Origin of the sequence: Pseudomonas knackmussii B13 (assembly GCF_000689415.1) — a bacterium.
In the GTDB taxonomy this organism is placed as follows: domain Bacteria; phylum Pseudomonadota; class Gammaproteobacteria; order Pseudomonadales; family Pseudomonadaceae; genus Pseudomonas; species Pseudomonas knackmussii.
In genome coordinates, this window is the sequence record NZ_HG322950.1 from 5,757,413 (window position 1) to 5,815,083 (window position 57,671).

The 57,671-nt window shown below is 62.2% G+C and carries 51 protein-coding genes; 31 read left to right on the top strand and 20 right to left on the bottom strand.

The genetic code is table 11. The annotated features are described in order from the left end of the window. Positions 1-363: 363 nt before the first annotated feature. The gene (locus PKB_RS29780; RefSeq protein WP_156958088.1) at positions 364-663 is read right to left on the bottom strand and encodes a hypothetical protein; all 300 of its coding nucleotides are present in this window, start codon (positions 661-663) and stop codon (positions 364-366) included. Positions 664-1,121: 458 nt separating this feature from the next. Between PKB_RS29780 and PKB_RS26895 the strand changes: the two genes are divergently transcribed. From PKB_RS26895 to pgm, 5 genes are all read left to right on the top strand, one after another. Continuing rightward, positions 1,122-1,625 carry a hypothetical protein gene (locus PKB_RS26895; RefSeq protein WP_043256130.1) on the top strand — a complete coding sequence of 168 codons (504 nt, stop codon included), beginning with the start codon at positions 1,122-1,124 and terminating at the stop codon, positions 1,623-1,625. 146 nt (positions 1,626-1,771) lie between these two features. Then, complete coding sequence (gene zwf / locus PKB_RS26900; RefSeq protein ID WP_043256132.1) at positions 1,772-3,163, top strand: glucose-6-phosphate dehydrogenase; 1,392 nt, start codon at positions 1,772-1,774, stop codon at positions 3,161-3,163. Continuing rightward, positions 3,157-3,867, top strand: a complete 711-nt coding sequence (locus tag PKB_RS26905) for an HAD family hydrolase (protein ID WP_043256134.1) — start codon at positions 3,157-3,159, stop codon at positions 3,865-3,867. The genes zwf and PKB_RS26905 overlap by 7 nt, the downstream gene beginning before the upstream one ends. Continuing rightward, entirely contained in the window at positions 3,864-4,961 is a 1,098-nt protein-coding gene (tal, locus tag PKB_RS26910) for a transaldolase (RefSeq protein ID WP_043256136.1), read from the top strand. Before PKB_RS26905 ends, tal begins: the two co-directional genes overlap by 4 nt. Before the next feature lie 23 nt (positions 4,962-4,984). Next, positions 4,985-6,637: a phosphoglucomutase (alpha-D-glucose-1,6-bisphosphate-dependent) gene (gene pgm, locus PKB_RS26915; protein WP_043256138.1), complete on the top strand. Its 1,653-nt coding sequence runs from the start codon at positions 4,985-4,987 to the stop codon at positions 6,635-6,637. A 23-nt stretch (positions 6,638-6,660) separates the two neighbouring features. Here pgm and gnd read toward each other — a convergent pair whose 3' ends face one another. Both gnd and PKB_RS29785 read right to left on the bottom strand, forming a co-directional pair. Continuing rightward, positions 6,661-7,566 carry a phosphogluconate dehydrogenase (NAD(+)-dependent, decarboxylating) gene (gene gnd, locus PKB_RS26920; RefSeq protein ID WP_043256141.1) on the bottom strand — a complete coding sequence of 302 codons (906 nt, stop codon included), beginning with the start codon at positions 7,564-7,566 and terminating at the stop codon, positions 6,661-6,663. Positions 7,567-7,758: 192 nt separating this feature from the next. After that, complete coding sequence (locus PKB_RS29785; RefSeq protein ID WP_156958089.1) at positions 7,759-7,905, bottom strand: lmo0937 family membrane protein; 147 nt, start codon at positions 7,903-7,905, stop codon at positions 7,759-7,761. Between the two features lie 168 nt (positions 7,906-8,073). Here PKB_RS29785 and PKB_RS26925 point away from each other — a divergent pair, with 168 nt between their 5' ends. Next, entirely contained in the window at positions 8,074-8,826 is a 753-nt protein-coding gene (locus PKB_RS26925) for a Crp/Fnr family transcriptional regulator (RefSeq protein ID WP_043256144.1), read from the top strand. On the opposite strand, the gene PKB_RS26930 is transcribed toward PKB_RS26925, so the two are convergent. The 4 genes from PKB_RS26930 to PKB_RS26935 all read right to left on the bottom strand — a co-directional run bounded on the left by PKB_RS26930 (position 8,775) and on the right by PKB_RS26935 (position 11,490). Next, on the bottom strand, positions 8,775-9,977 hold the full coding sequence (locus PKB_RS26930; RefSeq protein WP_043256146.1) for a DesA family fatty acid desaturase: 1,203 nt from the start codon (positions 9,975-9,977) through the stop codon (positions 8,775-8,777). The two genes, PKB_RS26925 and PKB_RS26930, sit on opposite strands and share 52 nt — an antisense overlap. Before the next feature lie 79 nt (positions 9,978-10,056). Next, complete coding sequence (locus PKB_RS29790; protein ID WP_156958090.1) at positions 10,057-10,203, bottom strand: lmo0937 family membrane protein; 147 nt, start codon at positions 10,201-10,203, stop codon at positions 10,057-10,059. Between the two features lie 109 nt (positions 10,204-10,312). Beyond that, positions 10,313-10,537 carry a hypothetical protein gene (locus tag PKB_RS29795; protein ID WP_156958091.1) on the bottom strand — a complete coding sequence of 75 codons (225 nt, stop codon included), beginning with the start codon at positions 10,535-10,537 and terminating at the stop codon, positions 10,313-10,315. 62 nt (positions 10,538-10,599) lie between these two features. Next, positions 10,600-11,490, bottom strand: a complete 891-nt coding sequence (locus PKB_RS26935) for a BON domain-containing protein (protein ID WP_052355398.1) — start codon at positions 11,488-11,490, stop codon at positions 10,600-10,602. Between the two features lie 208 nt (positions 11,491-11,698). Here PKB_RS26935 and PKB_RS26940 point away from each other — a divergent pair, with 208 nt between their 5' ends. Next, positions 11,699-13,594 (top strand): class I SAM-dependent methyltransferase, encoded by a 1,896-nt coding sequence (locus PKB_RS26940; RefSeq protein ID WP_084166742.1) that lies wholly within the window; start codon positions 11,699-11,701, stop codon positions 13,592-13,594. An 84-nt stretch (positions 13,595-13,678) separates the two neighbouring features. After that, positions 13,679-14,629: a slipin family protein gene (locus PKB_RS26945; RefSeq protein ID WP_084166745.1), complete on the top strand. Its 951-nt coding sequence runs from the start codon at positions 13,679-13,681 to the stop codon at positions 14,627-14,629. Here the strand turns inward: PKB_RS26945 and PKB_RS30250 are convergent. The 3 genes from PKB_RS30250 to PKB_RS26955 all read right to left on the bottom strand — a co-directional run bounded on the left by PKB_RS30250 (position 14,612) and on the right by PKB_RS26955 (position 23,492). Further along, positions 14,612-18,316 (bottom strand): GH36-type glycosyl hydrolase domain-containing protein, encoded by a 3,705-nt coding sequence (locus tag PKB_RS30250; protein ID WP_339325545.1) that lies wholly within the window; start codon positions 18,314-18,316, stop codon positions 14,612-14,614. The two genes, PKB_RS26945 and PKB_RS30250, sit on opposite strands and share 18 nt — an antisense overlap. Beyond that, positions 18,201-23,024, bottom strand: coding sequence for a glucoamylase family protein (locus PKB_RS30435; protein WP_339325534.1), 4,824 nt, complete (start codon positions 23,022-23,024; stop codon positions 18,201-18,203). Before PKB_RS30435 ends, PKB_RS30250 begins: the two co-directional genes overlap by 116 nt. Positions 23,025-23,126: 102 nt before the next feature. Beyond that, positions 23,127-23,492 (bottom strand): hypothetical protein, encoded by a 366-nt coding sequence (locus PKB_RS26955; protein WP_043256149.1) that lies wholly within the window; start codon positions 23,490-23,492, stop codon positions 23,127-23,129. Between the two features lie 298 nt (positions 23,493-23,790). Between PKB_RS26955 and PKB_RS29800 the strand changes: the two genes are divergently transcribed. The 3 genes from PKB_RS29800 to PKB_RS26965 all read left to right on the top strand — a co-directional run bounded on the left by PKB_RS29800 (position 23,791) and on the right by PKB_RS26965 (position 25,699). After that, complete coding sequence (locus PKB_RS29800; RefSeq protein ID WP_156958092.1) at positions 23,791-23,937, top strand: lmo0937 family membrane protein; 147 nt, start codon at positions 23,791-23,793, stop codon at positions 23,935-23,937. Positions 23,938-24,563: 626 nt separating this feature from the next. Continuing rightward, positions 24,564-25,109 (top strand): EthD family reductase, encoded by a 546-nt coding sequence (locus PKB_RS30655; protein ID WP_084166746.1) that lies wholly within the window; start codon positions 24,564-24,566, stop codon positions 25,107-25,109. 80 nt (positions 25,110-25,189) lie between these two features. Next, a complete protein-coding gene (locus PKB_RS26965) occupies positions 25,190-25,699 on the top strand; it encodes a ProQ/FinO family protein (RefSeq protein ID WP_043256151.1) in 510 nt (169 codons plus the stop codon). Positions 25,700-25,906: 207 nt separating this feature from the next. Here PKB_RS26965 and PKB_RS29805 read toward each other — a convergent pair whose 3' ends face one another. Beyond that, positions 25,907-26,125: a hypothetical protein gene (locus PKB_RS29805; protein WP_156958093.1), complete on the bottom strand. Its 219-nt coding sequence runs from the start codon at positions 26,123-26,125 to the stop codon at positions 25,907-25,909. Between the two features lie 169 nt (positions 26,126-26,294). Continuing rightward, complete coding sequence (locus tag PKB_RS26970) at positions 26,295-26,504, bottom strand: cold-shock protein (protein WP_043256154.1); 210 nt, start codon at positions 26,502-26,504, stop codon at positions 26,295-26,297. Between the two features lie 285 nt (positions 26,505-26,789). On the opposite strand from PKB_RS26970, the gene PKB_RS29935 reads away from it, so the two are divergent. From PKB_RS29935 to PKB_RS26980, 3 genes are all read left to right on the top strand, one after another. Then, entirely contained in the window at positions 26,790-26,951 is a 162-nt protein-coding gene (locus PKB_RS29935; protein WP_167333380.1) for a hypothetical protein, read from the top strand. Positions 26,952-27,170: 219 nt separating this feature from the next. Further along, a complete protein-coding gene (locus PKB_RS26975) occupies positions 27,171-27,905 on the top strand; it encodes an ion channel (RefSeq protein ID WP_052355399.1) in 735 nt (244 codons plus the stop codon). Positions 27,906-28,019: 114 nt separating this feature from the next. Continuing rightward, entirely contained in the window at positions 28,020-29,420 is a 1,401-nt protein-coding gene (locus PKB_RS26980) for a DUF2252 domain-containing protein (protein WP_052355400.1), read from the top strand. A gap of 15 nt (positions 29,421-29,435) precedes the next feature. On the opposite strand, the gene PKB_RS26985 is transcribed toward PKB_RS26980, so the two are convergent. Continuing rightward, complete coding sequence (locus tag PKB_RS26985; protein WP_043256156.1) at positions 29,436-31,133, bottom strand: SulP family inorganic anion transporter; 1,698 nt, start codon at positions 31,131-31,133, stop codon at positions 29,436-29,438. Between the two features lie 235 nt (positions 31,134-31,368). Here PKB_RS26985 and PKB_RS26990 point away from each other — a divergent pair, with 235 nt between their 5' ends. Further along, on the top strand, positions 31,369-31,881 hold the full coding sequence (locus PKB_RS26990; protein ID WP_156958094.1) for an Nmad2 family putative nucleotide modification protein: 513 nt from the start codon (positions 31,369-31,371) through the stop codon (positions 31,879-31,881). A 571-nt stretch (positions 31,882-32,452) separates the two neighbouring features. On the opposite strand, the gene PKB_RS30270 is transcribed toward PKB_RS26990, so the two are convergent. From PKB_RS30270 to PKB_RS30660, 7 genes are all read right to left on the bottom strand, one after another. Continuing rightward, on the bottom strand, positions 32,453-32,701 hold the full coding sequence (locus PKB_RS30270) for an antitoxin Xre/MbcA/ParS toxin-binding domain-containing protein (protein WP_242411199.1): 249 nt from the start codon (positions 32,699-32,701) through the stop codon (positions 32,453-32,455). Positions 32,702-32,912: 211 nt separating this feature from the next. Further along, positions 32,913-33,296, bottom strand: a complete 384-nt coding sequence (locus PKB_RS26995) for a hypothetical protein (protein ID WP_242411200.1) — start codon at positions 33,294-33,296, stop codon at positions 32,913-32,915. Positions 33,297-33,384: 88 nt separating this feature from the next. Continuing rightward, on the bottom strand, positions 33,385-33,636 hold the full coding sequence (locus PKB_RS27000) for a hypothetical protein (protein WP_043256163.1): 252 nt from the start codon (positions 33,634-33,636) through the stop codon (positions 33,385-33,387). Next, a complete protein-coding gene (locus tag PKB_RS27005; RefSeq protein WP_242411201.1) occupies positions 33,629-33,895 on the bottom strand; it encodes a hypothetical protein in 267 nt (88 codons plus the stop codon). The genes PKB_RS27000 and PKB_RS27005 overlap by 8 nt, the downstream gene beginning before the upstream one ends. Beyond that, the gene (locus tag PKB_RS27010) at positions 33,895-34,452 is read right to left on the bottom strand and encodes a recombinase family protein (protein WP_043256167.1); all 558 of its coding nucleotides are present in this window, start codon (positions 34,450-34,452) and stop codon (positions 33,895-33,897) included. Before PKB_RS27010 ends, PKB_RS27005 begins: the two co-directional genes overlap by 1 nt. 429 nt (positions 34,453-34,881) lie before the next feature. Then, on the bottom strand, positions 34,882-35,568 hold the full coding sequence (locus PKB_RS27015) for a hypothetical protein (RefSeq protein ID WP_043256168.1): 687 nt from the start codon (positions 35,566-35,568) through the stop codon (positions 34,882-34,884). A gap of 43 nt (positions 35,569-35,611) precedes the next feature. Then, positions 35,612-35,833, bottom strand: coding sequence for a transposase (locus PKB_RS30660; RefSeq protein WP_156958095.1), 222 nt, complete (start codon positions 35,831-35,833; stop codon positions 35,612-35,614). Positions 35,834-36,205: 372 nt separating this feature from the next. Between PKB_RS30660 and PKB_RS27020 the strand changes: the two genes are divergently transcribed. From PKB_RS27020 to cysC, 16 genes are all read left to right on the top strand, one after another. Next, positions 36,206-37,645: a mannose-1-phosphate guanylyltransferase/mannose-6-phosphate isomerase gene (locus tag PKB_RS27020; RefSeq protein WP_043256170.1), complete on the top strand. Its 1,440-nt coding sequence runs from the start codon at positions 36,206-36,208 to the stop codon at positions 37,643-37,645. A gap of 255 nt (positions 37,646-37,900) precedes the next feature. Further along, a complete protein-coding gene (locus PKB_RS27025; RefSeq protein WP_043256172.1) occupies positions 37,901-38,695 on the top strand; it encodes an ABC transporter permease in 795 nt (264 codons plus the stop codon). Next, entirely contained in the window at positions 38,692-39,951 is a 1,260-nt protein-coding gene (locus tag PKB_RS27030; RefSeq protein ID WP_043256174.1) for an ABC transporter ATP-binding protein, read from the top strand. The genes PKB_RS27025 and PKB_RS27030 overlap by 4 nt, the downstream gene beginning before the upstream one ends. A 2-nt stretch (positions 39,952-39,953) precedes the next feature. Further along, a complete protein-coding gene (locus tag PKB_RS29810; protein WP_156958096.1) occupies positions 39,954-41,606 on the top strand; it encodes a hypothetical protein in 1,653 nt (550 codons plus the stop codon). Continuing rightward, positions 41,603-44,089: a glycosyltransferase gene (locus tag PKB_RS28880; RefSeq protein WP_052355401.1), complete on the top strand. Its 2,487-nt coding sequence runs from the start codon at positions 41,603-41,605 to the stop codon at positions 44,087-44,089. Before PKB_RS29810 ends, PKB_RS28880 begins: the two co-directional genes overlap by 4 nt. 42 nt (positions 44,090-44,131) lie before the next feature. Next, complete coding sequence (gmd, locus tag PKB_RS27045; RefSeq protein WP_043256178.1) at positions 44,132-45,163, top strand: GDP-mannose 4,6-dehydratase; 1,032 nt, start codon at positions 44,132-44,134, stop codon at positions 45,161-45,163. A gap of 12 nt (positions 45,164-45,175) precedes the next feature. Further along, complete coding sequence (locus PKB_RS27050; RefSeq protein ID WP_043256181.1) at positions 45,176-46,078, top strand: NAD-dependent epimerase/dehydratase family protein; 903 nt, start codon at positions 45,176-45,178, stop codon at positions 46,076-46,078. Between the two features lie 8 nt (positions 46,079-46,086). Beyond that, on the top strand, positions 46,087-47,232 hold the full coding sequence (locus tag PKB_RS27055) for a glycosyltransferase family 4 protein (protein ID WP_043256183.1): 1,146 nt from the start codon (positions 46,087-46,089) through the stop codon (positions 47,230-47,232). Positions 47,233-47,304: 72 nt separating this feature from the next. Further along, positions 47,305-48,453 (top strand): glycosyltransferase, encoded by a 1,149-nt coding sequence (locus tag PKB_RS27060; protein ID WP_043256192.1) that lies wholly within the window; start codon positions 47,305-47,307, stop codon positions 48,451-48,453. Between the two features lie 161 nt (positions 48,454-48,614). Next, the gene (locus tag PKB_RS27065) at positions 48,615-49,595 is read left to right on the top strand and encodes a glycosyltransferase family 2 protein (RefSeq protein WP_242411202.1); all 981 of its coding nucleotides are present in this window, start codon (positions 48,615-48,617) and stop codon (positions 49,593-49,595) included. A 4-nt stretch (positions 49,596-49,599) separates the two neighbouring features. Beyond that, complete coding sequence (gene rfbB / locus PKB_RS27070) at positions 49,600-50,658, top strand: dTDP-glucose 4,6-dehydratase (RefSeq protein WP_043256194.1); 1,059 nt, start codon at positions 49,600-49,602, stop codon at positions 50,656-50,658. Further along, positions 50,655-51,560: a dTDP-4-dehydrorhamnose reductase gene (rfbD, locus tag PKB_RS27075; RefSeq protein WP_043256196.1), complete on the top strand. Its 906-nt coding sequence runs from the start codon at positions 50,655-50,657 to the stop codon at positions 51,558-51,560. The genes rfbB and rfbD overlap by 4 nt, the downstream gene beginning before the upstream one ends. Beyond that, the gene (rfbA, locus tag PKB_RS27080) at positions 51,557-52,438 is read left to right on the top strand and encodes a glucose-1-phosphate thymidylyltransferase RfbA (RefSeq protein WP_043256198.1); all 882 of its coding nucleotides are present in this window, start codon (positions 51,557-51,559) and stop codon (positions 52,436-52,438) included. Before rfbD ends, rfbA begins: the two co-directional genes overlap by 4 nt. Further along, a complete protein-coding gene (gene rfbC, locus PKB_RS27085) occupies positions 52,438-52,983 on the top strand; it encodes a dTDP-4-dehydrorhamnose 3,5-epimerase (RefSeq protein WP_043256200.1) in 546 nt (181 codons plus the stop codon). Before rfbA ends, rfbC begins: the two co-directional genes overlap by 1 nt. Positions 52,984-53,049: 66 nt before the next feature. Then, positions 53,050-57,024: a rhamnan synthesis F family protein gene (locus PKB_RS27090; RefSeq protein WP_156958097.1), complete on the top strand. Its 3,975-nt coding sequence runs from the start codon at positions 53,050-53,052 to the stop codon at positions 57,022-57,024. 37 nt (positions 57,025-57,061) lie between these two features. Continuing rightward, a complete protein-coding gene (gene cysC, locus PKB_RS27095) occupies positions 57,062-57,664 on the top strand; it encodes an adenylyl-sulfate kinase (RefSeq protein WP_043256204.1) in 603 nt (200 codons plus the stop codon). Positions 57,665-57,671 lie beyond the last annotated feature (7 nt).

Genomic DNA, 57,671 nt, shown 5'->3' on the forward strand with positions numbered 1-57,671 from the left:
CTTCCTGTTTCAGGGCTCCTCAGAGCAAATAGGGCCCAAGGAGCCCCTGAAGAAGAGCGTCCGAACTGGATGAAATACCCCTTTCCCGATTGAAGGTCGCGGTCGCGTCGAATTGGGCGACGGCACGCCGAGATGACAAGTGCCAGTGCGGAAATCCGTCGCCACGTCATTTCTCGGCCCATCTGCGCGCATTCTCCTCCGCGCGTGCGGCAGCCTCTGCTTTATTGGCTCTTTCTACCGGCTTTCTCGGTTGCGGTCGGGCAGGCTTGGAATCGACTCTTCCACAGAACTGCCGCCAAGCGCGCCGGCAGAGGCTCAAGACGTGTTTCCACTGGCGTTTGAAACGTGCCTGCAGGGAGCGTTTCATGACTCCTGCTGCTCCTCGCTCATCAGGTCGTCATCGCCACGGGCAGCGCGCTGTGCTGCTTCAGCGTTCTTCGCTTCGCTCGCTGGGGGCGCGATTCTGCCGGCCTCCCTGACGGCGTCGGCCAGCTTCTGCCGTCCCGACTCGGCTCGCAAATTCGGGTTGGAATAGTCTTCAGCTCTCGATAGCCGTGGCGACTCGCGGCGTGGACCTTGCGGATGTACCTGCGCCTTCGGGCGGCTAGATTCGTTGTTCGGACCTTGCTTGCCTGACTTGTCCATAAAGACCTCGTGGATCACCCCGCTCTCGCGTCATTGCGAGGTGTCGGGAAACAGACAATGGCAACCCACGGCCAGCGTGTCGGTGCGCTACCCCGCTTACCGCCGCAGAGGGCCGAAGGGAGCGCCTGCGAGCGCACCGCGCGAACGCCCGGCACGTCCAGGGCAACCGTTGCGGCCAGCCGCCGCTTGCAGTCCTCGTCAACCGTTCCACTCAGGGTGGCTCGCCCTGTCTACACGAAGGCGACCAGGCTGCTGGTGCGCAACTCGGCGCGCTGCGCATAAAGGGTGACGATGCGTTTTTCCAGGCGGACGTCGGTGGCGTCCTGCGCACCCCATGGCCTTCGCTCCCGAATTCAAGCTTCCAGCATGCCGCCGGCACGCCGGGGCATCGGTGCGCCAACGCACCGATGCCGGGCACCGCCCGCGCGCAGACTGGAGTTGTGGCTGCACTTGCAGCCCTTCCCAGGAGAACCATCATGGTCGGCTATCGCCACCAGGTATCGGGCGTCTTCGCCCGGCAGGTCCAGGCCGAGAGCGCCCGCCAGCGGCTGATCGGCCAGGGCATCGCCGCCGAACGACTGCGTATCCTCGCTGCCGAGGCCCTGCCGCCCATGACGCGCTCCCGCAGGGTCAGGCGCTCGTTGTGGCAGATGCTCACGAGCGGCGCGATCGGCATGCTCTTCGGCCTGGCCGTGAGCACCCTGACCGCGCTCGCCCTGACGCAGCCAGACGGCAGCCTGTTCAGCGGTACGCCACTGGTAATGCTGGGCTGGGGCAGCGCGCTCGGCGCCCTGCTCGGCGGCATGGTCGGCGCATCGGCCGATGCCGGACAGATCGACAAGGCCTTCAGCTACGCCATCGCCCACGGCGAGGTGGTCCTGCTGGTCGAAACCCGTTCGGCACGCGAGACCCTGCTTGCCCGCGACACCATCGAAGCCTCCCTGGGCGTCGGCACGCACATGGACATCAGCCTGATCTGACCGGCGGGCTGGGTACGCTAGCGAACAGACAGCCCCCTTCGGCGCCGGCAGGGTAAAGACGCGGCAGATCGCCCGGCAACCCATCTCCAGGACACAGACACCGGGATGACAGTTGCACTTTCCAGCCTCGAAGCAGGAGAACCCCGATGCCGACCGACCATTCAGATGCTTTCGTCTTCTTCGGCGTGCGTGGCGATCTGGCGCACAAGAAAGTCTTCCCCGCCTTGCAGGCGCTCGTGCGCAGCGGCGAGCTGGACATGCCGGTGATCTGCGTCGCCCGCGCAGGCTGGACCTCGGAACAGCTGCAGGACTGGGTGCGCGCCAGCCTTGAAGAGCACGGAGGGGTCGATCCCGACGCCTTCGTTCACCTGTGCAGCCGCCTGCACTACGTCGATGGCGGCTACGACGATCCCCAGACCTATGTCCACCTCAAGCAGGCTCTGGGCGGCGTGGCGCGGCCGCTGTACTACCTGGCCATCCCGCCCAGCCTGTTCGACAGCGTGGCCCGGGCGCTGGCCGCGGCCGGCTGCGCCGACAACGCCCGCGTGGTGCTGGAGAAACCCTTCGGCCACGACCTGAGCTCCGCCCAGGCGCTGAACCGTTCGCTGCGCGAGGTCTTCCCCGAGTCGGCAATCTTTCGCATCGACCATTACCTGGGCAAGGAAGCGGTGCTGAACCTGCTGTACTTCCGCTTCGCCAACGCCTTCCTCGAACCGATGTGGAACCGCAGCTACATCGACAACGTGCAGATCACCCTGGCCGAGGACTTCGGCGTGCAAGGCCGCGGGCACTTCTACGAAGAGGTCGGGGCGATCCGCGACGTGGTGCAGAACCACCTTTTGCAGGTCATCGCGCTGCTGGCGATGGACGCGCCGCAGGGCAGCGACACCCGCTCGATGCGCAGCGAGAAGCTGCGCCTGCTGCAGGCCATGCGGCCGCTGGACGCGGAACAGGCGGTACGTGGCCAGTTCTACGGTTACCGCGACGAAGTGGGCGTCGCGCCGGACTCCCAGGTGGAAACCTTCGCCGCCCTGCGCCTGTACATCGACACCTGGCGCTGGGCCGGCGTGCCCTTCTACATCCGCGCCGGGAAATGCCTGCCGCTCAGCGTCTGCGAAGTCCTGGTGACGCTCAAGCGCCCGCCCCTGACGGTGTTCGATGCACGCCCGCAGGCGCGGCCGAACTACTTCCGCTTCCGCCTCGGCCCAGAGGTCACGCTCGCCACCGGCGCCTACGTCAAACGCCCCGGCGAGGCGATGCGCGGCGAGACCGTCGAGCTGGTGGCGCACCATTCACCGGACCACGACGAGTCGCCCTACCAACGCCTGCTCGGCGATGCCCTGCGCGGCGACGCCAGCCTGTTCAGCGGCGACGAATGCGTCGAGGCGGCCTGGCGCGTGGTCGAGCCACTGCTGCGCCAACCCGGCGCGCTGCACAGCTACACCCCGGGCAGTTGGGGGCCGGCGGCCGCGGCCGGCGTGCTGGACGTCGACGACCAATGGTACGACCCACAGGCGGAGGCCCTCTCGCCATGCTGAAAACGCAACCGCTGGTCATCCTCGTCGATGTCGACAACACCCTGCTGGACAACGACCGCTTCGTTGCCGATCTCTCGGCGCACCTCGTCATGGCTTTCGGCCGCGCCCAGAGCGCGCTCTACTGGCAAGCCTTCGACGAGCTGCGCAGCCAGTTCGGCTACGCCGATTACCTGGGCGCCTTGCAACGCCTGCGCGACGGCAGCGACAACCAGGCGGAGCTGCTGCGGATGTCCGCCTTCCTGCTCGACTATCCGTTCCGCTCGCGGCTGTATCCCGGCGCCCTGGATACGCTCGAGCACCTGTGCGGCCTGGGCCGAACGGTGCTGCTCAGCGATGGCGACATGGTCTTCCAACCGCGCAAGATCCAGCGCTCCGGGCTGTGGGAGGCGGTCGACGGCCAGGCGCTGATCTTCGTCCACAAGGAACGCATGCTCGCCGCGGTGCAGCGCCACTTCCCGGCCGTGCACTACGTGATGATCGATGACAAGCCGCTGCTCCTGGCGTCGATGAAACGCGCCATGGGGCCGCGCCTGACCAGCCTGTTCGTCCGCCAGGGACATTACGCCGCCGAGGCGAATACGCGGCGCATCGCGCCGGCGCCGGACATTGGCGTCGAGTGCATCGGCGACGTCCGCGCACTGCGCCAGTCTGACCTGGTCAATGCCGGCGCGAACGCCCTTCCGACCTGCGAGGCCATCCCATGAGACCGACCCAGCAACTGCACGACCTCGGCCAGAGCCTGTGGCTGGACAACATCAGCCGCCCGCTGCTCGACAACGGCACCCTGCGCCGCTACATCGACGAACTCTCGATCAGCGGGCTGACTTCCAACCCAAGCATCTTCGACGCCGCCATCGCCGGCAGCAGCGCCTACGACCAGAGCATTCGCGAGAAGGCCCAGGACGGACTTGCCGGCGAGACGCTGTTTCTCGAACTGGCCCTGGAGGACCTGCGCCGTGCGGCGGACCTGTTCCGTCCGCAGTTCGAGGCGAGCCACCGCCTCGATGGCTGGGTCTCGCTGGAAATCTCGCCAAACCTGTCCGGCAACACCGTCACCACCCTCAAGGCCGCGCGGCATGTCCAGCGCCAGGCCAATCGTCCCAATCTGCTGGTGAAGATTCCCGGCACCCACCAGGACCTGGAGGCGATCGAAGACGCGATCTACGCCGGTGTGCCGGTCAACGTCACCTTGCTGTTCTGCCGCGAACACTACCTGGCTGCCGCCGAAGCCTACCTGCGCGGCATCGAGCGGCGCATCGCCAACGGCCTCGACCCTCGGGTCGGCTCGGTGGCCTCGCTGTTCGTCAGCCGCTGGGACGTGGCGGTTAACGACCGGGTGCCGGCCGATCTGCGCAACCGCCTTGGCCTGGCCATCGCTGGGCGCACCTACCAGGCCTACCGCGAACTGCTCGACTCGCCGCGCTGGCGTCGTCTGGCCGCCGCCGGCGCGCAACCGCAACGGCTGCTCTGGGCGAGCACCGGGAGCAAGGACCCTGAAGCTTCCGCTACCCTCTATGTCGAAGCCCTCGCCGCGGCGGATACCATCGACACCCTCCCGGAGAACACCCTGCAGGCCTTTGCCGAGCGCGGCTCACTGGAGCAGAGCATGGCCGCGGACGGCGTCGATGCCGAGGCCATGCTGGCACGCTTCGCCCAGGCCGGCGTGGACCATGCCGCCCTGGCGGACCAGCTGCAGGAAGAAGGCACCCAGGCCTTCATCGCCGCCTGGCGTAGCCTGATGCATCGCATCGAAGAGAAGAGCGCCGCCGTCGATCCGCGCCGGCGCCTGGCGCACTGAACGGCCCCCACGGAGAAGTATCCATGAGCAGCGGTATCAGTCCCCTCGCCGGCCATCCTGCACCCGCGGCACAGCTTATCGACCCAGACAAGCTGCGCGCGGCCTACGCCGACCTGCGCCCCGACCCCACGGAGCCGGCGCAGCGGGTCGCCTTCGGCACCTCCGGGCACCGCGGCGTCCCCTTCGATCGCACCTTCAACGAGTGGCACGTCCTGGCGATCAGCCAGGCGATCTGCGACTACCGCAGGCAGCAGGGCATCGACGGCCCGCTGTACCTTGGCGTGGACACCCACGCGCTGTCGCAGCCGGCGTTCGAGAGCGCCCTGGAAGTGCTCGCCGCGAACGGCGTGGACAGCATGATCGCCCGGGGCGGCGAGTACACTCCGACCCCCGCCGTATCCCACGCGATCCTCGCCCACAACCGTAAACGCAGCGGCGGGCTGGCCGACGGCATCGTCATCACCCCATCGCACAACCCGCCAGACAACGGCGGCTTCAAGTACAACCCGCCCTCAGGCGGCCCGGCCGGCGGCGACGTCACTTCAGCGATCGAGGCGCACGCCAACACCCTGCTCGCCAACGGCCTGAAGGGCGTACGGCGCACACCCTTCGCCCTCGGCCGCCTGGTCACCAATACCCATGGATTCGACTTCCTCCGCGCCTACGTCAACGACCTGGCCCAGGTTGTCGACTTCTCCGCGATCCGCGGGGCCGGCCTGCACCTGGGTGTCGATCCGCTCGGCGGCGCCGGCGTGCATTACTGGGGGGCCATCGCCGAGCGCTACCGGATTGACCTCGAGGTGGTCAGCGAAGTCGTGGACCCGACCTTCTGCTTCATGACCCTGGACTGGGACGGCCGCATCCGCATGGATCCCTCCTCGCCCTACGCGATGCAGCGTCTGCTCGGCCTGCGCGAGCGCTACGACCTGGCCTTCGCCTGCGACACCGACCACGACCGCCACGGCATCGTCACTCGCAGCGCCGGGCTACTGCCGGCGAACCACTACCTGGTGGCGATGATCGACTACCTGTTCCGCCATCGGCCGCACTGGAGCCCGGCCGCCGCCGTCGGCAAGACCCTGGTCAGCAGCGCGCTGATCGACCGCCTGGCCGTCCGCCTCGGGCGCCGCCTGCACGAGGTGCCGGTGGGCTTCAAATGGTTCGTCGACGGCCTGCTCGACGGCAGCCTCGGCTTTACCGGCGAGGAAAGTGCCGGCGCCTCCTTCCTGCGCCACGACGGCACGGTCTGGAGCACCGACAAGGACGGCCTGGCCGCCGCCCTGCTGGCCGCGGAAATCACCGCGCGCACCGGCAGCGACCCGGGTCAGCGCTACCGCGAGATCGCCGAGGAACTGGGCGATCCGCTGGCCGACCGCGTCGAGGCGCCGGCCAGTGCCGAACAGAAAGCGCGGCTGGCGAAGCTCTCGCCGGCCCAGCTGACCGCCAGCGAACTGGCCGGCGAGAAAATCACCCAGGTGCTCGACCGCGCGCCGGGCAACCAGGCGCCGATCGGCGGCATCAAGGTCTGCGCCGCCAGCGGCTGGTTCGCCGCGCGGCCGTCGGGCACCGAGGCGATCTACAAGATCTACGCCGAGAGCTTCAAGGATGCCGCCCACCTGCAAGCCATCCTGCAGCAGGCGCAGAGCATGGTCGACGGAGCGCTCGCGGGCGACTGAGCCCACGGCGCCCTGCCTGCCCCCTAGCCCTTGCGCACCTCGTGGCCGCCGAACTGATTGCGCAGCGCCGCCAGCAGGCGGTCAGCGAAGGACTCGGCATCGCGCGAGCGCAGCCGGGCGATCAGCGCATGGGTGATGACCGGCGCCGGTACGCCCAGGGCGATGGCTTCGTCCACCGTCCAGCGGCCCTCGCCGGAGTCGGCGACGTAGGGGGCGATGTCGTGCATGTCCGGGTGTTCGGCCAGCGCCTTGGCGGTCAGCTCCAGCAGCCAGGAGTGCACCACGCTGCCGTGGCTCCAGATTTCCGCGAGCTGCTGCAGGTCGAGGTCGAACTCCTGCTTGTGGTGCAAGATCGAGAAGCCTTCGGCGTAGGCCTGCATCAATCCGTACTCGATACCGTTGTGGATCATCTTCGCGAAGTGCCCCGCGCCCACCGGGCCGACCCGACCCCAGCCGCGCCCGGGCGCCGGCGCCAGGCACTCGAACAGCGGCCGCAGGCGCTCCACCGCCGCCTCGGCGCCGCCGATCATCAGGCTGTAGCCCTCGGCCAGGCCCCAGACGCCACCGCTGGTGCCGCAGTCCACGTACTCGATGCCGTGCTCGACGAAGGTCGCAGCCCGACGCTGGCTGTCCAGGTAGCGGGAATTGCCGCCGTCGACCAGGGTGTCGCCGACCTGCAGCAACGGCAGCAGGGCCTCGAGGGTGGTGTCGGTGATCTCGCCGGCCGGCACCATCAGCCAGAGCACCCGTGGCGGTGCAAGCTTCGCCAGCAGCGCGGCCAGCGAGTCCGCCGTTTCGGCGCCCTGCTCCTGCAGCGCCGCGCGCGCTTCGGCCCTGGGGTCGAAACCCACCACCGCGTGGCCGCCGCGCAGCAGGCGCTGGGCCATGTTGGCGCCCATGCGCCCCAGCCCGATCATGCCGAGTTTCATGCGAACTCCTCCTGTAAGGGGGCGCTGGCCAGGGTTTAAATGCTCCCGTCGGCGCACTAGCCGCGTCCTGATCCGTACCGACAGGCGAGTACGAGTGTAGGCGTCGGGCACAGTGCGGCTCTCAGCGGCCCCAGGTCGAACGCGTGGAAAGGCGTGGCGGCGAGCACGGAGGACAAGTGTCCAGCGCGCTGGCTAGTGCCGAGGCGCGCGTTCGATCAGCAGCATCAAGGCGAGGATCGCGAGTATCAGCAGGACGTGGATGAAGCCGCCCAGGGTGTGCGCGGTTGCCATCCCCAGCAGCCACAGGGCGGCCGGGACGACCACTAGGGCTTCGAGCATGTCGGTTCTCCCTCCTGCCGCGGGCAGGATTGCATGAGCCTTCAGCGTGGGCGCCCGCAGCCGCGCCGGTCTGTGCGCCAACGTACCCATGGGGAACTGGCCAAGCACCGCGCCGGGTATATGCTGACTGCTGGAGGATAGGCCTTCCACCCGACCCAGGACGCCACCATGCCCGAGACCCCCTCCCCCCGGCAGAACCACTTGCTGGCGGCGCTGCCGCCCGACGTGCAGGAGCGCCTGTTCCCTCACCTGGAACTGCTGCGGCTGCCGCTGGGCAAGGCGCTGTACGAGTCCGGCGACGCCATGCGCCATGTCTACTTCCCCACCGACGCGATCATCTCGCTGCTGTATGTGATGGAGAACGGCGCCTCGGCGGAAATCTCCGTGGTCGGCAACGAAGGCCTGATCGGCGTCGCGGTGTTCATGGGCGGCGAAAGCACGCCGAGCCGGGCCGTTGTGCAGAGCGCCGGCAGCGTCTACCGGCTGTCCGGGCAACGGCTCAAGGACGAGTTCAACCGCCACGGCGAGATGCTCCAGCTGATGCTCCGCTACACCCAGGCGCTGATCACCCAGATGGCCCAGACTGCCGTGTGCAACCGCCACCACTCCATCGACCAGCAGCTCTGCCGCTGGCTACTGCTGTCCCTAGATCGCCTGCCGAGCAACCAGTTGACCATGACCCAGGAGCTGATCGCCAACATGCTCGGCGTGCGCCGCGAAGGCGTTACCGAGGCGGCCGGTAAACTGCAGAAGCTGGGGGTCATCGAATATAGCCGCGGGCGCATCAACGTGCTCGACCGGGCCAGGCTGGAAGAGCTGAGCTGCGAGTGCTACGCGGTAGTGAAGAAGGAAACCGACCGCCTGCTGCCCTACGTCCCCACCCGGCCAGCCGCGCGGGCAGGCGGACAGCGCAAGGAATAGGTCCGCAGCAATCCGGCGAACTCACGCAACGCCTCGAGCGGGCTGGACTCCGCTTCGCCCACCCATTGCACGATGGCTTCTGCCACGCCCGGCCCGCCAGCCCGGGCCCAGATCCGCTGCAGCGCCAGGCGCTGCTCGTAGGCGACGCCAAGTACCTGGCTCACCGCCAGGGTCGCGCTGATCACCGCCTGCTGGTGCTCGTCGAGCAGGCTGGGTTCTCGTCCCAGCAGCCGTGGCGCACGGCGTATCAGGCGGCGCAGCGATGCATCGGCCCTTGCCAGCTCGTCCGCCACCAGCGGCGCGATCACCCGCTTGCGGTACTGCGCCATGACCTGGAAGCGATCGTTGAAGATCGCCATGGCGGTCTCCGCATCCAGGCTGCGCTTGCCCTGCACCCGGTAGGCGACCGGTGCGACCCGCACCGCGCGGGCCAGGCCCAGGCAGCTGAACAGGCGGATCCAGGCCCAGCCCAGGTCGAATTCCCAGGGCTTCACCGATAGCTTGGCCGAATTGGGATAGGTGTGATGGTTGTTGTGCAGCTCTTCCCCGGCAACAACCAGGCCCCAGGGCACCAGGTTGGTCGCGGCGTCGCGGCACTCGAAGTTACGGTAGCCGACGGCATGGCCAAGGCCGTTGACCACGCCGGCGGCCCAGAAGGCGATCCACATCATCTGCACCGCCCACACGGTCAGGCCGAGGACGCCGAACAGGGCCAGGTCGAGCAGCGCCAGCAGGGTCACCCCGCCATTGGGGAAGCGCGTGTAGACATGCCGCTCCAGCCAGTCGTCGGGGCAGTGCTTGCCGTACAGGCGCAGGGTATCGGGGTTCTTCGCCTCGGCGCGGTACAGCTCCGCGCCTTGCCACAGCACCACCGCCAGCCCCTTGAAGCGCGGGCTGTGCGGGTCGTCGGCGGTTTCGCAGCGGGCGTGGTGCTTGCGGTGAATGGCGGTCCACTCGCGGGTGAGCATCCCGGTGCTCAGCCACAGCCAGAAGCGGAACAGGTGCTTGAGCACGGCATGCAGTTCCAGCGAGCGGTGCGCCGAATGGCGGTGCAGGTAGAGCGTGACGCTGAGGGTGGTGAGGTGGGTCATCGCCAGAGTTGCGGCGATGAGCTGCCACACCGAGGGATGGAGCAGGCCCGTGAACCACATGACGGCATTGCCTCGCGGGAAGTGCGGATGGCCCCGCTACGGGCCCTTCCGCGTTGCTCGATCACCGGCGCCAGCCGGATCAGAGCCGCCGCCCCTGCAGGATGCGGAACGCCAGGACGATCAATGCCACGACCAGCAGGATGTGAATGAGTCCGCCCAGGGTGTACGACGTCGCCAACCCGAGCGCCCACAGAACGACCAAAAGAACCACCAGTGTCTCGAGCATTTGAAGTACCTCCCATAAGCGCCAGTCTGTTTAGACGAGACCAGTTTGCGCAGCCCTGCCGCGCGCGTCTGTGCGTCAACGAACGCAGTCGCGGCGGCGTTGGCGCGAATCATTTGTCAGGCTTCGTTGAGCTAGGCGAGCCTTCGTTCTCGGCGGGCGGCATCGGTTCGGCGGCGGAGCTCTTCGAAGGCGCAGGTGGCGCCGGCCGCTTGTCGCAATCGTGGAAGGAATAACGTTCGGCGGGCGAGCCGTATTCCCAGGAAGGTGTCTGCTCGCTGCCTTCGCCGGGCTTCGGCGGGGGCACCTTGGCAGGGGGGGCGACGGACTTTTTCATGGGCACCTCTGTAACACAGGATGTGGCCGGCGCTGCCGAAAGACGGCGCCGGGATTGGCGAATCAGTACTTCAGTCCCTTCGCCTGCACTTCAATGACGCCACGGACGTTCGACGCCAACTCGATGGCCAGGTTGCGCTCCGAGCGGCTCCCCAGCACGCCACTGAGGGTGACGATGCCGTTGCGGGTGCTCACGGCAATTTCCGAACTGCTGACGTTGCTCGAGTACAGCAAGGTCGATTTCACCTTGGTGGTGATCCAGCTATCGGAGATCCCCTGCCCGGCAGCCTTAACCGTGCTCTTGCCGGTGGCCGATGCGGAGTCCGCTTGCTCGGCCTTGACCTGGATGCCGTTGTCCACCGCATAGACGCCCTGAGTGGTCTCGGCCATGCGGCCGGCAGCCTTGCGCGCGTCGGCGCTCGTGGCGGTGCCGCGCAGGGTCACCTTGCCGTCGGTGGTTTCGACGTTGGTCGACAGGCCCTCTGTGTATTTGCTCCACAGCAACTTGGACTTGACCGCTGCAGTGATGCTGGCGTCGTCGATCGTCCGGCCGAAGCCACGCACGCCCTCCTGCTTCGGCGGCAGGTAGCCGGGCTGGACCTGGATCTGGTTGTCCACTTCCTTGATGCCCTTCACGCCCATCGCAATCTGCGTGGCCAGGTCCTTGCTAGTGCTTTCCTCCACGGTACCGCGCACGGTGGCCTTGCCGTCGAGGACCGAGACCTGCAGATCGTTGTCGCGCAGGTACGGGCTCAGTGCGTAGGTCGTGGCGATCTGGGACTCCTGCCGCGCGTCCAGCACATTCTGCGAGTTCGGGTTTTCGGCGAAGGCCGGGCTGCTCGCCGCCAGCACCAGGGCGATGCAGGACGCGAGCCGCAGCCTGCGGAATTGACTCGCGGGGTTGACGGCCTTCGTTGAGCCGCGGGCGGTGTCGGGCTTGTCGGTTCTGTTCATGCTGACCTCTGTCTGCATCCGGGCGTGGCGAAACTGCAAGCAACCGGGAGTCCAACAGTGTCAGGCGGTACGTCGGCGCGTCGGTGCGCCGACGCACTTAACCCGGCAGCGCGCGCCGGCTTCGCTTTACGTGTGTTAGCAGACAGACCACTGCCCCCCCGTCCCACATGCTGGAACAGATCGCGCCTTCACCCGACGAGGGAACAGCATGAAGCTATTCGAACTGGAGCACAGCAAGGCGGCCTATCTCGCCGACTTCGTCCTCTACGGAATCCTCAGCCTGGTCCTCGCGGCCATGCTGGTGGCCCTCAGCCCGCCAGGCCTGCGCCTGCAGTGCCTGCTCCTCGCATTGCTCGGCCTGCTTGGCTGGACGCTGCTCGAATACCTGCTGCACCGCTTCGTCCTGCATGGCCTGCAGCCATTCCGCGACTGGCACCGGGAACATCACCGGCGCCCCACCGCGCTGATCGGCATCCCTGCAACGCTCAGCGCGCCGCTGATCGTGGTGCTGGTGTTCCTGCCGGCCCTGGCGCTGCTCGACATATGGCGCGCCGGGGCGCTCACCCTCGGCCTGCTCGTCGGCTACCTGTTCTACTCGATCACCCATCACGCCCTGCACCACTGGCACGGCTCGGAAAACCGCTGGCTGTCGCAGCGGCGGCGTTATCACGCGCTGCATCACGGCGCCCTGGCGCAAGCCGGGCACTACGGCGTGACCAGCGGGGTCTGGGACCAGCTGCTGGGCAGCGCCCGGCCGGAGCCGGTACGCGGCAAACCGTCGGTGGCTCCCCTGCCGCGCGCGGCCAGCACCACGCCGCCCCGTTCGGCGGCCGTCGAAGCCACCACCCGGCTGCTGCAAGGCCTACTGCGGCACACCGCCGGCGACTTCGCCATCCGCCTGTGGGAAGGCAGCGAACTGCATTTCGGCGACGCCGAAGGGCCGCGCTTCACCCTGGTCTGCCGCAATCCGGCGGCGGTCCAGGCGCTGGTGCTGGGGCGCGATCCACTGCGCCTGGTCGAGGCCTACTTCCGCGGCGACATCGACGTCGAAGGCGACCTCTTCGCCGCCATCGGCATGAAGGACCAACTGCAGGACAGCCGCCTGTCCTGGCACCAGCGCCTGAGCGCGGTCCTGGGCGCCTTGCTGCTGCCGAACGCCGGCGCTACCGAGACCCTGCGCCACTACCGCCAGCCGGTGAAGCGCCACACGAAACAGGAAAACCGCGCCGCCATCGCCTTCCACTACGACGTGTCCAACGCCTTCTACGGCCTCTGGCTGGACGCGCAGATGGTCTATTCCTGCGCCTACTTCGAGCAGCCCGGCGACAGCCTGGAGCTGGCCCAGCGCGCCAAGCTCGAACACATCTGCCGCAAGTTGCGGCTGCAACAGGGTGAGCGACTGCTGGACATCGGCTGCGGCTGGGGCGCGTTGGTAATCCACGCGGTGCAGCATCACGGCGTGTATGCCCACGGCATCACCCTCAGTCGCAAGCAGCTGGAAATGGCCCGGGACCGTATCGCCCAGGCCGGCCTGGAAGACCGGGTGACGGTGGAGCTATGCGACTACCGCGACCTCGAAGGCGTGGAACGCTACGACAAGATCGCCAGCATCGGCATGTTCGAGCACGTCGGGCTGGCCAACCTGCCGCTGTACTTCACTAGCGTGCAGCGCCTGCTCAAGCCCGGCGGGCTATTCCTCAACCACGGCATCACCAACGTCAGCGAGGGCTGGAAGACCACCACCGGGACCCGCTTCATCAATCGCTACATCTTCCCCGACGGCCAGTTGGACAGCATCGCCAACATCCAGCGCGCCATGGAGCGCGCGGACTTCGAGATCCATGACCTGGAGGCCTTGCGCCGCCACTACGGGCTGACCCTCAGACACTGGGTCGCGCGCCCCGAAGCGCATCACGCGCAGGCGCTGCAATATGTCACCGAACCGATCTACCGCACCTGGCGCCTGTACATGGCGGCCAGCGCGCTGGAGTTCGAGGCCGGCGGCATCGGCGTCTACCAGATCCTCGCCAGCCGGCGTGCCGACGGCCCCCTCCAGATACTGCCGCTGACCCGGCAGGACCTGTACGCGCCGCCCCGTCGCTGAGGGTGGCGTAGCGCACAGACGAGCGAAGCCCCAGCGCGCAGCGTGAAGGACGAAGCGAAGTCCATCCACCGCCGGAGGTCCTCCATGAACCCCATCACTGCCTTCATCGTCGCCGTGCTCAGCGCCGTCGGCGCCCTGCTCATCTATGCCGGCCTGCTGGCCTGGGGCATCGTCCTGCTGCTCTGTGCGGCGGTGGTTTCGCAGACCCTGAAGATGGCCAACACCTGGCAGAAATTCGTCGTCCTGCGCGCCGGGAAGCTGCAAGGCGTGCGGGGACCGGGGCTGTTCGCGATCGTCCCGGTGCTGGACAACGTGGTCGCCGTGATCGACGAACGCATCCAGACCACGGCCTTCAACGCCGAGCAGGCGCTGACCCGCGACACCGTGCCGGTGAACGTCGACGCCATCATCTTCTGGCACGTACACGACGCGCAGAAAGCCGCCCTGGCGATCACCGACTATCGCCAGGCCATCGACCGCGTGGCGCAAACCTCGCTGCGCGAAATGATCGGCTCGTCGATGCTCGCCGCGCTGCTCTCCGACCGCCGCGCCTCCGACCAGCAGCTGTGCCGGGAGATCGGCGAAAAGACCCTGGAATGGGGCGTGACGGTCAGCTCGGTTGAAATCCGCGACGTGGCCATCCCGGTGGCGTTGCAGGACGCCATGTCGCGCCAGGCCCAGGCCGAACGCGAGAAGCAGGCGCGGATCATCCTCGGCTCGGCGGAGGCGGAAATCGCCGGGCGATTCGTCGAGGCGGCCAAGGTCTACGCCAGCCAACCCTCGGCCCTGCAACTGCGGGCGATGAACATCATCTACGAGACCACCAAGGAACGCGGGACGACCATCCTGATTCCCAGCTCGATGGTCGACAGCATGAACCCCGCCGCCGTCGCCGTGTCCCTGGCGGCGCATCCCGGCGTGGTCTACGCCGGTGCCCGGTCGGCGCACGAACGGGCCAAGGGCAACGGCGAGGCTCTCGACGAACCCCGCCAGGCCGCTCAGCGTGAACCGACGAAGTCAAAGGAACAGCTGTAGACGGTGCTCGCCAGCCTGCAGGCGGACGCGCACCGTGCCTTCGTCGCAGGCCAGCGGCGCGTCGTCGAGCAGCGCCCGCTGCAGCCCCCGGCAGCGCTGCCCGGCGGACACCAGGACGATGTCGTAGCGACTCTCGCCCAGCCTCAGGCTGACCTCGAAGCCCGGCCAGTCGCGCGGGATGCAGGGGTCGATCAGCAGGTCCGTGCGCGCCCGGCGTAGGCCGAGGATGCCTTCCACGCCGGCCCGGTACATCCACCCGGCCGAGCCGGTGTACCAGGTCCAGCCGCCACGACCGACGTGCGGCGCGACCGAGTAGACGTCGGCGGCGATCACATAGGGCTCGACCTTGTAGCGCTGCACCTCGTCCGGCGTGCGCGCATGGTTGATCGGGTTGAGCAGCGCGAACAGCGCGGCGGCCTTGTCGCCTTCGCCCAGGCGGGTCAGCGCGAGGATGCTCCACATCGCCGCGTGGCTGTACTGGCCGCCGTTCTCGCGCATGCCCGGCGGATAGCCCTTGATGTAGCCCGGGTCGAGCGGCGTGTGCTCGAACGGCGGGGTGAATAGCAGCGCCAGGCCCTCTTCGCGACGGATCAGCCAGTGCTCCAGCGAGTCCATGGCGATGGCCGCGCGCACCGGTTCGGCGCCGCCGGAGAGCACCGCCCAGGACTGCGCGATGGCGTCGATCCGGCACTCCTCGCTGGCCGCCGAGCCGAGCCAGGTGCCGTCGTCGAAGGTCGCCCGGCGATACCACTCGCCGTCCCAGGCGCTGCGTTCCAAGGCCTGGCGCAGCGCCTCGGCGCGGGCCCGCCAGTGCGCGGCGCGCGTGTCGTCGCGGCCGTCGGCCAGGGGCGCGAAGCGCTCCAGGGTGTGCAGCAGCAGCCAGCCGAGCCAGACGCTTTCACCCTGCCCGCCGGCGCCGACGCGGTTCATGCCGTCGTTCCAGTCGCCGCTGCCGATCAGCGGCAGGCCGTGCACGCCGGAGAGTTCCAGGCTCTGGTCGAGGCCTCGGGCGCAGTGCTCGAACAACGAGGCGCTCGTCTCCGCCGGCAGCGGCTGGAAGAACGCATCGCTCTCGCCCGGATGCAGTTGCGGTCCTTCGATGAACGCCACGATCTCGTCCAGCACGCCGACGTCCGCCGACGACTCGATGTAGCTGGCGCAGGCATAGGCCAGCCAGACGCGGTCGTCGGAGATTCGCGTGCGCACGCCCTGCCCGGTCTGCGGCAGCCACCAATGCTGCACGTCACCCTCGACGAACTGGCGGCCGGCGACGCGCAGCAGATGGCGGCGGGTCTCGGCGGGACAGGCGAAGGACAGCGCCAGGCAATCCTGCAGCTGGTCGCGGAAGCCGTAGGCGCCGCTGGCCTGGTAGAACGCCGAGCGCGCGCAGAGGCGGCAGGCCAGGGTCTGGTAGAGCAGCCAGCCGTTGAGCAGCAGGTCCATGGCGCGATCCGGCGTGCGTACCTGTAAGGCGCCAAGCAGTGTGTCCCAGTGCTGCGTCACCCTGGCCAGCAGCGCATCGAGGTCGGCCGTGCGGTATCGCTCCACCAGTTCCCGCGCCGCATCGGCCGAGCCCGCCTGGCCGAGCATCGCCAGCACCTCGACTGACTCGCCGGCGGCCAGTTCGACCACGCACTGCAGCGCCGCGCACGGGTCGAGGCCAGCGCCGCAGGCCCCGGACAGGGGCGTACCCGCCGACAGCGCCTGGGGCGCCGCCACACTGCCCGTATAGCCGAGGAACTCGCGGCGATCGGCGCTCCAGGTGCTCTGCCGGCCACCGAGGTCGGCGAATGCCACCGGCTCGGCGAAGGCAATGCTCCACGGGTTGCGCGCCAGCAGCGCGCCGCTGTCGGCATCCACTTCGGTCTGGATGAAGGGCGCCGATGCGCCTCTGGAGGTTCCCAGGACCCACTCCACGTATGCCGTGACCGAGAGGCGGCGTGCGCGTCCGGAGGTGTTGCGCAGGGTCAGACGGGAAATCTTCAGCGGATCGTCCAGCGGCACGTACTGCAGTAACTCCGTCTCGATGCCGTGCGCGGCGTGGCTGAAGCGGCTGTAGCCAAAACCATGGGTGCAGCGGTACACGCCGCTGTCGCAGATCGGCTGGGCGGTCGGGCTCCACAACGCGCGGCTGTCTTCGTCGCGGATGTAGAAGGCCTCGCCGGGCGGGTCGACGACCGGGTCGTTGGACCAGGGGCTGAGCTGGTTGTCGCGGCTGTTGCCGGCCCAGGTGTAACCGCTGCCCTGCGCCGAAACCTGGAAGCCGAACTGCGGGTTGGCGATCACGTTGATCCAGGGCGCCGGGGTGTTGCGCTCGCCCTCCAGGCTGATCCGGTATTGCGCGCCGCCACGCTCGAAACCGCCCAGGCCGTTGAAGAACTCCAGGCCCTCGCCGCTCTCGGCGGCCGGCGCCGGCCATAGCGGTGCCAGCGCCTGCGCGCGCCGGTTCGGCAGCGGGCGACGCGGCCCCTGCAGCAACCGGCCGAGCTGAGCGGCGATCGAACCATGCCGGGCCAGCAGACTGACCCGCGCCACCGCGTACAGCAGCTCGCGCGCCTCCAGGGTCATCAGGTCGGCGCGCAGCGTATGCACCCCGCCGCAGGGCGACTGCCCGGGGCTATGCGGACGCACCTGGCAACTGCGCACCGAAGTCTCGATGGCCACCTGCAGGTCCTGTACGTAGGACGAAGACCGCTCGTTGACGATGACCAGGTCGACGTCCAGGCCCTTCATCCGCCAGTACTCGCAAGCCCGCAGCAGCTGCCGGACCAGGACCAGGTCCTCGACCTCGTCGATGCGCAGCAGGACGATCGGCAGGTCGCCGGAAATCGCCAGCGGCCACAACCCCGACTGGCGCCCGGCGCCCCGGCGGATGGCCTCGGGCGGTGCGCGGAAACGCGCATCGGCATACAGGATGGGGGCGGCCAGGCGCTGGAAGTCCGCGGCTTCCTCGGGGGCGATGCCGAGGTCGCGCAGCTGCACCTGGGCCTGGGTCCAGGCCAGGGTCTTTGCGCGCTCGAAGGCGTTGCGCTCGTGGTGCTGGTCGATCAGGTCGAGCAGCGCCTCGCGGGAGCTCGCCACCAGGGTCCAGAAGGCCACCCGCGCGACTTTGCCGGGCGCCACCCGCACGCGCTGGCGCAGCGAGAAGATCGGGTCGAGGACACTGCCCTGGCTGTTCTCCAGCGGCTGGTGGGCGACCAGCGCGTGCGCCTCGCGCAGGCCGCGGCCACGGCCGAGGAAGCGGGCGCGGTCGGACTCGTACTGCGGCGCGGCGATCACCTCGCCCTCGACCACGGTGAAATGCGCCGCCCACACCGGCGTCTCGTCCGGCGAGCGCGGGCGACGGGTGGCGACCAGGGCGCCGAATTCGGCAAGGTATTCGGTCTGCACGAACATCCGCGAGAACACTGGATGGGCGCTGTCGGCAGCGGGCGTGGCGAGCACCACCTCGGCATAGGAGGTCAGCTCGATCTCCCGCGCCCGCCGTCCATGGTTGGTTAGCGACACCCGCCGCACCTCGCCGTCGTCCTCGCCGGAGACCAGCACTTCCAGGCTGGTCGCAAGCGCGGCGTCACGCTGGATGAACTCTGCGTGGTCCTCGTCGAACAGCACCTCGCCGTTCTCCACCGGCTGACCGCTGGGCTGCAGGGTCGGCGACCAGGCCTGACCGCTCTGCATGTCGCGCAGGAAAATGAAGCTGCCCCAGTCGTCGCAGGTGGCGTCCTCGCGCCAGCGGGGCACGGCCGCCGCGCGTGGCGTCGATGCGGCGCAGCGTCGAGGCCTCCTCGGCGCCCTCGCTGGCCGCCACCTTGACCTCCTCGGCACGCGGATGCCCCAGCGCCACATCGCGCGGCACGCGCTCCTGCAGCAGCAGTTCGCTGGCCTGGATCATTGGCTCGCGGTGCAGCCGGCAGCGCATGCGCCCGCCCTGCAGGGTATTGGCGATGGCGACGATGCTCATGCCCTGGTGGTGGGCCATAAAGCTGTACACGATGGCCATCCGCTCGTCTTCCTGCAGGCGCGAGCGGGTGAAGTCCAGCGCCTCGTAGAAGCCGTAGCGGCCCAGCGCGCCCAGTTGCGCCAGGCGATCGAAATTGCGTTGCGCCGCCTGCGGATCGACCATCGTCGCCAGCGCGGTGGCATAGGGCGCGATCACCACGTTCTCGGCCAGCCCGCGCTTGAGGCCGAGCCCGGGCACGCCGAAGTTCGAATACTGGTAGGTGAACTCCAGGTCGCGGGCGTTATAGGCAGACTCCGAAATCCCCCAGGGAATGCCGAGCGCGGTGCCATACGCCTCCTGCCGCGCCACCGCCAGACGCGTGCTCTGCTCCAGCAGGCTGCCGGCCGGCGCGCGCATGACCAGCGACGGCATCAGGTATTCGAACATCGAACCGGACCAGGAAATCAGCGCCGAGCCGCCGGCAACCGGAGTCGCCGTGCGCCCCAGGCGGAACCAGTGGCGGGTCGGCAGATCGCCCTTGGCGATGGCGAACAGGCTGGCCAAGCGCGCCTCGGAGGCCAGCAGGTCGTAGCAGCTGGGGTCCAGGCGGTTGTCGGCCAGGCTGTAGCCGATCGACAGCAGCTTGCGCTCCTGGTTGAGCAGGAAGCCGAAGTCCATTTCCAGCGCCAGCCGGCGCGCCGTGTCGGCCACCATCTGCAGGCGCTGCGCCAGGCATTGCACCTGCCCGGGCTGGCGGTCGCGGTGGTGCTCGGCCAACGCCTTGCGCAGCGCCTCGATCCAGAACAGCAGGTCGCCGGCAGTACCCTGGTCGTCGGCGGGCACCAGGCTGGTGGCGGCCCTGGCGGCCTTCTCGGCCAGGCGCCCGAGGCTCGGCAACAGCGCATCGAGCGCCTGCGGCCCGCTCAGGGCGACATGGATCTCCTTCAGCTCGGCCTTCAGCTTGCGCAACGCCTCGCCACCGACCAGGTCCGGCCCGTCGATGATCTCCAGCGCCAGTTGCAGGTCGTCCAGCAGCCCCTGGCGCGCCGCTTCGACCCGCGGGTTGTCGCGCCATTGCTCGCAGGCGTTGGCGAGCACGATCAGGTGCCCGGCGAGGTTGCCGCTGTCCACCGACGACAGGTACATCGGCTCCAGCGGTCGCAGGTCGCGAGTGCCGTACCAGTTGTAGAAGTGCCCGTGGCTGCGCGGCAGTTTTTCCAGCACCGCCAGGGTGCCTTCCAGGCGCTCCAGCGTCTCGCCGCCGCCGGCCCAGCCGAAGTCCCGCGCGGCCACCGCCGAGAGCAGGTAGAGGCCGATGTTGGTCGGCGAGGTGCGATGCGCCAGCTGCGGCTTGGGTTGTTCCTGGAAGTTGTCCGGCGGCAGCAGATTGTCCGCCGGGGTGACGAAAGTCTCGAAGAACCGCCAGGTGCGCCGGGCCGTCAGGCGCAGGGCGTCGACATCCGCCGCCGAGAGCTCCAGCCGGCGGGCCGGCCGCGCGGGCCGGCTGCTGCGCAGGGCGATGACCGGCGCGCCCAGCCAGAGCAGCGTCAGCGGCAGGATCAGCGGCCAGTTCGCCGGCGCCAGGAGCAGCCCGGCCACCCCCGCCAGCAGCGCCAGCGCGGTGCCGCCGGCCATCAGCCGGTAGCTGCCGAGCCAGCCCGGCAGCGGCCGGCTGGAGGATTGCGCGGCGGTGGTCCACTCCAGTAGATGCCGGTGGCTGACGTACAGCCTCCACAGGGTGCGAAGGATGGCGTCGCCCATGCTCCACGCCTGGTTCGCCAGGAACGCAACGGACATCAGCACCTGCAGCGCGGCGCGACAGAAGTCGCCGCCGAGCATGGCGAAGTGGCTGCGCAGGCGGATGCTGCGCTGGGGCGGCGGCAGCGCGCAGATGATCGGCAGCACCGGCGGGATCGCCTGAGTAGCCAGCACCAGCACGGTGGCGAGCAACGCCTGGGGCAGCGGCAGCCACCAGCACAGCAGCAGGCTGGCCAGGGTGAAAGGCGCGATCAGCGAGCGGCGCAGGTTGTCGAGCATCTTGCAGCGGCCGATCAGCGGCACCGCGCGCGGCCCGGCCCAATGCCCGAGCATCCACGGCAGCAGCTGCCAGTCGCCACGGGTCCAGCGGTGCGTGCGCTTGGTCGCGACGTCGAAGCGCGACGGCGATTCCTCCACCACCTCGACGTCCGAGGCCAGCCCGGCGCGGGCGAAGATGCCCTCGAAGAGGTCGTGGCTGAGCAGGCAATTGTCGGCGACGCGGCCGTCCAGCGCGGCCTCGAAGGCATCCACGTCGTAGATGCCCTTGCCGGTGAAAGAGCCTTCGCCGAACAGGTCTTGGTAGACGTCTGAGACCGCCGCTGCATAGGGGTCCATGCCGGCCGGGCCGGAGAATATCCGTTGGTACAGCGAGCCCTCGCCGCCCATCGGCAGCGAGGGCGTCACCCGTGGCTGGAGCACCGCATGGCCGTTGACCACGCGCTGACGCAGCGGGTCGAAGTGCGGCCGGTTCAGCGGGTGGGCCATCTTGCCGATCAGGCGCAAGGCCGCCTCCCGTGGCAGGCGGGTATCGGCATCGAGGGTAATGACCAGGCGCACATCCGCCGGCACCCGTGGCGGCTGCCCGGCGACCGCCACGAAGCTGGTGTCGCTGGCACCGCGCAGCAGACGGTTGAGCTCCTGCAGCTTGCCGCGCTTGCGCTCCCAGCCCATCCAGCAGCCCTCGCCAGGATTGAAGCAACGGCGCCGGTAGAGCAGGAAGAAGCGCTGCCCGCCGGGGCCCGGGCCATAGCGCTGGTTCAGGCGCTCGATCGCCTCGGCCGCCACCGCGAGCAGCGGCGCATCGCTGTCCATGACCTCCTGCGGCGCATCGGCGCCATCGAGCAACAGGACAAAGGCTAGGTCGCCACCAATGCCAGCAAGGTGGTGCACTTCCAGCCGCTCGACCTGCTCCTGCAGGTCCGCCTCGCTGCTCAGCAAGGTCGGCACCGCGACCAGCGTGCGCAGCTCGGCCGGAACGCCGTCCAGCAGCTCCAGCGCCGGCAAGGTGATCGCACCCATGCTCCAGGTGACCAGACGGTTGATCAGCGCCGTGGCCACCTCGGTCAGCGGCACGCACAGGCACAGGAGGAACGCCAGCATCCAGCCCCAGGGCAGCGCGGGCCGGGCCAGGACCAGGTAGACCGAGGCCAGCAGCAAGGCGCCGAGCAAGAGGATGCTGCCGATATAGCCACCGATGCCCAGGCGCACGTTGAAGCGGCTCAGGTTTAGGCGCAGCGGCGCGCGGAAGGCGATGACGCGCTCCAGCGCCGGACGCCCCTCGGCGATCAGGTGGTAGCCGGGATCGCTGAAGCGCAAAGCGTCGATATCGGTAGATGCGCTGCCCGCCGCCGCATGGGTGGCTTCCAGCACGCGCTCGACGACTTGCAACTCGCTGAGCGCGGAGCCGCGCGCCAGCTGCTCGATGGCGGTGCGGTAGAGGTTGCGGGTGGGAAAATCCATGCTGGCGAAGGCGCTGCCGGCACGCAGCCGCGCGTCCACCAGGCTGACGCTCTCGAACCACTTCACCCAGTCGACGGCGGAAATCAGCCGCATGCTGGTGATCACATTGCGCACCGTGACGTTCGAGGCGCCCTGGCGTTGCTGCGCGTGCTGCACCACTTCGTCGATGGCCACGCCCTGGGCTTTGAGGCGCTCCTCCAGCCAGCCGAGTGCGGGGGTGGTGCGCGGGTCCTGGTCGCGCAGGCGCTTGGCCAGTTGCGCCGCGAACAGCTCGGACAGCGGGCCCGACGGGCGTGCTGCGATGTCGGCCTCCAAGGCAGAGCGTGCCTGTCCGGGAACCAGCAGCCTGTCGGCAAGTGCGTCGGCTTCGGCGCGCGCAGCCCGGCCACTGTCGATCTGCTCGGCGAGGCGGCGCAGGTTTTCGAGCAGGACGATGCGCAGGGTGATCGCCACCGCCCAGAGCTCGCCGATGGTCAGCGGCTGGACGTGCTGGTAGGCGCAGATGAAGCCGCGCAACTGGTCCAGATCGACGTGGCTGTCGGTGTGCGCGACAAAGGCCCAGGCCAGGCCGAAGACCCGCGGGTAGCCGGCGAACGGCCCGGCGGCGAGCTTGGGCAATTGCCGGTAGTAACCCGGCGGCAGGTCATCGCGGACTTCGCGGATCTGCTCTTCGACGATGTGGTAGTTGTCCAGCAGCCATTCGGCCGCCGGCACCACCTCGTGGCCGTCTTCCAGTTCCGCGGCGCTGGCCCGGTAGGCCGCCAGCAGGACAGCGGCGTTGTCGCTCAGGCGCACATGCAGCGGCAACACCCGCGGCGGCCGGTCGGTTACCTGCTGGGCAAGGGCCAGGCTCTGCGCGTGCTGTTCGAGCCGTTCGATGCCGAACAGCTCCTCGCGCACGGGCGCCAGGCTGTCCCAGGGGGGAAGCGAGCGGCTGCGGCGGAAGATCGAAATCACGAGCTGCGCTCCCTACGCTTGCGCGACTGTCGGCACGCGCAAGGTCCGATCCGGTAGTCCAGGGTGGCGCTGGCTCGGTACATGACTGCCACGCGCGCCAACTCAGGACGGGTCCCGGTGGAACAGTTTGCTCGCCATCCGGCTGGCTTCTTCGCGCGTCATGGAATAGCGCTTCTGCACGGCACACAGGGCCTGCCGCACCTGGCCAACCCGCGGGAAGCGCGCACGTCCGGCGACCTTGCTCCAGGCCAGCCTCACGGCATCGACACGCTGCCGCCATTGGGTGAGCCGCCTGGACTCCTCGGGGCGCGGGGACGGCTTGGCGATGCCCGCGGCAGCCAGATCGAAGGGCGACTGGCCGGCAGTTGCGCCAGGGGCCGGATCGTCCCTCTGCGCCCCGGATGCCTTGGGTGCAGGCAGGGGCTCGGTGGTCTCCCGACGCGGGCCGCTGTCGATGGGATCGTTCATATGAACCTCGGGATCGAGCCGGCGACAAACCCGATTGCCCGTCGTCGGCCCGCCCAAGATGGCAGCCCTCCCAGGCTGAGTCGGTGCGTTGCCGCACTTATGCCCAGGCGAAGGCTTGGCCGGCAGGAGTCTTGGTAAGGTCGGCACCGGGCAATGCCATCAGGCGCTCGGCGAGCCCGCCCTCCTCCAGGCGCGGATAGCCAATAGCCCTGGGTGCGATGCCGCACAGACCCCCTCCCCGGCCAGGTGCAACCTGTAGCTAGGCAAACAACCAACGCAACGAAGCAGGAGGCTCCCAATGTTCGAAGCACTCATCATCACGCTGCTCACCCTCTGGGCCGTGGGACTCATCACCGCGTTCTACATGGGCGGGCTCATCCACCTGTTGCCGCTCCTGGCAGTCGGCCTGGTGGTCTATCGATTCAGGCGAAGTGCCACGCTCTGACAGTCCGAATCTAAGATGGCCGAGGCGCTTCCAGACGCAATCCATACGTCGGAATCCGAACTTCACCCATCAAGAAGTCCCCGCCTGCCGAACCACCGCTCGGGCTAGCACAATTTTGCCCGCATGGCACATCACCAATACCCCAATCTACGAGTCGCATAGGACCACGAGGAGGCCCACTTCGGTGAGGCGTTGCTGACAATTGTCCTGCATCGGCGCCAGTATTCTGTCGATCCTTGCGATTCAAGGCGAGTAGGTGTCGTTGCACCGAGCGGGAATAGAACCCAGTTCATCAAGATCTGGGCCGTCGAATGGAATTCACAGATTGCAAGAGACCGCCTGACTCGGCGAGTAAAGGAAGCTCGTCCGACCTTCAGTGGCCGTTTCAGATCGATAGAAACCGATGACCATGGTTCGTCCTTAGCAAACGAACCACGGTCACCACGACCGGAAGCAGGCCTGTCGAGACAGGCAGATATCGGCCAGAAACGGTCACTGAAGCCGCCTTGACGCAGGGGATGGCAGGCTGGCTCGTGAGGGCAAAGGCCAGGTTGCTCCCACCCGCCGCCGCAAGCGGGCATGATAGGCAGGAATGCAACCCAGTCTTAATCGTTGGAGACTTGCCCATGATCAAAGTTAGCGTGATGTACCCCAATGCCCCAGGCGCTCGATTCGACCACGACTATTACCGAGACATCCATATGCCTCTGGTGAAGGAACGCATGGGGGACAAATGCAAGCACTACACGATCGATAAGGGACTGGCTGGTGGAGAGCCCGGAGCGCCGGCGACATACGTTGGGATGTGCCACATCTTCTGTGACTCCGTGGAGGCCTTTCAGGCAGGCTTCGGTCCACACGCAAAAGAGATTCTGGCGGACATCGCGAATTACACCGACCAGACGCCAGAATCTCATTACCGAGACATCCATATGCCTCTGGTGAAGGAACGCATGGGGGACAAATGCAAGCACTACACGATCGATAAGGGACTGGCTGGTGGAGAGCCCGGAGCGCCGGCGACATACGTTGGGATGTGCCACATCTTCTGTGACTCCGTGGAGGCCTTTCAGGCAGGCTTCGGTCCACACGCAAAAGAGATTCTGGCGGACATCGCGAATTACACCGACCAGACGCCAGTTCTGCAGATCAGTGAGGTAGTGGTGGGCTGATCGTCCTGATTCATCTGATCCCAAGGGCCATTTGGAATACCCTTGCGCCACGAATCAACCTCGAAGCTGTGAATTGAACGATGGGTTTTGAACAACTAGCTGAACTACGTGACCGCCTGCGGGCTGAAAAAGAGCAGGCAAAGACCGATAGCGCGAAGCGCCCCAAGCAGAAGCCCGCCCCGAAGGCGAAGCCGCGTGACCAGGACCCCGCGGTGGAAGCGATCTGGCGATTGCAGAAGCACTTCCCCTTGGCTTTCCCTGTCAATCCGGCGCCCAAGGTTCCGCTCAAGCTGGGCATCCTCCAGGATGCTGAGCAACACCTGGAGTTGCTCGGAATAACCAGCGAACAGCTCAAGCTGGGCATTACCTCCTGGTGCAAGGGAACACGTTACTGGGCATGCATGGTGGAGAATGCGCCGCGCCTGGACTTGAATGGTCAAACAGAGGGTACCGTGACGGCCACTCAGGCACAGTATGCGAGGCAGCAGGCATCGCGGCAGCGTAGCCAGGACCGACGAAATCGAGCAAAGCAAAAATCGCGTGTCCCAGCCCCACCCGCCGATACCCCAGAGGAACAGAGCGCGGACTGAACTCACGCGCGCCCTGCATGGAGTCGCCCAAGCACTCGGATGGCGGGCAAGGCGTGCGATGCGCTGGCAAGGAGATGCGAAGGGCTGCGGTTGGCCGCCCCCTGCCCTTCGCGGCCGGCAGCTTCGGGTCGGACGCTGACGATCGCGAACGCCAGCAATCGGCCAGTAGTGGTCACTAAGCGTCTAGGAATTCAGGGGCGATCACGTCTAGTGCAACGTATCGACTTTAACTCCAGCCAAAGCTCGATACTTTTGCAGAGATTCCAGGATCAACACGCAACTCTCAACGTGACGCATTATTTCTTGAATTTTTTTCAGCGTGTCGTTGGATTCAGTTTTTTTCTCTGCAATTTCAAGATCATCCAGTGCCAGCGACAAGCAGCAACAAGCGATGCTTAACCCCCGATTAAATCGTTCGTCATCCATATCAACCTCGGTTGACGACCGAACGGTGGTGGCTTATCCCGCCAAGGCTCGGACGTGAAATTCTTCCACCATCCTCTCTATTCAAATTTATAGCAACTGATTTGTTGCTCACTTTTTCATATAAAAACCCGCAATGTGTGAATTGCGGGTTTCTTTCCGCTTGGATCGATTACAGAATTTGTACTTGCTCGGCCTGAAGCCCCTTGGCCCCTGGAGCCACCAGGAAGCTTACGCGCTGGCCTTCCTCCAAGCTTTTAAAACCGCTCGTCTCGATCTCATGATAGTGCACGAAGACGTCGGGACCACTTTCGGGGGTGATGAAGCCAAAGCCCTTCACTGCGTTGAACCATTTGACGGTACCCGTTTGGCGACTTTCCATGATTTTTCTCCAAGGCAGGAATACCCAGTCGTCAGGACTGAGACTGACTGAATGCAAAGTAAAGAGGTGCCGAGGAGATGAGAATCAATGAAAGAACATCAAGACGGGGCCGCTAGACCGAGCAGGCAGGTTAATAGAATACCGCTCTGCGGCTAAATTGATAGAATTTTCGTTCAATCACTGATTATCCTGATAGATGGTCAGGATTCCCACCAGATGCAGTTACAACACATGTATAGTCAAGAAGGTTGCCAATTAGGCCGCCCATCATGAAAGGGTGAAAACATGTCCACCGAACTTTTAGATCGTGCACGATCGGAGATAAACGATAAAACTGAATTATTTTTATCCCTAGGTGGAGAAATTCAGAAGATTCCTGCTGGTAAGACTGGCTACAAGCGGCCGCCGCTTTGGACGAAGTCCTCTGAGAAAAAGCCCGAAGCCTGATTTGAATCCAGCGTTGCTTTGGTCCTTCGACACTTTTTCGACAGGCCAGACTGGTAGCTGTCGGCCAGAAGCAGCCTTTCGGAGACAGCTGAGCCGTTTGCGCTCCTCCCTAGCCCCCCTCAACTAAACTTGCCAGTTACCGAAACCTCCAGAGCCAGGTCGAACTGCAACCCGGCGCCTTCAGGGCCTTGGCGTTCGTAGAACCACCAAGAAGCCGACATGCCGAATCCGCAGGACAAGAGCGAGACCGAGGAGGATCTGGCGCAGCTGGTAATAGGCCTGGGGCCCTGTACCTATCTATTGCTGCTCTTGCTTGGCCTGATCCTTCTGTTTCCGTTCCTCGAGGAAGGCATATTCGCCCGCACGCTGCTCGGCCTGCTGTTTTCGATAGTGCTGCTCGTGGGCGCTTTCGCCACCCGGCAGACGCACAGGGGGTTCATCCTCAAGCTGGGCCTGGCGTTGGTCGGGGTGGGCCTTAAATGGTCGGCGCTGTGGAGCGGAAACATCGCACTGCTCATCCTGGCCGGGTTGGCTTATGTGGCCTCTCTGGCGGTCTCGTTCAGCGGCGTGCTTCGCTACATTCTGCAACGCGGCCCCATCACGACCGACACGCTGCATGGCGCCCTGGCGGGGTACATCATGCTGGCCTTCGTCTGGTCCTTCATCTACGCCCTGCTGGAAATAGCCAACGCCGGCTCGTTCGGCCCCGGCCAGCTCGATTTCTCGCAGACTGGGATTTTCTTCAGGCTGATCTATTTCAGCCTCACGACCCTGACGACCACCGGCTACGACGATGTCATTCCATTGACCAATCACGCCCGCTCGCTGGTGATGATCGAAGAGTTTTCAGGGGTCTTCTACGTGGGCGTCGTGATCGCTCGACTGGCCGGGCTTTATCCATCGAACGTGGCCAACGTGACGCCCGAACGCCTCGACGGATTTGATCTAGCGTAAAGGACATGGGCTCGTGCGGCGTTCCCGAGAACGCGCCGGGCCGGCTGTCCGCGCATCTACGTCATCGTTCTGCGCCCGCCGTTGGACTCCATTCCCATTGGTGATGACCGCATCATGGCTTCCCGCAAAACTGCATCGCGCTTGCAAGCAGGCGCGAACGAACCCCTTCCCGAATTCCGCTCCAGAGAAGAGCGCCTGGCCCAAGGCAAGGCATTGCGTGAAAAGGTGGCTCGCGAGGCCCACGCCACGTGGAAGTCCCCCGGTCGCCAGCGCGACGTCATCGCCATCCTGGAAAAATCCAACCGCGAACGGCTGAAGGAACTGGTGCCGATCCGCTATGGGCGCATGCTGCGCAGCCCCTTCACCTTCCTGCGCGGCTCGGCCGCACTGATGGCGTACGACCTGTCCCTGGGGCCGGACATCGATGTGCAGGTGCAAGCCTGCGGCGATTGCCACCTGCTCAACTTCGGCCTGTTCGCCACGCCCGAACGCAACCTGGTGTTCGACCTCAACGACTTCGACGAAACCCTGCCCGCGCCCTGGGAGTGGGACATCAAGCGCCTGGCCGCCAGCTTCGCGGTGGCGGCGCGCGATAACGGCGATCCGGACCGCCGTGCCCGTGACGTGGTCGTCGCCTGCGTGCGTTCCTATCGCGAGAACCTGCGCACCTACTCGAAGATGAGCCCGCTGGAAGTCTGGTATTCGCGTCTCGACGCACAGACGCTGCTGGAAATGGCGCCCGACGCCGAGGTGCGCAAGATACGCAAGCAGCTCATCGAGCAGGCGCGCGAGCAGGTCGTGGAAGGCGTCTGCCCCAAGATCGTCGAGCAGGTCGCCGGTCATCCGCGCATCCTCGACCAGCCCCCGCTCATCCACCATGTGGCCGAAGCGGACTTCATGGACCGGGTCAGGGAAAGCCTGGCCGACTACCGTGCCAGTCTCTCCGACGAGCGCCGCGTGCTGCTCGACCGCTATCGCCTGGTGGATGCCGCGCTCAAGGTCGTCGGCATCGGCAGCGTCGGCACGCGCTGCTTCATCGCCCTGATGTACTCCGAGGAGAACCACCCGTTGATCCTGCAGTTCAAGGAGTCCTGCCGTTCCGTGCTTGAACCCTACACCGGCAAATGCCAGTACGAGAGCCAGGGCCAGCGCGTGGTCATGGGGCAGCGCCTGATGCAGTCGTCCAGCGACATCTTCCTTGGCTGGACGCACGGCCGCGCCGGCCATGACTACTACGTGCGGCAGTTGCGTGACATGAAGCTTTCGGTGCCGGTCGAACACATCAGCACGGACCAGCTGGAGCGCTACGCGGACTTCTGCGGCCTGACCCTGGCGCGGGCCCACGCCAAGTCTGGCGATGCCGCCACCCTCTCCGGCTACCTGGGCAAGAGCGATGCCTTCGACGAGGCCCTGGGCGACTTCGCCCTGCTGTATGCCGACCAGACCGAGAGCGACCACGGGATACTGCTCAAGGCGGCGCGCACGGGGCGGATCAAGGTGATGATCGAGGAATGAAGCGGCGGCCCTGCCTCAGCGGGCCGCCTGGACATCGCGTTCGTACGCGCCCAGCAGATCGTCCAGCTGCGCAAAGATCGCGCCCTCGCCCAGCAGCTGCTTGATCTTGTAGCGGGATTGGGCCTCCAGATCCGGCATGACGTTGACGAACACCATGCGCACGCCCTCGGCCTTCAAGGTAGCGGCCAGGCTGCGAATGGTTTCCGCGGCCGAGTAGTCGACATCGTCGATCGCCGAGCAATCGATGCAGAACCAGCACAGGCCCGGTATCGCCTTCGCGACCAGCTCGGTGACCTCTTCGCTCAGCTGGCGGGAATTGGCGTAGTACATGCTGTGGGTGAAGCGATAGATGAGCAGCCCGGGCCTCGCCTGGGCGCCACTGGACAGCACCACGGGGTGCAGCTTGCCCCCTTCGGTCGCGGCCAAGAGCACATTCTTCGGGTGATAGCCCCGCCGCAGATGGTCGATGATGGACAGCACCATCGCCAGGATGATGCCCTGCTTGACCCCCACCAGCACCACGGTGACCAGGGTGATCAGCGCGACCCAGAACTCATCCCGGCGCTCCACGTAGATCCGCTTCAGGGTTTTGAAATCGGTCAGCTCGATGCCGATCATGAACACCACCGCCGCCAACGTCGCCTCCGGCATGTAGGCCAGGGGCGCGGTGAGGAACAGCAGCACCATCAGCACGATCAGCGCGGTCACCAGCAGCGAGAACTGGCTTCGCCCCCCCGCACTGTCGACCATCTGCGTCTTGGTCGGGCTGCCATTGACCACGAAGGTCCCCGACAGCGCAGCGCCGACGTTCGCAACGGCCAGGCCGACGAGGTCGATGTTTTCACTGAAGGGCTCGTTGTAGCGGCTGGCATAGGCGCGCGAGGTCGCGGCGCTCTGGGCCAGGATCACCACGAACATCGCGAAGGCCGTCGGCAGCAACCGATAGAGCAACTCCAGGCTCCACTGCACCTTGGGTATTCCAAAGTGCGGCAAGCCGCTCGGCACCTCGCCAAGGACGGGCATGTAGGCGGCGAAATTCAACGCCCAGCTGAGCGCAACGGCGCCAACGACGGCGATCAGGGCTCCGGGGATCTTGTGCGAGAGCTTCCTGCAGCCAAGGATCACAATCAGTACGAGCGAGGCCACGGCGATGGCATAGCCGTTGACCTGATTCAAGCGCTGCAGCGTCGACCAGAGCTTGCCAAGCACGCCATGCCCCTCGCCTGGCAAGCCGAGCATGCCGTCCAGTTGGCCCAGGGCAACCTGAATCCCCACCCCCGTGAGGAAGCCGACCAGCACCGTGCGCGACAGGAAATCCGCCATGAATCCCAGGCGCACCAGGCGGGCCAGGATCAATAGCCCAGCCGCCATCAGGGCCAGCAACTGGGCAAGCGCCAGGTATTCATCCGACCCGGTAGCGGCAAGCCCCACTAGGGCGGCAGCAAGAATGGCGGCCGTCGCGGAGTCGGCGCCCACCACCAGGTGCCGCGAGGAGCCGAACAGGGCGAACAGCGTCGTTGGCACGAGCATGGTGTAGAGGCCGGTGACCACCGGCGTGCCGGCGATCTTCGTGTAGCCCATGACCTCGGGAATGGCGAGCGCCGCCAGCGTCAGACCGGCGACGATTTCGGCGGGTATCTGCTTCGGGTCAATCGGCAGCAGGCCTTGCAGAATGGGAAGGTGAACGCGCTTGTGCTTGGTGTTTTCGGCCATTTGCGATTCAACTCTGGATCGAGCTGGGGACTGCCGGTTTTCGTGTTGCCACCTGTCATTCTAGGTGCTGCGAACACAGGCACTAAGAATGCAGCCATCCAAGTGAATCGCCCTTTTGATTGAGCCCCTGCCGCGCAGCGTTGCCTCGGAGTTCTGGTCATGGCAGGCGCAGCGTGAACGACAGCCTTGGGTCGATTGCAGCCGGTCGTGACTACGGTGTGACTGGTTAAGCCGCATGCAAGCGGTGGTCAGCACGAATGCAAATGCTTGGTCAGGAGGAATGCAATCGGGTGGTCAAGTCAGTGCAATTACGCACGAGGTACAGACCTTCACCGAATACTGGAAGGACCGTCGTTTCGCCTCGAAGAAGCCTGACCGTACCGTCGTACCGGACAACTTCTATAAGCCTGTCGGCAACGGCCTATTCACTTGGCAACCCAACCTCGTTCACGGGCCTGAGGCCCAAGATCGTGATACCGGCGGGCTGAACGTCCTCGTGTTCGATCACGCTTGGCGCTTCGGCGCCTTCGGTCCCGTTATGCCAGAGGGCTTTGGTCTGCGTATGAACTTCGGCCGGCGCGGGGAGCGGGTCGCCGATCTCACCGAATCCGAGTGGCGGCGCCTCGAAACCTGGCTGAATGCCCAGCCGCAAGTCACCGTCGAGGCTGCCAGTGACCGCAAATCGAGCCCCAGCTGCACGCCCCGTGCGCTACCGGGATCATCGCAGCCATTCTCCCGCCCAACATAACGGCGATGCTGACAGTCGGAAACGCCTACAGGGCGTAATAGACGCCATTCATTGCCATTTAATGGCGTCCATTGGCACGGAATGGCGTAGTCAAAAAAACACGCCAATGATTACGCGCCATTAAATGGCAATGAATGGCGTCCATTGGCATTTAATGGCGGCGTTAAACCAAACCTGAATCATTTAGACCACAACCGAGCTAGTCTCTCTGCTATTCGGCACGCGATGTTGAAAATTTCAAACACTTCAGGAAATTCTGATCCACTAATCTGGCAGATTCGTCACAGGTGCCTGGCATAAATGTCGCTGTATCACATGCTGCACGCTTTGCCTGTATCACATGCTGCACGCCCCCCTGTATCACATGCTGCACGCCCAAAAAATCAGTGCGAGACTATTACGGGTAGACGAAAAGGGTGATACACCGCGACCTGAAAATGGCTGCGTAGCGTGCCAATAAGATTGAGTTTACGTGTCGAGCCTGACACCAGAGTTTACGCTGCCAACAGCGAAGCGAATTCCGAACATCATTGGTGTGCCCACCCACGGTTCGGGTACGGCAGGCCGATGACTACAGAACGAAGCCCTCTGCCAACTGAACCATCAGTTCCTCGACAAGCTGAGCTCCTGCCGTAGTCGTCAGCATTTGTAGTGGTGAATTACCGGAGAACCGATTCTTCGGCTTCGAGAGCCAGCGCTTTGCTTTATCACGAGAGCCGAACAGTAGTTCGGCCACCACGAGGGTATGCACGACGCGAAAAAGCCGGTCGCTGTCATTCGCAGACAGTCGATCATCTGGTGAGACGCCCGAAATAGTCATCCTGTCAGCCAGGCACCCCTTTGGCGCAGGCCCTGGTGTGATCTGCTCACACGCATGGGCATCAATGTCACCGTTCCTGAGGAGCTTTGCCAACTGGGCGAGAGGGTGTGCGTATGCACGTCCGCATCGGTCGCGTCCTCAGGTAGGCCTAGCAGCCTCGCCCTGCGACGGCGGTAATCGTCCGTGAGGATTCCTACAAGCATGGCGCACCTCAGATGGCAGAAATCACGTGTCCTACGTACGTCAGCCCATCGAGCTGGACATCGAGAGGCTCGTGCAAATCGGGCATGAGGGGGTGCAGTAGCTGCTGAGACTCGCCGGCCTGCTCGACCCTTCCGATATAGGCGGTACCGGCCTTGTGGCTGAGGTAGCAATAGAACTGATCCCGACGTTCGTAGAAGTCGTCGGCGTTCATCGCGTACACATCGGTGCTTATCAAGAACAGCACCGCGGTGTGGTGCATGCGATAGCCAGGGTGCAGCCAGAATCCACGCTTGCGTACTACCTTGCCAGGAGGAACCGGCAGGTATTGCGCGTTGGCCGGGACGGCCCCGTTATCCAGATAGGAGGAGATCTGTGTAGCAACGGTCAGCACAGGGCATCCGCTGTAGGTGCGCTTCCGGTTCCGCATAGGTTCCTCGCTATCTGAGCTTTCGGTGAAAGGCCAAAGCGTTGCTACATGATCACGACTGGGCGTCAGGGGCGCACTCCAGGTATTCAGGTGCAATCAGTAGACGAGTGAGCAGCTTGTGGTACGGGTAGCGATCTTGAAACTTGGCGACCAGCGCATTGAAGGCCTCGCGCGCGGCCGGAGTCCCAACAAGTCTAGGGATCAGATAGCCGGCTATGGCCAGGCGAACTTCAATCTCAGCGTCAGTCATCCCATCAGACAAGAGCACCGATGTTTCCGCTGCCGTACTCAGATTCTTATCCATGAGCTGCCTCACTATCACAAGATTCGAGAGATTTCGCTTTCATCCAGGCAATCACGCCACCGATGGCGATACTGGCAACTGCCGCCAGGGTAAACGGCATCATTCTGGTGAACAGAACAAGAGCGAGTGCGCTGGCAGTGCCGCCCCCGGCGATTGCCCCAAGCACAGGGGTTTTGCGGTATGCAGCGACGAGGCAACAGATACAGTCAACCGAGAGCAGTAGCGCGCCGAGGTAGAGCACTTCGAGTTCGGCTTCCATCACGACTTGCTGACCTGTTGGCGATACTTGTAGAGGGTGCTTCGACTGATCTTCAGCGCCTTGCATATCTCATCAGGCGAGCGGCTTTGATCACCTGCAAGGGCTTGGATTGCAGCAATCGTCTCTGGCGGGACCCCGGGCCGCCCGCCCTGCCGCCCCCTGGCACGTGCCGCTTCAAGGCCGGCAAATGTGCGTTCTCGAATCAGGTTTCTCTCGAACTCCGCCATTGCGGCGAACACGTGAAATACCAGTCGGCCAGCAGCACTGGTGGTATCAATCTGTTCCTTCAGGCTTTCCAGGCCCACGCCACTGGCTTCGAGGTCGGCAGTGAGGCGCAGCAGTTCGGACATTGACCGGCCTAGGCGATCAAGCCGCCAAACAACCAGGACATCGCCTGGCCTGGCAAAAGCCAGCGCTTCATCGAGCCCTGGGCGTGATGCTTTTGCACCACTCATCTTGTCACTGAAGATCCGCTCACAGCCGGCTGCGGTCAGCGCGTCATGCTGAAGGTCGAGCTGCTGATCATCCCGAGATACTCGCGCATACCCAATCTTCATCAGTCCGTATTCTCGTCATAATGAAATGTTTACGTATTTTGATATAAAGACGAGTAAAAAACAATGACAAAGGGGCTTTCCAGACTGATCAGGGGGTGAGTCGCCAGTGTCCGCAAAACAACCGTTTTAGAGACTAGAGTGTGGATGCGCTGCCCTGCGGATTCCACGCCATTCGGCCACTCAGCCCACGCCGATTCGGACACCGGTTCCCCGGTCAGCAAAGGCAGCGTGACACGCTCACGCGACAACCACCTTGAAAATCGCCGGGGTACGCCTGTAATGCAGAGTCCCGGAACGGTAATGTCAGGGGTGACGGGACGGACTCTTGGAGAGCAAGAACGGCAGCCAGGGGCGTAGGAACGGCATAGGGAGGGGCACTAGAACGGCATCAGAGCCCCCTATCCAAATGTCGTTGAGATGAGCTCCGTTTTAAGAAAATACCTTGGTCTGTCCATTCCAGAACACGATGCGCATACCGTCGCCGGCAAACGCCTTGCCGTGCTTTTCCGTCAGCAGGGAAACCCTCCTGGCAGCACCCGACCACAGCATCTCCTTGAGCTGCTTCAGGACACCATCCTGGTCACTGCAAAGGCTGGCTTCGAATCGGCGCAACGGTGCACCTTCCGCGACCGGCAAACTAAGCTGGCCCACCAAGAGCCGTACGTCCGCACACTGATCGGGTCTGCCGGCATGCTCAATATGGCGCTGCTCCGCAAATGGTCGCCACCTTTCGGTGTGATTGACCCCACCATAGACATCTGCCCTCCCACCAACATGGGAACCAGTGGCTTTAACCCTGTGCTTGCGAATGCGCACTAGGACGCTCTCTCGCACCGTGATGCCGACATAGATCGAGGGCGTTAAGCCCTGCCCTCCCCCGAAAGCCAGCACATACAGCCCGTATGTCTTCGCCAGGCTCTCTCCATACTCGGACCTTGGCAGCATACCGTGCGCCTGGGTTCTGAACGGGGCACGATCACGAGCTGGCGTCATCCCCGGCTTCGTCCCCACATATGCCGCGCCGGTCCCGACCGCCGGCCACGGAGTGGTATCTGCCGGCATGAGGAAGTGATCTTTCAGGAGCACAGGTTCAGCGAACGTCAGCATGGTCATCATTTGGCGTTTCGACTCCATCACTCAACTACAATTCTGACTCACTTCAACCGAAGGCTTCATATCCATCGCCACCTTGCTGCTCGTACTGCCCCTTCCATTCGCCCAAGAGGCGTTCAGCGATGCCGAGCGACTCAGCCACATGGCGAAGCGGCGTACCAGCGAGCACCAGACTTACCGCCTCGCGCTTGAGGGATTCGGGAAAACGTCGCCTGGCTACCTCAGTGGTCGCCTTGGCATAGACCGCCCCGTATCGAAGAGCTACCATCCGCCCCTTTGAGGGGCTGTCTCTCAGATTGGCGTAGCTCAGCCGAGTACCTTTTTGAGTATCCTTGACTCAGCTGCAACTCAGAGAAGCCTCACGGCCCTGGGCTTATGGCCATCTGGTACGACTCCTGGTGCCGGCACCATCTTCAAAAGGCCTCGCAGCGATGCGGGGCTTTTTCTTTTCCTGCCGGGAACAAAACCTTGGCAACGTGGTCTTTTTCTCGCATTAATCCTTGCCAGTCGTGAATTGACCAACTGCACTATGACCCGCGCGCACGCTTGCGGTAATCTTCCGCACCCGCTGCGCCGGCTTTACATAGAGCACCCAGGCCACGCGAGGCAGGACAAGTAACCTACAAAGGACCTTTGATCGATGTTGATCCCGGTGATCATTTGCGGCGGCGCAGGCACTCGCCTGTGGCCAGTTTCGCGCGAGGCGCATCCCAAACCGTTCATGCCCCTCCCGGATGGGCAGAACCTGCTGCAGAAAACACTGCTGCGCGCCCTCGCCCTGGACAGCGTGTCGGAGGTCATGACGGTCACCAATCGCGAGCTCTTCTTCAAGACGGAAGACGAATACCGCGCACTCAAGGCAAACAACGGGAACTGCCTCAGCTATGTTCTGGAGCCGTTCGGCCGCAACACAGCTGCCGCCGTTCTCGCCGCAGCCATGCAACTGCAACAGACACACGGCCCCGACGCTCTCATGCTGGTCCTGCCGGCTGACCACCTGATCAAGAACACCGATGCTTTTGCCCAAGCCGTGGCCAATGCGGCCAAGCTGGCCAGCACCGGCTGGTTGGTCACCTTTGGCATCCAACCGCAGTACCCGGAAACCGGCTTCGGCTACATCGAAAGCGCTACCGGCACTCTCGATGGCGGCTTGCAAGTCAAACGCTTCGTCGAGAAGCCGAACCTCGAGAAAGCGCAGGAGTACCTGGCAGCAGGCAACTACTTCTGGAACTCGGGCATGTTCTGCTTCCGCGTCGGCACGCTGGTCGATGAAATGGAGGCCAATGCCCCGGACGTCAGCGAAGCGGTAGCCGCCACCATTGCCGCATCCCGCCTGACCGAGGCCAAAGCCCACCGCTGCCTGTCGCTGGATGCGGAACTGTTCGCGAATGTTCCGGACATCTCCATCGACTACGCCCTGATGGAGCGCTCGAACAAGGTCGCCACCGTCCCCTGCGACCTGGGCTGGAGCGACATCGGCTCGTGGAATGCCCTGAGCGAGCTGACAGCCGAAGACAGCAACGGCAACCGCTTCGAAGGCGAAGTACTTTCCCACGGCGCGCACAACAACTACGTGCAAAGCCCGGAGCGGCTGGCCGCGCTGGTAGGCGTACAGAACTTGATCGTGGTCGACACCCCCGACGCCTTGCTGATCGCACATAAAGAGCACACGCAAGACGTCAAGCAGATCGTCAGCCAGCTCAAGAAGAATGGTCACAGCGCACACTTGCTGCACAGGACCGTTCACCGCCCCTGGGGCACCTACACCACCTTGGAAGAAGGCCATCGGTTCAAGATCAAGCGCATCGTGGTCAAGCCCGGCGCATCGCTGTCGCTGCAGATGCACCACCACCGCAGCGAGCACTGGATCGTCGTAACCGGCATGGCCAAAGTGGTCAACGGCGAGCAGAGCATCATGCTGAACAGCAACGAATCGACCTTCATCCCGGCCGGCCACCAGCATCGCTTGGAAAACCCCGGCGTAATCGACTTGGTGTTAATCGAAGTGCAGAGCGGCGATTATCTAGGCGAGGACGATATCGTGCGGTACGAAGATATCTACGGGCGGACCAGTAGCTGAGCCACGCATTTCAAGAATACCCGCCCCAAAGCGGGTAATGGCCTGGCGGACCTTGCATGAAACGCGATCAGCCTATCACCATGAAATCTCTTGCCGATAACTCGGCAAGAGATTTTTCCGTCTTGCCATGCGCTATCTGCTACCCAGCGCAGCAAGCCAAACGTTCTTGAATTAATGCCAGGCGAAATGGCATCACTCAATACCCGCTTCGCTAGACTTGCCACCGGATAAGAATTATCCAAGTTGGAGAGATATATGCTTGGAATGTTTCGCAGCCTCTGGACCTATAGAGGGTTCGTCATATCCTCTATCCGCAACGAGTTTGCAGCACGCTTTTCCAGAAGCAAGCTTGGCGGACTCTGGATGATCATTCATCCACTCTCGCAGGTTGCCATATACGCGCTAATACTTTCCAATGTATTAGCCACAAAACTTCCCGGCATAGAAAATAAATATGCATACTCCCTTTACCTCATGGCCGGCATGCTCGGCTGGAGCCTTTTCTCTGAAATCATATCGCGCCTGCTAAATCTATTCATCGAACAGGGGAATTTGATGAAGAAAATGAAGTTCCCCCGCATCACACTCCCTACAATCACCATCGGCGCTGCATTATTAAATAACATTCTACTTTTCGTAGCACTACTGCTCGTCTTTGCACTCCTAGGAGCTCCTCCGCACGCGGGAATGATATCAATCATTCCGCTGACGCTTATCACCGTGGCTCTGGCATCCGGTATCGGCCTTATCCTGGGGGTTCTCAACGTCTTCGTTCGCGATATTGGCCAAGTAGTCCCTATCGTCTTACAAATTTGGTTCTGGTTCACACCAGTTGTTTATCCAGCGAACATAATTCCAGATAAATACCAGACCTACTTAGCCTACAATCCGATGTATCCGCTGATCACCTCCTACCATGAGGCTCTAGTCTATAGCAACCCTCTCGAATTTAAGCGAATTTTCATAATCGCTGCTGTTGCTCTAGTACTCATGGCGCTCGGGCTATTCATGTTCCGTAGATCAGCACCTGAAATGGTGGATGTGCTATGACGCTGCTTGTCGCTGACCGGCTTGGAAAAGCTTACTGCAGCTATCGATCGGAGTGGCAACGTATTCTCCGCTGGTTTCACTTTCCCACCAAGCCCAGCTCGGAGCACTGGGTCATACGTGACGTTAGTTTCAGCATTGAGCAGGGAGAAGCCATCGCTATCGTCGGCAAGAACGGTGCGGGAAAATCAACTCTGCTCAAAATGATTACCGGCACACTTCAACCCAGTGAAGGAGCGGTACATATTCAAGGGAGGATTGCTGCCATCCTTGAGCTGGGCATGGGCTTCAGCCCGGAACTTTCAGGGCGCCAAAATGTTATCCACGTGGCGGGATTGATGGGAATCGACTCGGAGCAGATAAGCCAACTGCTACCAGAAATCGAGAGCTTTGCCGATATTAGTGAATATTTCGAACAAGCAGTCCGCACCTACTCAAGCGGCATGCAGGTTCGCCTGGCATTTGCCCTGGCCACCGCGATTCGCCCTGACATTCTCATTGTCGATGAAGCACTTGCAGTAGGTGATGCGGCTTTCCAGCGCAAATGTTTTCGCCGCATCCAGGAATATCAGGCTCTGGGGACCACGTTACTGCTAGTCACTCACGACACTGAAACTGTTAAGAAAACATGTAATAAGGCCATCTATATCCAGGACGGCAAAGTCGCTGCCTATGGATCAGCAAAATCGGTCTGCGATACTTATGAGAGAGCACTACTAGGCGCGCCGGCAAAAGAAAGCAAGACGAGCACTCATCCGAGCCAGGTCGAAAAGCCTAAATTAGTTGACCCCACACTCAAAAGCGACTGCGAGGTTTCCTATGGAGACGGGCGCGCGGAAATAGAAGACATCTGGCTCGAAACAGATGAAGGCACGATAGCCAACCTCTTCAAGCCGGGACAAAAGCTAATACTCAAGTACCGCGTCCGGTTCAATTATGAATTGGAAGATATATCCTTCGCTTTCATGATCAAGACTCGCGAGGGAGTTTCTCTAGTCGGAATGAACACGGATCATTTGCTCAACGTGGAGCCTAAACGCTTCTCTGCCGGGGACTCAACCGTTGTGAGCTTCACACTCGATAACGCCTTCGCTCCAGGAGCCTACTACGTGAATTGCGGTGTTCGCCGTAATAATAGTAACGGTACGGAGTTCCTGCACAGACGTGTTGATGCTCTAATCTTCCGTGTTCAGAGGGGTGACGAGGTCGAAGACAAGATCGGCCTTATCAACACCCCCGTCAGTTTTTCGATGGAGTAGGTATGAACTCAGTAAATGAGAAGACAGCGGGCACTTTATCCCCTGTATTCATCCATTCGCTTTTCCGCGCAGGCAGCACATATCTGTTCAACCAGTTTCGCCATTCGCCAAATGGCTATTGGTGCTACCAAGAGCCGCTGCATGAATACCCTTACTTCTGCCGTAACGACAGAGAGAAAATACTGGATATACGCAACACTGCCTCTCTCTCACTTCGTCACCCACTACTCGACGCCCCATACTTCCAGGAGCTCTACCAGGTTTCTGAAATATGCCTGCCGAAACTGAAGAGCTCCTACATATATACGGCCTATTTCTCAAAAAATGCAGAAGAAGCCGGCACCGACTACTTCCGTGCATTGATCAACGCGGCACAAGGCAGAACGGTTATTCAAGAGTGCCGCACAAGTTCTCGCATTTCCGTCTTGAGAGAGAACTTGGGCGGAACCCATCTTTATCTCTGGAGAAACCCCTGGGACCAGTGGTGGTCCCTAAACATCAACGACTACTTCCCAGCCATTTTGCAGCTCATAGCTGCAGCGCCCATCAGCCCGGAGGTTATTCGTCGACTAAAGGACGAAACCTCAATTAATGCATGTCCAACACAAGAGATTAACGAGCAGATAGAGTGGTATCGATCCCGCCCACTGTCTTCCGAAGAGAGTTACCTGACATTCTACATACTCTGGTGCCTTAGTCTGATCGAAGCGCTAAGTCACGCCAATCTTCTTCTCAATATCGACAAGCTCAGCGAGAGCCCGGAATACGCAGCGAAGTTAGCGGCTTCGATGCATGAACTTGGAGTTGACGGTGTCAAATTTGATAATTGCCGGATTCCTCAAACTCAATACACAACCGAGGATGCCTCGTTCTTCAGAAGCACGGAAGACAAGGCCCATGGGTTACTCCTGCTTAGCGGCATCCCTCAGTCGACTCTCGACGACCTGACCCAACTGCGTCTGACATTCGCTCCGCGCGCCCCGGTAGAAAGCGAAACCCCATCCCTCGATAGGGCAGATGTCCTGCGCGATGCCTCTCGAGCACGCTCCTTGGCCCGGAGCACCAACGACAACCTGGCTAAAGCCTGTGCCCATCACTGGAAGGAACTTGCTAAGCGGGAAAGCAACTGGTCTGAGCAATTGGATAGAGCCAACCAGACAGCTCAGCAAATTCAGAGCCGAGCAGACCAGCGAATTGAAGAATTGCAGCGCCAGCTGGAGGAGCTTGAAGGGAAAGCGCACCTTTGGTGGCTCCGCTCCAACGAGTTGGACAACGTTTATGCGAGCCGCGCCTGGCGTATGACTGCCCCCGCACGCTGCATTGCCGCCGCTACGAAGAGCTTAATCCTCACCGGTCGAGTACCTACTGCCGCACACAAACCGCTAAGGGTCCTAATAACACAATCGCTCAAACTGTACACAAGAATTCCCTTCGTTCAGCGACAAGTCAAAAAGCTGATGGACCGGAATCCGTACTTGCGTAACCGAATTCTCGGTTATGCGACAAACCAAGGAATAGTAAATGGACAATTCACTATTCCAAAGAAGACTGCCCCTGCTCATGAACTTGCTATGCTGAGCCCTCGTGGGCGTGAAATCTTCGACGAAATTTTGAATGCACTGTCGAAGCGGAATATTGGCAAGGAAATAAAATGAAGATTCTAATTGACCTTCAGTCGTGCCAATCGGGCAGCAAACATGGCGGAATCGGCCGATACTCGATGAACTTGGCATCAGCCATGGTCAGAAACTCGGGGGCCCACGAAATTCATTTTCTCTTGAATTCGTCCATTACGGAAGATCTGCAGGAACTGAACGCAGAATTGCAGCGCCTAGTCCCTGTGGATCATATCCATATGTTCTCTTCCGTTGTACCAGCCCGCGAAAGCGACGACGCCAACAAGTTCCGCACACGCGCGTCGGAGTACGTTCGCGAGGCACTGATATCTAGCTTGCAGCCTGACGCACTCTTCATCACCAGTCTAATCGAAGGCTTAGGGGACGATGTCATAACATCAGTCGGAAATATTTTCCCCAGCTGTTCAACTGCAGTCATTCTGTACGACCTCATCCCTCTGGTAGAACGGGAAAAATATCTGAATGATCCGAGAGCATCTGCACACTACTTCAGAAAGCTCGACGAAATGAAAAAAGCAGGTCTCCTGCTTTCTATTTCAGAATTCTCACGACAGGAAGGTATTGAACTACTGAAACTGCCTAGTTCCCAGATCAAAAATATCTCGTCCGCCGTGGATGAAAAGTTTCAACCAACCGAACTCCCGGAAGAGGAAATCAAGGCTGTAAAAGATAAATACGGAATTTCCGACAAATTCCTTATGTATACCGGCAGCTTTGACCAGAGGAAAAACCACGCCGCGCTGATCAAAGCATTTGCCCAGCTTTCCCTGGCGACGCGCAAAGGTATTCAGCTGCTCATTGTGGGTAACGGATGGGATGGTGTGTATTCGCGCCTACGTACCATTGCGGCTGAAGCTGGCCTAGAACCAGCCGACATCTTGTTTGCAGGCAAGGTTCCCGACCAGGACCTACTCGCTCTGTATAACTGCTGCCACCTTTTTGTGTTCCCCTCCCTGCAAGAAGGTTTTGGCCTACCTGTTCTGGAGGCCATGTCGTGCGGAACACCAGTCATATGCTCAAACGTGACCAGCATTCCCGAAGTTATTGACCTGGACGAAGCGCTATTCGACCCGTACAGCGTCGAAAGCATCAGCCAGAAGATTGCTGAGCTTCTGACCAACGAGTCACTGCGCAAAGATATCCGCCAACACGGGATTATACGGGCCAAAGAGTTCTCATGGGATATCTCCGCCCAGAAAGCGTTGGCGGCCATTGAGCAGCAATTCCAGCCCCTGCATTCCGAACTTGATGCCGCAAGTGTCCCGACGACAATTGAACTTATCAACAAAGTCACCGCTCTCCCTGAGGCCGCAGAGGCTACTACCAGCGACCTAATCGCCCTGGCGATAGCTCTGGAAGAAGTGGAGAGAGTTCGCTACGTCACCCAGCAGCAGCTACTTAGGGGCAAAACGAACGTCGGATTCATCACTACTTGGAGTTCCCGCTGCGGCATTGCTTCCTATTCAGAGCAGCTAGTCAAGCCACTAGCCGTTCAACCGGTAATCTTCGCGCCCTATGCGCGCGAACTTACCCATCCGGATAATTGGAATGTGATTCGATGCTGGCACCAAGAGAGAGACCCCCTAAAAATCCTCTCTGCAAGGATCGATGAACTGGAGATCGAAACCCTAGTAATCCAGTTTAATTATGGTTTCTTCGACTTTGAAATGTTCTCCACTTTCCTTGAGCAACAGATCGACCGCAAGAGGAAAGTGATCATCACATTACACTCAACTACTGACCCCGATGGAGTAGAGGAAAAGCGCCTGCAACGACTCACCAGCAGCCTATCCAAGTGCAATAGTGTACTGGTTCACTCAAAGAAAGATCGCAAGCACCTTCAGCAACTTGGTCTGGAAAACGTATCGATCTTCCCGCACGGGGTCCTTGAACATACCCCACGTAATGCTCGCGCCGTTAACGCACGCGACTTCTTGATAGCATCATATGGATTTTTCCTGCCTAACAAGGGCTTATTGGAGCTGATAGAGGCCATTTCCATACTTTGTGCCCACGGAGTCAGTGCCAAACTCATCATGGTGAATTCGCGTTATCCTGCGCCCGAATCGGAGAACCTGATCAAGAAGGCAAAGGAGCAGATCATCAGACTAAATCTGCATGAGCAGATTCGAATCATCGACGACTACCTGCCGGATGAGGAAAGCCTTGCTTTACTGGAGGAGGCCGATCTGTTGGTGTATCCCTATCAGAAAACCGGCGAGTCCTCCAGCGCCGCAGTACGTACGGGCCTAGTAACGAAGCGACCAGTTGCAGTTACACCACTGCCGATTTTCGACGATGTCAAAGATGCCGTGTTCTATCTCCCCGGCACCAGTCCGCAGGATATATCGTCCGGAATACTCGAAATCATCGAGCAGGCGAGCATTAAGTCGGAAAGCTTCATGAAAGTCATGAATCAACTCGAAGGCTGGCTGAAGGATCACCAGTTCCCAGAGGTCAGCGCGCGCTTGGGCGAATTGATTGCTGCGCGTAATTCCTAAAGATAAACTTTTGCCAAACCAATATTGAAAGAAGAGGCAGTGATGAAAGCAATTGTTACCGGTATCAGCGGCCAGGATGGGGCCTATCTCGCTCAGCTCCTGCTGGAAAAGGGCTACACCGTCTATGGCACCTACCGCCGTACCAGCTCCGTCAACTTCTGGCGTATCGAAGAGCTGGGTATCGACAAGCATCCCAACCTGCACCTGGTCGAATACGATCTCACCGATCTCTCCGCCAGCATCCGCCTGCTGCAAACCACCGAGGCAACCGAGATCTACAACCTGGCTGCGCAGAGCTTCGTCGGCGTGTCCTTCGAGCAGCCCGTCACCACTGCAGAAATCACCGGCATCGGTGCCGTGAACCTGCTGGAAGCCATTCGTATCGTCAATCCGAAGGCACGCTTCTACCAGGCTTCCACCTCGGAAATGTTCGGCAAAGTACAGGCCATCCCGCAGACCGAGGACACGCCCTTCTACCCGCGCAGCCCCTACGGTGTTGCCAAACTCTATGCGCACTGGATGACCATCAACTACCGAGAGTCCTACGACATATTCGGCAGCAGCGGCATCCTCTTCAACCACGAATCGCCGCTGCGCGGCCGCGAGTTCGTGACCCGCAAGATCACGGACAGCGTGGCCAAGATCAAACTGGGCAAGCTTGACACTCTTGAGTTGGGCAACCTTGACGCCAAGCGCGACTGGGGCTTCGCCAAGGAGTACGTCGAGGGCATGTGGCGCATGCTCCAGGCCGACAAACCGGACACCTACGTGCTCGCCACCAATCGCACCGAGACCGTGCGCGACTTCGTCAACATGGCCTTCAAGGCCGTTGATGTCGATCTGGAGTGGAAAGGTTCAGCAGAGCAGGAGCAAGGCATCGATGCCGCTACCGGCAAGGTCGTGGTGTCCATCAATCCAAAGTTCTATCGTCCGGCCGAAGTCGAACTGCTTATCGGCAGCGCCGACAAGGCCAAACGAGAACTGGGCTGGGAGCCCAAGACTACCCTCGAACAACTGTGCAAGATGATGGTCGAAGCTGACCTTCGTCGTAATCAACAAGGTTTTTCGTTCTAAGGGGAAAGTCGCATGCCAACTGTTCTGCTGACCGGCGCCTCGGGCTTTACCGGTCACTACATGATCCAGGCCCTGCAGCAGCAGGGTTGCACGGTCATCGGCTTGGGTAGCGCCGCCACCCAGGCCGACGAAACGCTGGCATGCGACCTCACTGATGCGGCAAGCGTCGCGAAGGCCGTCGCCCATGCCAGACCCGATTGGGTCGTGCACCTTGCCGCACTATCCTTCGTCGGTCATGCCGACCAGGAGGCGTTCTATCGGGTGAACGTTTTTGGCACCCAGAACCTCCTGGAGGCACTGGCGAACCTGCCGACCCCACCGCCCCGGGTGCTAATCGCCAGCAGCGCCAATATCTATGGTTCGCCAGGTATCGAAGTGATCGACGAGCGAATCTGTCCCGCCCCCGTCAATCACTATGGTTTCAGCAAGCTGGCCATGGAGCACATGAGTGCGACCTGGTTCGAGCGTATGCCCATAGTCCTCGCCCGCCCGTTCAATTACACCGGGCCAGGCCAGGACGAGCGATTCCTGATCCCGAAGATCGTCTCCCACTTCGCCGCAGGAAAATCGACGATAGAGCTAGGCAACATTGACGTTAGCCGTGACTTCTCCGATGTCCGCGATGTGGTGGGTGCCTATATGGGGCTGCTCCGCTCACCCGCTAGCGGTCTTCGGGTTAATGTTTGCTCTGGTCGAGCCATCGCATTGCGAGAGGTCATTTCCCTGATGGAAGACATCGCCGGCTATCGCATCGACGTTCAGGTCAATCCCGCCTTTGTACGCACTAATGAAATCAAGGTGCTGCGCGGTGAAAACGACTTGCTGAAAGAGCTGACCGGACAAGTTCCGCAACGCTCGCTCAAGTCGACACTCAAGGACATGTACGACACGCTCCGATCCGTACACGGAAAGTAAGGGATTTCATGCGTATCGGATTTAGCACCACCGTCTGGGCGAGTAGCGTCCGGAATCGACAGTTCGATGGTATCGGCGTCTACACTCAGGCCCTTTGGCGTTGCCTGCAGGAGCAAGCTGATGCCCCGAGCTTGCTTCCCTATGCCTTCGGCAACGAATTCCCAGATATGCCTTGCGGGCGTCCCGAGAGACTGGCAGGGCGCTTTTCGCTAAGCGCGCTGCAAGGAGCACTGCTGAACCGATCGCTGCGCGCGTCCTTGGCGATTGGGGAAAATGTCGACCTGTTTCACGCCACAGATCACCATATCCCCTATCTGTCCGGTACTCCGGTAGTCGCCACCGTGATGGACCTCATTCCCATGCTGCATCCAGAGTGGGTGACGTCCCGCATCAGGGGCCTGAAGAACTGGATCTTCCGCGAATCCATCCTGTCCGCCGAGCACATCATCACAATCTCCGAATACAGCAAGCAGGACATGGTGCGTCACCTGAATATCGACCCTGCAAATATATCGGTTACGACGCTCGGTGCGGACCCATCGTATTTCCAACGCATCGCCCCCGAGGTTCGAGACGAGGTCGTAAGAGGCCATGGCCTGCAACCAGGTTTTTTCCTGTTCATCGGCACTTTGCAGCCACGGAAGAATCTCGAACGGGCCCTGCGCGCACATCGGTCCCTGCCACCGGCATTGCGCAAGAAGCATCCGCTGGTGGTGGTCGGGCGTAATGGCTGGGGCGTAGATCACCTGCTGCCCGAGTTGGAAGCCTTGGAGCAACGGGGTGAGGGGCGATGGTTGAAATACCTGCCCCAGAGCGAAGTCCTGGCGCTGCTCCAATCGGCCCAGGCACTGCTCTTCCCGTCGCTTTACGAAGGATTTGGATTGCCCGTGGTAGAAGCCTTTGCGGCGCAAACACCTGTGATCTGTTCTAACTCCAGCTCACTGCCAGAGGTCGCGGGCGATGCCGCGCTGCTGGTGGATCCGCTCGACGAGCAGGACATTGCCCGAGGCATGCAGGAGCTACTGGCCGATCCGGATATGACAATGCAGCGCGTACAGCGAGGTCATCAGAGGGCCCTCGAGTTCACCTGGGCTGCCTGCGCTGAACAGACACTCGCTGTGTACCGCAAGGTATTGGCTACACGATCGACATGATGCCAATCCTGGGAACCTAATTAGAATTCAGGCCAGCACCAACGCCCGAACGCGATCGCGCCGAGAGACGTAATGACCAGTAAGGTCCTACTCGTAAACAAGTTCTACGCCCCCACTACTGGCGGTATCGAAACTGCCGTGAATCAGTACGCTCACTGGTATCAAGAGGCCGGAAACGATGTCACTGTGCTGTGCTGTGCCAGCGAAAGAGAACTAAGCTCCCGGTACGAATCCGTCGAAGGTATTCGGCTGATTCGCAGTGCTTCCCTAGGCAATCTGCTGTCCGTCCCCATCAGTTTCGCGTTCTTCTGGCACTTCCTGCGCCTGGCCCTGAAGGCGGACATCGTCCACATCAATCTTCAGTTTCCCGCTGCCAGCCTGGCGCTATGTCTTTTCGCCAAGCTGATCCGCGCCCGAACCATTGTCAGTTACCACTGCGATGTCTACCGGCAGCGCAACCTGAAACGCCTTACCTATTTCTTCGACCGGCACAGCATTAGGAACGCGGACATTGTCATCACAGGCAGCCCTGCCTTGCGCCAGCATTCAGAAGTGCTTGGAACAATTCAGCGATCCATGCAAACCCTCCCCTATTCCGTAGATGAACGGTATGTCCGGAAATGCCTGGAGGAGCTTCCCAAGGTTTCTATTCCAGAGCACTTCCGCCAGGAGGGCTATCTGTTGTTCTTTGGCCGCCTGGTTACCTACAAGGGAACCGAATCGCTCGAGCGCGCCTTCCGTCGCTTGATGGCCGAGGGCAAGGAGGTCAATCTCCTGGTGTTCGGAATCGGCCCTGAAGAGCATCGCTTTCGCCAGTTGGCCCGCGAATTTCCGCAGCGCCTGCATTTCGTCAACGCGTTTGTTTCCGACGTCGACAAATACCACCTGATTCGCAACTGCAAAGTTTTTCTCTTCCCGTCGGTCTATTACTCCGAGGCATTCGGCATCACCCAACTCGACGCCATGGCATGTGGCCGCCCGATCATCAACTGCTGGCTGGAAACTGGCGTGAACTGGGTGGCACCCCAAGGAGAGGGTGCCTTCACGCTCAACCCTGAGGACGATGCCGCCTTGGCGAAACTGATGCACTCTGCGTTCACCGGCCGCCTTGATCTCGAAGAGGCAGGTATGCGAGGCCACCAGCGTTTCCTGGAGCTTTTCTCTGAGGACCGGGTGCGCGAGCAGTTCGGCCAAATCATTGCTTCCCTGGCAAGAAACTGATCCTTATTCCGCAACTGCAATCCTGCCCCCTGTAGGATTGTTCGACACAAAAACATGACTAATCGGTCGAGGATCTCCGCACTTGCTGACGAGTAGCGGAGCACCCTATCCTGCCCAGAACAATTACCCCGATAACTCGACAACAATAGGGGGGCAAGGATTTGAAAATCTCGATCTCCAATCCGAGCGCAGAAAAGAACGCTCCTTCGACTCAGCGCTCCCAGACCTCCGTAGCTATTCTTCTCAGCACGTTCCAAGGGGAAGACTTCCTAGTCGAGCAGCTCGAATCGATCCGGGTGCAGACCCATGAGAATTGGGTCATCTACGCCTCCGATGACGGCTCTTCCGATAGCACTCGAGCGATTCTTCAGCGCTACGCCACTCAACTGGGTGCAGAGCGTCTCATCATCTTCGATGGACCACGCCGTGGTTTCGCGGCCAATTTCCTGTCGTTGATCCGCAAGTCCCCCGACGATGCGGGCTATTTCGCCTTTTGCGACCAGGACGACCTCTGGGCACCTGACAAGTTGGAAAGAGCCCTGGACTGGGCAAGTCAGGCTCCGTCGAATGTGCCAGCCCTCTACTGCTCGCGCACTCAACTAGTCGACAGAGAAGGTGTGCACATTGGACTCTCACCGCTCTTCGACAAGCGTCCCAGCTTCGCCAATGCGCTGGTGCAAAGCCTGGCCGGCGGCAACACCATGGTTTTCAATGGCGCAGCAAAGCGGCTACTTGCCATGACGCCGCGCGACAGCAACATCATTGCCCACGACTGGTGGGCATACATTCTCGTTTCCGGCTGTGGCGGTCGGGTATTCTACGATCCGTCTCCACGTACCGGTTACCGCCAGCATGGAAAGAACCTGATCGGTTCGAATTCCAGCCTGCGTGATCGCTATGTGCGTTTTCGCCGAATGCTTGCCGGCACTTTCCGCGGCTGGAATGACGAGAACCTGAAAGCAATTTCCCCTCTTCGGCATCTGCTGACGAAGGAAAGCCAGACGACGCTTCAATTGTTTGAAAACGCGCGACGCGCTTCGCTGCCCAAGCGCCTTTACCTGATTGGAAAATCGGGCATCTACCGCCAGACCCTGCCGGGTAACCTGGGCCTTGTCGCAGCGGCGATCCTACAAAGGTTGTAACTTCATGACGATTCTGGTTACCGGCAGCGCCGGCTTCATTGGCTCGAACTTTGTCCTCGACTGGCTGGCCAACCACGATGAAAAGGTAATCGGCCTCGACAAACTCACCTATGCCGGCAATCTGCAGAATCTGGCGGATCTGGAAGGCGACGAACGCCATCTGTTCGTTCACGGCGACATTGGCGACCTGGCTACGGTAAGTGCGCTACTCGAGCGACATCAACCGCGCGCTGTGTTGAACTTCGCTGCCGAGTCCCACGTCGACCGTTCGATTCATGGCCCGGAAGACTTCATTCAGACCAACGTGGTCGGGACTTTCCATCTCCTCCAGGCCGTCCGGGAATATTGGGCGGGACTGGATAGCGAACGTCGGAGCGCATTTCGCTTCCTACACGTCTCCACGGATGAGGTCTATGGCTCGCTGGAGCCCGATGCTGCGGCTTTCACAGAGCAGCACAGGTACGAACCCAACAGCCCCTATTCAGCCTCCAAGGCTGCTTCGGATCACCTTGTCCGCGCCTATCACCATACGTACGGCCTGCCGGTGCTGACGACCAACTGTTCGAACAACTACGGCCCCTATCACTTCCCGGAAAAGCTGATTCCGCTAGTCATTCACAACGCGCTCACTGGCAAGCCGCTACCCATTTATGGCGACGGCCAACAGATCCGCGACTGGCTCTACGTGAAGGACCACTGCAGTGCCATCCGCAGGGTCCTGGATGCGGGGAAAGTGGGCGAGACTTACAACGTCGGGGGATGGAACGAGAAGGCCAACCTCGACGTGGTCCAGACGCTATGCGACATCCTCGATCAGGAAAGTCCGCGCAGCGATGGACGGAGCTATCGAGATCAGATCACGTTCGTCAAGGACCGTCCCGGACATGACCGGCGCTACGCTATCGACGCTTCGCGTCTGGAGCGTGAACTGGGCTGGAAGCCGGCGGAAACCTTCGAAAGCGGCATCGCCAAGACGGTCCGTTGGTATCTGGACAACCAGGCTTGGGTCGACAACATAACCAGCGGTGCCTACCGCGAGTGGCTGGACAAGCAATACAAATGAGCGGAATTCTCCTTCTCGGCGCGGAAGGGCAGGTCGGCTGGGAGTTGCAGAGGGCGTTGGCGCCACTGGCCGAACTGACCATCTGTAATCGCGCTTCCGGCGACCTCGAGAATCTCGATGCCCTGCGCGCACTGGTGCGAGAGCACCGACCCGACATCATCGTAAACGCTGCCGCCTATACCGCAGTGGACAGAGCGGAAAGCGACGAGCAATGCGCTCGGCGGATTAACGCAGAGGCCGTCGCAGTCCTTGCTGAAGAAGCAAAGGCGCTGAATGCGTGGCTGGTTCACTACTCCACCGACTATGTCTTCGATGGGAGCGGCGAGCGCGCCTTCCGCGAGGAAGATGTCACAGGCCCACTCAGCGTTTACGGCCAGACCAAGCGTGAGGGTGAGGAAGCGATTCTCCGCAGTGGGTGCCTACACCTGATTTTTCGTACCAGCTGGGTATTCGCCGCACGTGGCGCAAACTTCGCCAAGACCATGCTGCGCCTGGCGAGCGAGCGAGACGAACTGCGTGTGATTGCGGATCAGTTTGGCGCACCTACCAGTGCCGAGCTGATCGCTGATACCACCGCACAAATACTTGGCCAGGTGCTGTGCGGCCAGGTCACGGGCAATGCTTCGGGCTTATACCATCTCGTCGCAGCCGGCGAAGCCAGCTGGCATGACTATGCGAGTTTCGTTATCGAAGAGGCTCTACGACTGGGCATGACTTTGAAATGCCCCAGCGACCGCGTTCATCCGATTACAACTGCCGACTACCCGCTGCCAGCGCGCAGACCTGCGAACTCGCGCCTGGACACCACCAAGCTGCGCTGCACTTTCGGGCTGACGCTGCCGCATTGGCAATTCCACGTTCGGCGCCTGCTTGCGGAACTCTCTCAAGGAAAAACGCCATGAAGCGCAAAGGCATCATTCTCGCCGGCGGCGCCGGGACACGTCTGCATCCGGCTACCCTTGCAGTCTCCAAGCAACTCCTGCCGGTGTATGACAAACCGATGATCTACTACCCGCTGAGCACGCTGATGCTGGCGGGCATCCGCGAGATCCTGGTGATTTCGACCCCTCAGGACACTCCACGCTTCCAGCAACTGTTGGGCGACGGCAGCCAATGGGGGCTAGATCTGCACTACGCCGTGCAAGAGCACCCGGGCGGCTTGGCGCAGGCCTTTCTGATTGGGGAGTCATTCCTAGGCAATGATCTCAGCGCGCTGGTTCTGGGCGACAACATCTACCACGGGCACGATTTCCAGGAACTGCTGCGAAGCGCCATGGATCGCCAGAACGGTGCCAGCGTCTTCGCCTATCACGTGCACGACCCAGAACGTTACGGCGTTGTGGAGTTCGATGGCTCCGGACGAGCTGTCAGCCTCGAAGAAAAGCCCCAGAAGCCCAAATCCAACTATGCGGTAACCGGCCTGTATTTCTACGACACGCGCGTCGTCGACATCGCCAAGAGCATTCGTCCATCGGCCCGCGGCGAGCTGGAAATCACCGATATCAATCAGACCTACCTGGACATGAACGAGCTTTCGGTCGAAATCATGGGCCGCGGTTACGCCTGGCTGGATACCGGCACCCACGACTCTCTGCTGGAAGCCAGCCACTTCATCGCCACCCTGGAGAATCGCCAGGGCCTGAAGGTCGCCTGCCCGGAAGAGATAGCCTATCGCCAGCGCTGGATCGACGCAGCGCAACTGGAGAGACTGGCGGCCCCTCTGTGCAAGAACGGCTACGGCCAGTATCTGAAACGCCTGCTTGTGGACACCGTGTTCTGATGAAAGCTACACGTCTCGCAATTCCCGATGTCGTCTTGCTGGAACCGCAGGTCTTCGGCGATGAACGCGGCTTCTTCTTCGAAAGCTTCAACCAGCGCAAATTCGAGGCCGCCGTTGGTCCGGTACGCCCCTTCGTCCAGGACAACCACTCACGCTCCGCGCGCGGCGTACTGCGCGGCTTGCATTACCAGATCCAGCAGCCGCAGGGAAAACTCGTGCGGGTGGTCCAGGGCGAGGTTTTCGACGTTGCCGTCGATCTGCGGAGAGACTCACCTACCTTCGGCCAATGGGTCGGCGCGATCCTGAGTGGCGAGAACAAACATCAGCTGTGGATTCCCGAAGGCTTCGCGCATGGATTCCAGGTGCTCAGCGAGAGCGCCGAGTTTCTCTACAAGACCACCGACTTCTGGGCACCGGAGCATGAGCGCTGCATTGCCTGGAATGACCCGGATCTTGCCATTGAGTGGCCGGCGCCAGGGGAGCCGGAACTGTCTGGCAAGGATCGCCTGGGCGTACGCCTGAGCGAAGCTGAAGTATTCAACTGAACAAGTGCTGTTGCTGCCAGGTCGCGGACGCGACCGCAATTCCAAGAAGAAAATCGGAGAAGTGTTGTGCAAGAGCGCCAAAGAGCCGTAGTCGTACTGGGCATGCACCGTAGCGGGACCAGTGCAATTGCAAGGGGACTCACGACGCTTGGCGTGGAGCTGGGTGGCAACCTGATGCCTGCCGCGCAGAACAACAACGAGCGTGGCTTCTGGGAAGACCAGGAAATCGTCGACATCAATACCGACGTCCTGGACACACTCGGACACTCCTGGCACTCGCTGAAACCGCTCGCCAGCGAACGGCTCGCCAGTCTCGAAGACTCGCCACTCATGCGGCGAGCAGTGGACTACCTTCGCGAGCACTTCAGTGGCTACCCGATTTTTGGCCTCAAGGACCCGCGCATTTCGTTACTGCTGCCATTCTGGATGCGCGTCTTCGAGCTCGCAGGTATCGACCCGGCATTCGTCATCAGCCTGCGCCATCCGCTGAGCGTGGCGCAGTCCCTGGAGAAACGCGACGGTTTCAGCCACCCAAAGAGTCTCTACCTCTGGCTCGACTACATGCTGCAGAGCCTGCTGCACTCCCGCGGTCAACGAGCTGTGGTGCTGAGTTACGACAATCTGATGCACAGACCAGCCGAGCAGATAGTTCGGCTAGGCGAGCACCTTGGCCTGAATGCCCCGCCAGCAGCCGAACTGGAGGAGTACGTCGAGCGATTCCTCAGTGCAGATCTACAACACAATCGTGCCACCGATGACATCGAGCAGTTGTCAGGCACCGCTCCAGCAGAGGTAATCGAGTGCTTCGAACTGCTTAACAGCCTGGCTGCAGACGAGTTGCAACTCGCCAGCCCTCAAGCAATTCTCCGCACCGAAGCCTTGGCAGAGCACTGCCGCGCACTTGAACCGACACTGCACACTCTGCATCGCCAGGATCGCCTGCATGACGAGGCCCTGCAGGAGGCCCGCGCCCTCATCGATAGCCTGCAGTTCGTGGTCGCCAAACAGACTCAGGAACTGGAAGACGCCCAGCAACGCCTGACCGAGATTGCGAGGCTTTCTGCCAACCTGGCGCAGGTTGAAGCCAACCTGGTGAGTGCCCAGGCCTCGCTCGATGAAGTCCGCCAATCAGCTTCCTGGGTGGTCACCAAACCCTTGCGCTTCGCCTCACGGATAGCTCGTGGTCGGCGCAGCGAAGCCATTGTCAGCCTGCGCAATTACTTGCATCAGGTCGGCCGCTCACTCTACTGGCGCATTCCGGCCAAGCAACGCGACCGGCTTCTGCTCACCGCCTATCGCCGACTGGGCTTCGCCTTCCAGGGGCTGGGGCACTACGAGCGCTGGAAACGACAGAACTCGCAGCAGACATTGTCCGAACTCACTTGGCCAACCGAGCTCACCGATATCAATCAGGTCGCCCCCTGCGAATCACTAAATGGCAGTGTCGCTATCCACCTGCACATGTACTACAGCGACCTGGCGGATGAATTCCGCGGCTATCTCGGCAACATGCCCTTCCCCTATGACCTGTTCGTCTCGGTGAAGGACGAAGCTGGCAGGCAGACCTGCCAGGAGGCTTTCGCCAACTTGCCGCAACTGGGTGCCCTGCGAATCGAGGTAGTTCCAAACCGAGGTCGAGACATAGCGCCCATGTTCTGCCAGTTCGGCGACGCTCTACGTCAGTACGACTACCTGCTGCACCTGCACAGCAAGAAATCGCTGTTCAATAACGGTGCCACCGACGGCTGGCGCGAGTACCTGTGCCAGGCACTGAGCGGCAGCGAGCGGCAGGTGCGTGCGATCTTCGAGCTTCTGCAATCGGGTCGCGCTGGTATCGTCTATCCACAGAACTTCGAGCGACTGCACTACGTGGCCAACACCTGGCTGGCCAACCGAGCGATGGGCCATCAATGGTGCCACCGCCTCGGTATCACGCAGATCCCGGAGAGCTATTTCCACTTCCCGGCCGGCAGCATGTTCTGGGCTTCCCGACAGGCCTTGGCGCCACTTTTCGAGGCAGGCATTACCCTGGAAGACTTCGCCGAGGAAGCCGGGCAGACTGATGGCACTTTCGCTCACTGCCTGGAGCGCCTGCTGGTCCTGACCAGCCAGAAGCAAGGCCTGGCCCCGGCCATCCTGCGTTGCCAACGAACCAACTCCTGGTCGGCCTGGCGCTTCGACAGCTACCTGGCCCGCGACGAGCAGGAACTGCAACAGCAAATTGCCAATCCGGCCATCAAGACGGTCGCCTTTGACATCTTCGACACCCTGCTGCTGCGCCCGCTGCTCGACCCGGAGTCGGTAAAGCGCCTGACTGCACAACGAGTCGACCCAAGCATCGGAGAGAAATACCTGCGCTATCGCGCCGTGGCCGAGGCTCGCGCACGCGAGAAAGCCGGACGCGACATTACCACCGCCGAAATCTTCGATGAGCTGGGACGTCTATCCGGCATTGAGAAAGGCACCCTTCTCGCTCTACGCCAGCGCGAAGAAGAAACCGAGTTCGCCAGCGTTGCGCCGCGCCCGCAAAGCATTGCCCTGCTTCGCTATGCAAAGCGCCTGGGCAAGCGGGTCGTGTTGCTCAGCGACATGTTCCTGCCCCAGCCGGTCATCACCGCGATGCTGCAGAAGGTCGGCATCCTGCAGTGGGACAAGCTGTACCTTTCCGGCGAAATCGGTGTCCGCAAGGACAGTGGCCAGCTCTACGAACTGGCATTGCGCGAGGAGCAGTTGCTGCCGGAACAGATGCTGATGATCGGCGACAACGAGCGCTCGGATGTGCAGATACCCGGCGACATGGGTATGGGTCTGATGCACATGCTGAAGCCGGTCGACCTCGCGCGAGGGTTGCCGCACTGGAACCGACTGGTGGAGCGCGTTCGGGCTCAAGGCGATCTCAGCGCCGAACTGGCACTGGGCCTGCTCCTGCGACGCAACTTCTCCAAGATCGCCTTCGGTACCTATCGTCCTACTGCGTTTTCCCAAGGCTCCGCAGAGCTGCTTGGCTACAACGTCATCGGTCCGCTGCTCACTCACTTCGTCACCTGGCTGCGTGAACGTGCACAGCGTGACGGTATCGATCGCCTCTACTTCCTGGCCCGTGAGGGCAAGCTGCTCAAGTCGGCCTTCGACCTCTGGTCCGAGCGCGAGCCCAGCGCCGTGCAATCGCACTATCTGGTGCTGTCGCGGCGCGCGGTCAGCGTCCCGCAACTTCAGGACTTCAAGGACGTGCTGACGCTCGCCCGTCCCAACTACTTCTCCGGCACCTTGGAGAACCTGATCAAAGCTCGCTTTGGCGTGCAACTGAGCGAGAGCGACCTGCAAGCGCTCGACAACCTGGGGTTGTGGAAAGCCGGGCAACTGCTCGACATCAGCAATGGTGACGTCAGCCACATCGAACCCGTCCTACGTCATCTGCTTCCGCGCATCCTGGAGCAGGCCGCACATGAGGCTCCAGCCCTGCAACGCTACCTGGCGGATTCCGGGTTGGCAGATGGTGGTGCAGTCGCTGTAGTCGACGTCGGTTACTCCGGCACCATCCAACGTCACCTGAACGCTTTCCTGGCGCACCCAATCAACGGTTACTACATGGTCACCGACGAACTGGTCGACGCCTTCAGTGAGAGCTGCAAGGTCTTCGCCGATGGTTGCTTCGCCGACCGGGTCTCCCGAGCAACTCGCGGTAATTGCAGCCTGTTCGACCAGAACTTCATGCTCGAGCAACTGCTCAGCGCAGACGATGCCCAGATCAACCATTACACCCTGAACGACACCGGCGAGCCTGTCGCACACTTCCAGGCACTCAGCGACCAGGAGCTGGCGGCCCGGGAGATCCGTCACCAGATCCAGAATGGCGCACTGGCCTACCTGCAGGACGTATTGGATGTCCGAGCCACGCTGCATGCCGACTTCCTACCGCCTCGCGCACTGGCTGTGGATATCTGGTCGACCTTCAGCGCCAGCCCCGACGATGAGGAGCGGAAGCTATTGAAGCGACTGGTTCTTGACGACCACTATTGCGGTCGCGGACTGGTCAGCTGAACGAGAGAACCCCGGACCTGCTGGAGTACCACGATAGATGAGCCTGAACGAAAACATCCGCTGGCACGCCGGCCGCCTCAGCATCGAGGAGCGCGCAAATCGTCTGCGCCAGAAGCCGGCGACTCTCTGGCTCACCGGCCTGAGCGGCTCCGGTAAGTCGACCCTGGCCTTTGCCCTGGAATACGCCCTGCATGAGCATGGCTATTCGGCAGTGGTTCTCGATGGCGACAACGTGCGCCACGGGTTATGCAAGGATCTGGGCTTTTCCGCGGAAGACCGCTCGGAGAACATCCGTCGCGTCGCCGAAGTCGCACGGCTGATGAACGACGCCGGGCTAATCGTCATCACCTCGTTCATCTCGCCGTTCCGTGCGGACCGCGAGCAGGCCCGACAGATTGTCGGCGAAGAGCGCTTCCGCGAAATTCACCTGAGCACTGATCTGAGCGTCTGCGAGCAGCGCGATCCCAAGGGCCTGTACAAGAAAGCCCGCGCCGGTGCACTTGCCGAATTCACCGGCATCAGCTCGCCCTATGAGGCACCGTTGCAACCCTTCGATCGCATCGACACCGATCGCCTGAGCCTGGACGAAAGCGTCGCGCTACTGATGGGCCACCTGGAACTCCAGCCAGTGACGCGCTGAAAGGTGT

Coding starts and splice junctions, on each gene's coding strand:
- PKB_RS27020 (WP_043256170.1), top strand. CDS start 36,206: ATGTTGATCCCGGTGATCATTTGCGGCGGCGCAGGCACTCGCCTGTGG.
- PKB_RS29785 (WP_156958089.1), bottom strand. CDS start 7,905: ATGCTCGAAGCCCTAGTGGTCGTCCCGGCCGCCCTGTGGCTGCTGGGG.
- pgm (WP_043256138.1), top strand. CDS start 4,985: ATGAGCAGCGGTATCAGTCCCCTCGCCGGCCATCCTGCACCCGCGGCA.
- PKB_RS29935 (WP_167333380.1), top strand. CDS start 26,790: ATGTCCACCGAACTTTTAGATCGTGCACGATCGGAGATAAACGATAAA.
- PKB_RS26990 (WP_156958094.1), top strand. CDS start 31,369: ATGCAAGCGGTGGTCAGCACGAATGCAAATGCTTGGTCAGGAGGAATG.
- PKB_RS29810 (WP_156958096.1), top strand. CDS start 39,954: ATGAACTCAGTAAATGAGAAGACAGCGGGCACTTTATCCCCTGTATTC.
- PKB_RS26925 (WP_043256144.1), top strand. CDS start 8,074: ATGCCCGAGACCCCCTCCCCCCGGCAGAACCACTTGCTGGCGGCGCTG.
- rfbC (WP_043256200.1), top strand. CDS start 52,438: ATGAAAGCTACACGTCTCGCAATTCCCGATGTCGTCTTGCTGGAACCG.
- PKB_RS30270 (WP_242411199.1), bottom strand. CDS start 32,701: ATGACTATTTCGGGCGTCTCACCAGATGATCGACTGTCTGCGAATGAC.
- PKB_RS26905 (WP_043256134.1), top strand. CDS start 3,157: ATGCTGAAAACGCAACCGCTGGTCATCCTCGTCGATGTCGACAACACC.
- PKB_RS27050 (WP_043256181.1), top strand. CDS start 45,176: ATGCCAACTGTTCTGCTGACCGGCGCCTCGGGCTTTACCGGTCACTAC.
- PKB_RS27025 (WP_043256172.1), top strand. CDS start 37,901: ATGCTTGGAATGTTTCGCAGCCTCTGGACCTATAGAGGGTTCGTCATA.
- PKB_RS26940 (WP_084166742.1), top strand. CDS start 11,699: ATGAAGCTATTCGAACTGGAGCACAGCAAGGCGGCCTATCTCGCCGAC.
- PKB_RS27055 (WP_043256183.1), top strand. CDS start 46,087: ATGCGTATCGGATTTAGCACCACCGTCTGGGCGAGTAGCGTCCGGAAT.
- rfbB (WP_043256194.1), top strand. CDS start 49,600: ATGACGATTCTGGTTACCGGCAGCGCCGGCTTCATTGGCTCGAACTTT.
- PKB_RS27010 (WP_043256167.1), bottom strand. CDS start 34,452: ATGAAGATTGGGTATGCGCGAGTATCTCGGGATGATCAGCAGCTCGAC.
- PKB_RS26955 (WP_043256149.1), bottom strand. CDS start 23,492: ATGAACGATCCCATCGACAGCGGCCCGCGTCGGGAGACCACCGAGCCC.
- gmd (WP_043256178.1), top strand. CDS start 44,132: ATGAAAGCAATTGTTACCGGTATCAGCGGCCAGGATGGGGCCTATCTC.
- PKB_RS30660 (WP_156958095.1), bottom strand. CDS start 35,833: ATGGTAGCTCTTCGATACGGGGCGGTCTATGCCAAGGCGACCACTGAG.
- PKB_RS27060 (WP_043256192.1), top strand. CDS start 47,305: ATGACCAGTAAGGTCCTACTCGTAAACAAGTTCTACGCCCCCACTACT.
- PKB_RS28880 (WP_052355401.1), top strand. CDS start 41,603: ATGAAGATTCTAATTGACCTTCAGTCGTGCCAATCGGGCAGCAAACAT.
- PKB_RS30655 (WP_084166746.1), top strand. CDS start 24,564: ATGATCAAAGTTAGCGTGATGTACCCCAATGCCCCAGGCGCTCGATTC.
- PKB_RS27000 (WP_043256163.1), bottom strand. CDS start 33,636: ATGGATAAGAATCTGAGTACGGCAGCGGAAACATCGGTGCTCTTGTCT.
- PKB_RS29800 (WP_156958092.1), top strand. CDS start 23,791: ATGTTCGAAGCACTCATCATCACGCTGCTCACCCTCTGGGCCGTGGGA.
- PKB_RS27015 (WP_043256168.1), bottom strand. CDS start 35,568: ATGATGACCATGCTGACGTTCGCTGAACCTGTGCTCCTGAAAGATCAC.
- cysC (WP_043256204.1), top strand. CDS start 57,062: ATGAGCCTGAACGAAAACATCCGCTGGCACGCCGGCCGCCTCAGCATC.
- rfbD (WP_043256196.1), top strand. CDS start 50,655: ATGAGCGGAATTCTCCTTCTCGGCGCGGAAGGGCAGGTCGGCTGGGAG.
- PKB_RS29795 (WP_156958091.1), bottom strand. CDS start 10,537: ATGAAAAAGTCCGTCGCCCCCCCTGCCAAGGTGCCCCCGCCGAAGCCC.
- PKB_RS26985 (WP_043256156.1), bottom strand. CDS start 31,133: ATGGCCGAAAACACCAAGCACAAGCGCGTTCACCTTCCCATTCTGCAA.
- PKB_RS29790 (WP_156958090.1), bottom strand. CDS start 10,203: ATGCTCGAGACACTGGTGGTTCTTTTGGTCGTTCTGTGGGCGCTCGGG.
- PKB_RS27030 (WP_043256174.1), top strand. CDS start 38,692: ATGACGCTGCTTGTCGCTGACCGGCTTGGAAAAGCTTACTGCAGCTAT.
- PKB_RS26935 (WP_052355398.1), bottom strand. CDS start 11,490: ATGAACAGAACCGACAAGCCCGACACCGCCCGCGGCTCAACGAAGGCC.
- PKB_RS29805 (WP_156958093.1), bottom strand. CDS start 26,125: ATGGATGACGAACGATTTAATCGGGGGTTAAGCATCGCTTGTTGCTGC.
- PKB_RS26970 (WP_043256154.1), bottom strand. CDS start 26,504: ATGGAAAGTCGCCAAACGGGTACCGTCAAATGGTTCAACGCAGTGAAG.
- PKB_RS26930 (WP_043256146.1), bottom strand. CDS start 9,977: ATGTGGTTCACGGGCCTGCTCCATCCCTCGGTGTGGCAGCTCATCGCC.
- rfbA (WP_043256198.1), top strand. CDS start 51,557: ATGAAGCGCAAAGGCATCATTCTCGCCGGCGGCGCCGGGACACGTCTG.
- tal (WP_043256136.1), top strand. CDS start 3,864: ATGAGACCGACCCAGCAACTGCACGACCTCGGCCAGAGCCTGTGGCTG.
- PKB_RS26895 (WP_043256130.1), top strand. CDS start 1,122: ATGGTCGGCTATCGCCACCAGGTATCGGGCGTCTTCGCCCGGCAGGTC.
- gnd (WP_043256141.1), bottom strand. CDS start 7,566: ATGAAACTCGGCATGATCGGGCTGGGGCGCATGGGCGCCAACATGGCC.
- PKB_RS26945 (WP_084166745.1), top strand. CDS start 13,679: ATGAACCCCATCACTGCCTTCATCGTCGCCGTGCTCAGCGCCGTCGGC.
- PKB_RS26980 (WP_052355400.1), top strand. CDS start 28,020: ATGGCTTCCCGCAAAACTGCATCGCGCTTGCAAGCAGGCGCGAACGAA.
- PKB_RS26975 (WP_052355399.1), top strand. CDS start 27,171: ATGCCGAATCCGCAGGACAAGAGCGAGACCGAGGAGGATCTGGCGCAG.
- PKB_RS26965 (WP_043256151.1), top strand. CDS start 25,190: ATGGGTTTTGAACAACTAGCTGAACTACGTGACCGCCTGCGGGCTGAA.
- zwf (WP_043256132.1), top strand. CDS start 1,772: ATGCCGACCGACCATTCAGATGCTTTCGTCTTCTTCGGCGTGCGTGGC.
- PKB_RS27005 (WP_242411201.1), bottom strand. CDS start 33,895: ATGGAAGCCGAACTCGAAGTGCTCTACCTCGGCGCGCTACTGCTCTCG.